The organism is Streptomyces sp. NPDC093252 (assembly GCF_040683675.1).
In the GTDB taxonomy this organism is placed as follows: Bacteria; Actinomycetota; Actinomycetes; order Streptomycetales; family Streptomycetaceae; genus Streptomyces.
Genome location: NZ_JBFBEM010000011.1, coordinates 1 through 57,671, shown reverse-complemented (window position 1 = coordinate 57,671; position 57,671 = coordinate 1). Strand labels below are relative to the sequence as shown.

44 protein-coding genes (1 of these 44 running past the window's edge) are annotated in these 57,671 nt (G+C 71.4%); 28 read left to right on the top strand and 16 right to left on the bottom strand.

Going from position 1 to position 57,671, the window contains the following annotated elements; all coding sequences use genetic code 11:
• Both AB0O01_RS23170 and AB0O01_RS23165 read left to right on the top strand, forming a co-directional pair.
• A protein-coding gene (locus AB0O01_RS23170; protein WP_365316063.1) for a GNAT family N-acetyltransferase crosses the window boundary here: on the top strand, nucleotides 1-478 show its 3' portion. Its footprint begins 50 nt before the window's first position; the window shows 478 of its 528 coding nt (coding positions 51-528); its start codon lies off the left edge, out of view; it ends in the stop codon at nucleotides 476-478.
• Nucleotides 479-551: 73 nt separating this feature from the next.
• The gene (locus tag AB0O01_RS23165) at nucleotides 552-2,252 is read left to right on the top strand and encodes a proline--tRNA ligase (protein ID WP_365316062.1); all 1,701 of its coding nucleotides are present in this window, start codon (nucleotides 552-554) and stop codon (nucleotides 2,250-2,252) included.
• 44 nt (nucleotides 2,253-2,296) lie between these two features.
• On the opposite strand, the gene AB0O01_RS23160 is transcribed toward AB0O01_RS23165, so the two are convergent.
• The 3 genes from AB0O01_RS23160 to AB0O01_RS23150 are packed head-to-tail and all read right to left on the bottom strand — an operon-like array spanning nucleotide 2,297 to nucleotide 4,194.
• Nucleotides 2,297-3,196 carry an aminoglycoside phosphotransferase family protein gene (locus AB0O01_RS23160; RefSeq protein WP_365316061.1) on the bottom strand — a complete coding sequence of 300 codons (900 nt, stop codon included), beginning with the start codon at nucleotides 3,194-3,196 and terminating at the stop codon, nucleotides 2,297-2,299.
• A 24-nt stretch (nucleotides 3,197-3,220) separates the two neighbouring features.
• On the bottom strand, nucleotides 3,221-3,691 hold the full coding sequence (locus AB0O01_RS23155) for a ferritin-like domain-containing protein (protein ID WP_365316059.1): 471 nt from the start codon (nucleotides 3,689-3,691) through the stop codon (nucleotides 3,221-3,223).
• Complete coding sequence (locus AB0O01_RS23150) at nucleotides 3,688-4,194, bottom strand: hypothetical protein (RefSeq protein WP_365316057.1); 507 nt, start codon at nucleotides 4,192-4,194, stop codon at nucleotides 3,688-3,690. Before AB0O01_RS23150 ends, AB0O01_RS23155 begins: the two co-directional genes overlap by 4 nt.
• A 292-nt stretch (nucleotides 4,195-4,486) precedes the next feature.
• Here AB0O01_RS23150 and rimP point away from each other — a divergent pair, with 292 nt between their 5' ends.
• The 9 genes from rimP to AB0O01_RS23105 all read left to right on the top strand — a co-directional run bounded on the left by rimP (nucleotide 4,487) and on the right by AB0O01_RS23105 (nucleotide 16,927).
• A complete protein-coding gene (gene rimP / locus AB0O01_RS23145; RefSeq protein ID WP_365316055.1) occupies nucleotides 4,487-5,029 on the top strand; it encodes a ribosome maturation factor RimP in 543 nt (180 codons plus the stop codon).
• A 2-nt stretch (nucleotides 5,030-5,031) separates the two neighbouring features.
• Nucleotides 5,032-6,042 carry a transcription termination factor NusA gene (gene nusA / locus AB0O01_RS23140; protein WP_365316054.1) on the top strand — a complete coding sequence of 337 codons (1,011 nt, stop codon included), beginning with the start codon at nucleotides 5,032-5,034 and terminating at the stop codon, nucleotides 6,040-6,042.
• A 90-nt stretch (nucleotides 6,043-6,132) separates the two neighbouring features.
• The gene (locus tag AB0O01_RS23135; protein ID WP_365316053.1) at nucleotides 6,133-6,423 is read left to right on the top strand and encodes a YlxR family protein; all 291 of its coding nucleotides are present in this window, start codon (nucleotides 6,133-6,135) and stop codon (nucleotides 6,421-6,423) included.
• A 167-nt stretch (nucleotides 6,424-6,590) separates the two neighbouring features.
• On the top strand, nucleotides 6,591-9,731 hold the full coding sequence (infB, locus tag AB0O01_RS23130; RefSeq protein WP_365316051.1) for a translation initiation factor IF-2: 3,141 nt from the start codon (nucleotides 6,591-6,593) through the stop codon (nucleotides 9,729-9,731).
• 237 nt (nucleotides 9,732-9,968) lie between these two features.
• Nucleotides 9,969-10,262 (top strand): DUF503 domain-containing protein, encoded by a 294-nt coding sequence (locus tag AB0O01_RS23125; RefSeq protein WP_365316050.1) that lies wholly within the window; start codon nucleotides 9,969-9,971, stop codon nucleotides 10,260-10,262.
• Between the two features lie 106 nt (nucleotides 10,263-10,368).
• Nucleotides 10,369-10,815 (top strand): 30S ribosome-binding factor RbfA, encoded by a 447-nt coding sequence (rbfA, locus tag AB0O01_RS23120; protein ID WP_355749692.1) that lies wholly within the window; start codon nucleotides 10,369-10,371, stop codon nucleotides 10,813-10,815.
• Nucleotides 10,812-11,717, top strand: coding sequence for a tRNA pseudouridine(55) synthase TruB (gene truB, locus AB0O01_RS23115; protein WP_365316048.1), 906 nt, complete (start codon nucleotides 10,812-10,814; stop codon nucleotides 11,715-11,717). The genes rbfA and truB overlap by 4 nt, the downstream gene beginning before the upstream one ends.
• Nucleotides 11,718-12,088: 371 nt before the next feature.
• Nucleotides 12,089-15,805 carry a trypsin-like peptidase domain-containing protein gene (locus AB0O01_RS23110; protein ID WP_365316046.1) on the top strand — a complete coding sequence of 1,239 codons (3,717 nt, stop codon included), beginning with the start codon at nucleotides 12,089-12,091 and terminating at the stop codon, nucleotides 15,803-15,805.
• Between the two features lie 159 nt (nucleotides 15,806-15,964).
• On the top strand, nucleotides 15,965-16,927 hold the full coding sequence (locus tag AB0O01_RS23105; protein ID WP_365316044.1) for a bifunctional riboflavin kinase/FAD synthetase: 963 nt from the start codon (nucleotides 15,965-15,967) through the stop codon (nucleotides 16,925-16,927).
• 63 nt (nucleotides 16,928-16,990) lie between these two features.
• Here AB0O01_RS23105 and AB0O01_RS23100 read toward each other — a convergent pair whose 3' ends face one another.
• From AB0O01_RS23100 to eccE, 3 genes are all read right to left on the bottom strand, one after another.
• On the bottom strand, nucleotides 16,991-20,068 hold the full coding sequence (locus tag AB0O01_RS23100) for an SCO5717 family growth-regulating ATPase (RefSeq protein ID WP_365316042.1): 3,078 nt from the start codon (nucleotides 20,066-20,068) through the stop codon (nucleotides 16,991-16,993).
• A gap of 292 nt (nucleotides 20,069-20,360) precedes the next feature.
• Nucleotides 20,361-21,185 (bottom strand): hypothetical protein, encoded by an 825-nt coding sequence (locus AB0O01_RS23095; protein WP_365316040.1) that lies wholly within the window; start codon nucleotides 21,183-21,185, stop codon nucleotides 20,361-20,363.
• Nucleotides 21,185-22,564 carry a type VII secretion protein EccE gene (gene eccE, locus AB0O01_RS23090; protein WP_365316038.1) on the bottom strand — a complete coding sequence of 460 codons (1,380 nt, stop codon included), beginning with the start codon at nucleotides 22,562-22,564 and terminating at the stop codon, nucleotides 21,185-21,187. Before eccE ends, AB0O01_RS23095 begins: the two co-directional genes overlap by 1 nt.
• Nucleotides 22,565-22,832: 268 nt before the next feature.
• Here eccE and eccB point away from each other — a divergent pair, with 268 nt between their 5' ends.
• On the top strand, nucleotides 22,833-24,362 hold the full coding sequence (gene eccB / locus AB0O01_RS23085) for a type VII secretion protein EccB (protein WP_365316036.1): 1,530 nt from the start codon (nucleotides 22,833-22,835) through the stop codon (nucleotides 24,360-24,362).
• A gap of 26 nt (nucleotides 24,363-24,388) precedes the next feature.
• Nucleotides 24,389-25,747: a type VII secretion-associated serine protease mycosin gene (mycP, locus tag AB0O01_RS23080; protein WP_365316034.1), complete on the top strand. Its 1,359-nt coding sequence runs from the start codon at nucleotides 24,389-24,391 to the stop codon at nucleotides 25,745-25,747.
• A 64-nt stretch (nucleotides 25,748-25,811) separates the two neighbouring features.
• Here mycP and AB0O01_RS23075 read toward each other — a convergent pair whose 3' ends face one another.
• From AB0O01_RS23075 to AB0O01_RS23050, 6 genes are all read right to left on the bottom strand, one after another.
• Nucleotides 25,812-26,363 carry a hypothetical protein gene (locus AB0O01_RS23075; RefSeq protein WP_365316032.1) on the bottom strand — a complete coding sequence of 184 codons (552 nt, stop codon included), beginning with the start codon at nucleotides 26,361-26,363 and terminating at the stop codon, nucleotides 25,812-25,814.
• Nucleotides 26,364-26,401: 38 nt separating this feature from the next.
• Nucleotides 26,402-28,711: a hypothetical protein gene (locus tag AB0O01_RS23070; protein ID WP_365316030.1), complete on the bottom strand. Its 2,310-nt coding sequence runs from the start codon at nucleotides 28,709-28,711 to the stop codon at nucleotides 26,402-26,404.
• 108 nt (nucleotides 28,712-28,819) lie between these two features.
• Nucleotides 28,820-29,353, bottom strand: coding sequence for a hypothetical protein (locus tag AB0O01_RS23065; protein WP_365316028.1), 534 nt, complete (start codon nucleotides 29,351-29,353; stop codon nucleotides 28,820-28,822).
• 342 nt (nucleotides 29,354-29,695) lie between these two features.
• The gene (locus tag AB0O01_RS23060) at nucleotides 29,696-30,265 is read right to left on the bottom strand and encodes a hypothetical protein (protein WP_365316026.1); all 570 of its coding nucleotides are present in this window, start codon (nucleotides 30,263-30,265) and stop codon (nucleotides 29,696-29,698) included.
• Nucleotides 30,266-31,307: 1,042 nt separating this feature from the next.
• Nucleotides 31,308-32,651, bottom strand: a complete 1,344-nt coding sequence (locus AB0O01_RS23055) for a hypothetical protein (protein ID WP_365316024.1) — start codon at nucleotides 32,649-32,651, stop codon at nucleotides 31,308-31,310.
• Between the two features lie 14 nt (nucleotides 32,652-32,665).
• Nucleotides 32,666-33,082: a hypothetical protein gene (locus AB0O01_RS23050; RefSeq protein ID WP_365316022.1), complete on the bottom strand. Its 417-nt coding sequence runs from the start codon at nucleotides 33,080-33,082 to the stop codon at nucleotides 32,666-32,668.
• A gap of 338 nt (nucleotides 33,083-33,420) precedes the next feature.
• Here AB0O01_RS23050 and AB0O01_RS23045 point away from each other — a divergent pair, with 338 nt between their 5' ends.
• The 5 genes from AB0O01_RS23045 (at nucleotide 33,421) to AB0O01_RS23025 (ending at nucleotide 37,793) form a co-directional block, all read left to right on the top strand.
• Nucleotides 33,421-33,855 (top strand): hypothetical protein, encoded by a 435-nt coding sequence (locus AB0O01_RS23045; RefSeq protein WP_365316020.1) that lies wholly within the window; start codon nucleotides 33,421-33,423, stop codon nucleotides 33,853-33,855.
• Entirely contained in the window at nucleotides 33,852-35,705 is a 1,854-nt protein-coding gene (locus tag AB0O01_RS23040) for a hypothetical protein (RefSeq protein WP_365316018.1), read from the top strand. Before AB0O01_RS23045 ends, AB0O01_RS23040 begins: the two co-directional genes overlap by 4 nt.
• Nucleotides 35,706-35,864: 159 nt before the next feature.
• Nucleotides 35,865-36,998 carry a S8 family serine peptidase gene (locus AB0O01_RS23035; protein WP_365316424.1) on the top strand — a complete coding sequence of 378 codons (1,134 nt, stop codon included), beginning with the start codon at nucleotides 35,865-35,867 and terminating at the stop codon, nucleotides 36,996-36,998.
• A gap of 64 nt (nucleotides 36,999-37,062) precedes the next feature.
• Complete coding sequence (locus AB0O01_RS23030) at nucleotides 37,063-37,410, top strand: WXG100 family type VII secretion target (protein ID WP_365316016.1); 348 nt, start codon at nucleotides 37,063-37,065, stop codon at nucleotides 37,408-37,410.
• Between the two features lie 86 nt (nucleotides 37,411-37,496).
• Nucleotides 37,497-37,793 carry a WXG100 family type VII secretion target gene (locus AB0O01_RS23025; protein WP_355749741.1) on the top strand — a complete coding sequence of 99 codons (297 nt, stop codon included), beginning with the start codon at nucleotides 37,497-37,499 and terminating at the stop codon, nucleotides 37,791-37,793.
• 385 nt (nucleotides 37,794-38,178) lie between these two features.
• On the opposite strand, the gene eccCa is transcribed toward AB0O01_RS23025, so the two are convergent.
• Complete coding sequence (gene eccCa, locus AB0O01_RS23020) at nucleotides 38,179-42,150, bottom strand: type VII secretion protein EccCa (RefSeq protein WP_365316014.1); 3,972 nt, start codon at nucleotides 42,148-42,150, stop codon at nucleotides 38,179-38,181.
• Between the two features lie 449 nt (nucleotides 42,151-42,599).
• On the opposite strand from eccCa, the gene eccD reads away from it, so the two are divergent.
• Together eccD and AB0O01_RS23010 are read left to right on the top strand one after the other, a co-directional pair.
• Complete coding sequence (gene eccD / locus AB0O01_RS23015; protein ID WP_365316422.1) at nucleotides 42,600-44,108, top strand: type VII secretion integral membrane protein EccD; 1,509 nt, start codon at nucleotides 42,600-42,602, stop codon at nucleotides 44,106-44,108.
• A 190-nt stretch (nucleotides 44,109-44,298) separates the two neighbouring features.
• Nucleotides 44,299-45,810: a PQQ-binding-like beta-propeller repeat protein gene (locus AB0O01_RS23010; RefSeq protein WP_365316012.1), complete on the top strand. Its 1,512-nt coding sequence runs from the start codon at nucleotides 44,299-44,301 to the stop codon at nucleotides 45,808-45,810.
• An 83-nt stretch (nucleotides 45,811-45,893) separates the two neighbouring features.
• On the opposite strand, the gene AB0O01_RS23005 is transcribed toward AB0O01_RS23010, so the two are convergent.
• The gene (locus AB0O01_RS23005) at nucleotides 45,894-46,196 is read right to left on the bottom strand and encodes a DUF397 domain-containing protein (protein WP_365316010.1); all 303 of its coding nucleotides are present in this window, start codon (nucleotides 46,194-46,196) and stop codon (nucleotides 45,894-45,896) included.
• Between the two features lie 316 nt (nucleotides 46,197-46,512).
• Here AB0O01_RS23005 and rpsO point away from each other — a divergent pair, with 316 nt between their 5' ends.
• The 5 genes from rpsO to AB0O01_RS22980 all read left to right on the top strand — a co-directional run bounded on the left by rpsO (nucleotide 46,513) and on the right by AB0O01_RS22980 (nucleotide 52,150).
• Nucleotides 46,513-46,803, top strand: a complete 291-nt coding sequence (gene rpsO, locus AB0O01_RS23000) for a 30S ribosomal protein S15 (protein WP_355749753.1) — start codon at nucleotides 46,513-46,515, stop codon at nucleotides 46,801-46,803.
• A 452-nt stretch (nucleotides 46,804-47,255) separates the two neighbouring features.
• Nucleotides 47,256-49,478, top strand: coding sequence for a polyribonucleotide nucleotidyltransferase (locus AB0O01_RS22995; protein WP_365316007.1), 2,223 nt, complete (start codon nucleotides 47,256-47,258; stop codon nucleotides 49,476-49,478).
• Nucleotides 49,475-50,854: a pitrilysin family protein gene (locus AB0O01_RS22990; protein WP_365316005.1), complete on the top strand. Its 1,380-nt coding sequence runs from the start codon at nucleotides 49,475-49,477 to the stop codon at nucleotides 50,852-50,854. The genes AB0O01_RS22995 and AB0O01_RS22990 overlap by 4 nt, the downstream gene beginning before the upstream one ends.
• A gap of 68 nt (nucleotides 50,855-50,922) precedes the next feature.
• Nucleotides 50,923-51,675, top strand: a complete 753-nt coding sequence (gene dapB, locus AB0O01_RS22985; RefSeq protein WP_365316003.1) for a 4-hydroxy-tetrahydrodipicolinate reductase — start codon at nucleotides 50,923-50,925, stop codon at nucleotides 51,673-51,675.
• Nucleotides 51,676-51,697: 22 nt separating this feature from the next.
• Nucleotides 51,698-52,150, top strand: coding sequence for a hypothetical protein (locus tag AB0O01_RS22980; protein ID WP_365316001.1), 453 nt, complete (start codon nucleotides 51,698-51,700; stop codon nucleotides 52,148-52,150).
• A 160-nt stretch (nucleotides 52,151-52,310) separates the two neighbouring features.
• Here AB0O01_RS22980 and AB0O01_RS22975 read toward each other — a convergent pair whose 3' ends face one another.
• Nucleotides 52,311-52,868, bottom strand: coding sequence for a hypothetical protein (locus AB0O01_RS22975; protein ID WP_365315999.1), 558 nt, complete (start codon nucleotides 52,866-52,868; stop codon nucleotides 52,311-52,313).
• 145 nt (nucleotides 52,869-53,013) lie between these two features.
• Nucleotides 53,014-53,253 (bottom strand): hypothetical protein, encoded by a 240-nt coding sequence (locus AB0O01_RS22970; RefSeq protein WP_365315997.1) that lies wholly within the window; start codon nucleotides 53,251-53,253, stop codon nucleotides 53,014-53,016.
• A 317-nt stretch (nucleotides 53,254-53,570) separates the two neighbouring features.
• On the opposite strand from AB0O01_RS22970, the gene thyX reads away from it, so the two are divergent.
• The 3 genes from thyX to AB0O01_RS22955 all read left to right on the top strand — a co-directional run bounded on the left by thyX (nucleotide 53,571) and on the right by AB0O01_RS22955 (nucleotide 57,339).
• Nucleotides 53,571-54,356 (top strand): FAD-dependent thymidylate synthase, encoded by a 786-nt coding sequence (gene thyX, locus AB0O01_RS22965; RefSeq protein ID WP_365315995.1) that lies wholly within the window; start codon nucleotides 53,571-53,573, stop codon nucleotides 54,354-54,356.
• Nucleotides 54,357-54,569: 213 nt separating this feature from the next.
• The gene (dapA, locus tag AB0O01_RS22960; RefSeq protein WP_365315993.1) at nucleotides 54,570-55,469 is read left to right on the top strand and encodes a 4-hydroxy-tetrahydrodipicolinate synthase; all 900 of its coding nucleotides are present in this window, start codon (nucleotides 54,570-54,572) and stop codon (nucleotides 55,467-55,469) included.
• Nucleotides 55,470-55,653: 184 nt separating this feature from the next.
• Nucleotides 55,654-57,339: a ribonuclease J gene (locus AB0O01_RS22955; RefSeq protein ID WP_365315991.1), complete on the top strand. Its 1,686-nt coding sequence runs from the start codon at nucleotides 55,654-55,656 to the stop codon at nucleotides 57,337-57,339.
• Nucleotides 57,340-57,671 lie beyond the last annotated feature (332 nt).

The following is a 57,671-nucleotide window of genomic DNA, read 5'->3' as shown; positions in this document are numbered from 1 at the left end:
CCTCGCCGTCCAGGCCCTGGCCTTCGGGCTGAGCCCCGAGGAGGTCGCGGTCCGCCGCCAGATCGTGCTGCGCCACATGACCTACCCCGGCGCCCGCGCCTACGGCGCCACCGTCGCCGGACACCTGGCCGGCTTCGTCTACGGGATGCCCAACGACCGCGCCCACTGGTGGTCCACCGTCGTCGAGCCCTATCTCCGCGCCCAGGGCACCACCCACTGGCTGGACGACTCCTTCGTGATCACCGAACTCCATGTCCACCCGGCCCACCAGCACCACGGCATCGGCCGCGCCCTGATCACCACCATCACCGACACCGCCACCGAGCCCCGCTCGATCCTCTCCGCCATCGACACCGACAGCCCGGCCCGCGGTCTGTACCGCTCCCTCGGCTACACCGACCTGGCCCGCCGGGTCCACTTCCCCAGCGCCCCCAAGCCCTACGCGGTCATGGGAGCCCCGCTCCCGCTGGCGCGGTGACGGATTTCCACGTCCCCCCGCCCCCCGGCTAACCTCCTAGCCATCACCCATTCCTGGCAGGAGTACGAGAACGATGGCGAACGCACCGGTCCAGCGCATGTCCCAGTTGTTGGCGAAGACCCTGCGCGACGACCCGGCGGACGCCGAGGTCCTCAGCCACAAACTCCTCGTGCGCGCCGGGTACGTCCGCCGCACCGCCGCCGGTATCTGGTCCTGGCTGCCGCTGGGCAAGAAGGTCCTCGCCAATGTCGAGCGGATCGTCCGCGAGGAGATGGACGCGATCGGCGCCCAGGAGGTGCTGCTCCCCGCCCTCCTCCCGCGCGAGCCCTACGAGGCCACCGGCCGCTGGGACGAGTACGGCGCCGAACTCTTCCGCCTCCACGACCGCAAGGGCGGCGACTACCTCCTCGGCCCCACCCACGAGGAGATCTTCACCCTGCTGGTCAAGGACCAGGCGTCCTCGTACAAGGACCTGCCGGTGATCCTGTACCAGATCCAGACCAAGTTCCGCGACGAGGCCCGCCCCCGGGCCGGGATCCTGCGCGGCCGGGAGTTCCTGATGAAGGACTCCTACTCCTTCGACCTCACCGACGAGGGCCTGACCGAGTCCTACGGGCTGCACCGGGCCGCCTACCAGAAGGTGTTCGAGCGGCTGGGCCTCGACTACCGGATCTGCGCGGCCACCGCCGGAGCCATGGGCGGCTCCAAGTCGGAGGAGTTCCTCGCCCCCTCCGAGGCCGGCGAGGACCTCTTCGCGGACTGCCCGAACTGCTCGTTCGCCGCCAACACCGAGGCCATCACCTACGAGCTGCGCACGGTCGACGGCTCGGCCGTACCGCCCGCCGAGAACATCGACACCCCCGACACCCCCACCATCGAGACCCTGGCCGCCAAGCTCGGCGTCCCCGCCTCCGCCACCCTGAAGAACCTCCTGGTCAAGGTGGACGGCGAGATCGTCGCGGTGGGCGTCCCCGGCGACCGCGAGGTGGACCTCGGCAAGGTCGAGGCGCACTTCGCCCCGGCCGCGGTCGAACTGGTCACCGCCGAGGACTTCACCGGCCGCCCCGACCTGGTCCGCGGCTATGTCGGACCCCAGGGCCTGGCCAAGGTCACGTACCTCGCCGACCCCCGCGTGGCCCCCGGCACCGCCTGGATCACCGGCGCCAACCAGGAGCACGTCCACGCGAAGAACGTCGTCGCGGGCCGCGACTTCGAGGTCGACGCGTACGTCGATGTCGTGGTCGTCCAGGACGGCGACCCCTGCCCCAACTGCGGCACCGGCCTCACGCTGGACCGCGCCATCGAGATCGGCCACATCTTCCAGCTCGGCCGCAAGTACGCCGACGCCCTCAAGCTCGACGTCCTCGGCCAGACCGGCAAGCCGGTCCGGGTCACCATGGGCTCCTACGGCATCGGCGTCTCCCGCGCGGTCGCCGCGCTCGCCGAGCAGACCGCCGACGACAAGGGCCTGTGCTGGCCCGCCGAGGTCGCCCCCGCCGATGTCCATGTGGTCGCCGCGGGCAAGGCCCTCCAGACCGAACTGGCCCTGGACATCGCGCAGAAGCTGGCCGCCGCCGGGGTCCGGGTCCTGGTGGACGACCGGGCCGGGGTCTCCCCGGGCGTCAAGTTCACCGACTCCGAGCTGATCGGCGTACCCAAGATCCTGGTCGCGGGCCGCCGGGCGGGGGAGGGCGTGGTCGAGCTGAAGGACCGCCGCACCGGGGAGCGCGAGGAACTGCCGGTGGCGGACGCCATCGCCCTGCTCACGGCCTGACGTACGGGACCTCCTGCCGGGCGCCCGGCAGGAGGTCCGTCATGTCACAGCCACCCGGCGAACTCCAGCAGCAGCTCCGCGTCCCCCGGACGCCCCACCCGCAGCGCCCGCACCCCCGACTCCACGGCCCGGAACAGCGTCCAGCCGCGCAGCCGCTCCTGATCGACCTCCAGGGACTCCGCGAGCCGCTTGATCCGGCGCCGGGTGATCGCCGCGCCCGACGGGCTGCCGATCAGATCCTCCACCCGGTCCCGCACCAGCCGCGCCAGATCGAACGCGCACTCCCCGACCACCGGGTCCGGCCCCACCGCCAGCCACGGCATCCGCTCCGCCGACAGCACCTTGCTCTGCCGGAACGTCCCGTGCAGCAGCCGCGCCTCCGGAGGCGCGGCCAGCAGCTCCGTACGGGCGTCCAGCGCCGCGTCCACCAGCGGTGCCAGGGCGGGGTCCGCGTCCGCGCTCGCCCGCATCGCCGCCGCCTGGCGCCCGGTGCGCTCACCGACCGTCTCGAAGGCCACCCCGGGCGGCGGCTCCACCCACAGTCTGCGCAGCACCCCCGCCGCCTCCAGCAGCGCCTTGGCCTCCGCCAGCGAGCGCAGCGACACATCCTGGTGCAGCCGCTCCAGCAGCAGCGCCCCGTCCCGGACCTCGTCCGGCAGCGCCAGCACGGCACCCCGGCCGCCCCAGTGCGCGAGCGCCGCCCGCTCGCCCTCGGGCCGGGCCCGGGGCGGGGCCAGCTTCAGTACGGCGGGGAACCCGTCGGCATGGCGGACCAGCACCACCAGGCTGCTGCGGCCACCGGGCACCTGGACGCGTTCCATGCCCAACTCGCGCCGCGCGAGGGCCTCCTGAAGGGTCTCGGACAGCCGCGCCAGCCAGTCGTCACCCTCCGGTGCCGTCTCGCCCAGCGCCCTGATCAGTCGCCCCGGCGGTGCGAAAGCCATACGCGCGTCTCTTCCTTCCCTGCGTCACGCCGAGGGCGCCGGTGACGCCGAGGCGGCCTCGGACCGCTCGGCGAGACCAGGGAAGGCTACGCTGCCGCCCCGCCAGCCCACCGCCCGGACCGCCGCCTCGCGCAGCCCCTCGGCCGCCGTGGCCCGCAGCTCGCCCCCGGCGGCCCGCACCAGATCGGAGTAGACCCCGGCCACCCGGTCCTCCAGTTCCGCCGCCAGCCGCACCGCGGCCGGGGGGTCCGGCACGGAGAACGGCAGCGCGTACCCGGCCGCCGCCGCCACCGGCTCGCCGCCCCGGTCCCGCACCTGGCGGGCCAGCGCGTCACGCCGGGCGCGATGGGCGTCGTGCGCCGCCCTGGCCCGGTCCCGCCCGGCCTCGTCGATCCGGCCGCCGACGACCCCGTACCCGTACACGGCCGCGTGTTCGGCGGCCAGCGCGGCCTGGAGCGCCGTCAGCTCGGCCTCCCGGCCCGTGTCCTCGCTCATGTGTGCTCGCCCTCGGTCAGCAGAAACGCGTGCGCCGCCCCGGCCGCCGCCACCGAGGCCAGCAGCCTGGCCGTCTCGCCCGGCAGATCCAGCAGCTCGCGGGTGCGCCGGTCGGCGAGCGTCCGCTCCGCCGCCGCCAGCGCGGCCAGCGCGCCCGGCCCGTCCCCGGGGACCGGGGAGGCGGACGGCGCCGGTGATCCGCTCGGCTCCGGTGCCCCGCCGAACGCCCGCGCGTGCCGCGCGACCGCCGCCCGCAGCGGACGCAGTCGCTCCGCGAGCGCCGGGTGGGCGGCGATCACGGCGTCGTACCGCCCGGCGAGGACCTGGCTCTCGCGGGCCGCCCGCGCGCGGGCCCGGTCGTCGGCCGCCGGGTTCTCCCCGGCGGAGCCGCCCCCGTCGTCACCGTCGGTGCAGCCGGTCAGCAGCAGCGCGCCCGCGGCCGAGACGAGCAGGGTTCTTCTGCGCGGCCCGGAGCGGACACGCGACGGCGGGGTCAGCGGCACGGCAGACGTCCTCGGCGACTCGTACGAACAGATCTAAGCGGTATGAACAGTCCGGAACGGACATAAACCGGAAATGGTGGAAACCGATGGAAAGTGAACGGATGGTCGGGCCGGGCGGATCATGTGTGATCACCGTACCCGCGCCCGCCCTCCCGGCCCGTCAGCGGCACCGCTCCCGCACGCCCCCGTCCACCGCCACCCGGGTGGACGGCAACACGCCCCGCGACCGGATACCCTTTGATCAGACACGCGCCCTTCCCACAACAGCACACGCGGCCGAGGAGTCACCCGGATGAGCACCACCCAGAGCGAGAGGCTGCGAGAGCTGCTGGAACCGCTCGTCGCCTCCCAGGGACTGGATCTCGAAGAGATCGCCGTGGACTCGGTAGGTCGCAAGCGGGTGCTGCGCGTGGTCGTCGACTCCGACACCGGGGCGGATCTGGACCAGGTCGCCGATGTGAGCCGCGCGCTCTCGGCGAAGCTGGACGAGACCGACGCGATGGGTGACGGCGAGTACACCCTGGAGGTCGGCACCCCCGGCGCCGAGCGCCCCCTCACCGAGCCGCGCCACTATGTGCGCGCCACCGGCCGGCTGGTCCGCTTCCAGCTCACCGAGGGCGGCGAGGTCGTGGCGCGGATCCTGGCCGTGGACGAGGACGGCCTCGACACCGAGGTGCCCGGCGTCAAGGGCCGCAGGCCCACCGCGCGCAGACTCCCCTTCACCGGGATCGACAAGGCACGGGTCCAGGTCGAGTTCGGCCGCAAGGACCAGAACAGCGACCAGCACAGCGACCAGACGGACATGGCGGACATGACGGAAGAAGAGGAGGCGTAGCCGTGGACATCGACATGAGCGCCCTGCGGGGCTTGGTACGGGAGAAGGAGATCTCCTTCGACCTGCTGGTCGAGGCGATCGAGGCGGCCCTCCTCATCGCCTACCACCGCACCGACGGCAGCCGCCGCCACGCGCGCGTGGAGCTGAACCGGGAGACCGGCCACGTCACGGTGTGGGCGAAGGAGGACCCGGAGGACCTGGAGGAGGGGCAGGAGCCCCGCACCTTCGACGACACCCCCTCCGACTTCGGCCGGATCGCCGCGACCACCGCCAAGCAGGTCATCCTCCAGCGCCTGCGCGACGCCGAGGACGACGCCACGCTCGGCGAGTACGCGGGCCGTGAGGGCGACATCGTCACCGGGGTGGTCCAGCAGGGCCGCGACCCCAAGAACGTGCTGGTGGACATCGGCAAGCTGGAGGCCATCCTGCCGGTGCAGGAGCAGGTCCCCGGCGAGACCTACCCGCACGGCCTGCGGCTGCGGTCGTACGTCGTCCGGGTGGCCAAGGGCGTGCGCGGGCCGTCCGTCACCCTCTCGCGCACCCACCCCAATCTGGTGAAGAAGCTCTTCGCGCTGGAGGTGCCGGAGATCGCCGACGGATCCGTCGAGATCGCCGCCATCGCCCGCGAGGCCGGCCACCGCACCAAGATCGCCGTCCGCTCCACCCGTCCGGGCCTGAACGCCAAGGGGGCCTGCATCGGCCCCATGGGCGGCCGGGTGCGCAATGTGATGGGCGAGCTGAACGGCGAGAAGATCGACATCGTCGACTGGTCCGACGACCCGGCGGAGATGGTGGCCAACGCGCTGTCGCCCGCCCGGGTCTCCAAGGTCGACGTGGTGGACCTCGCCGCCCGCTCCGCGCGGGTGACGGTCCCCGACTACCAGCTCTCCCTCGCCATCGGCAAGGAGGGCCAGAACGCCCGCCTCGCCGCCCGGCTCACGGGCTGGCGGATCGACATCCGCCCGGACACCGAACAGCCCGCCGAGCAGGGCGCACCCGGCGGCGGGGAATAGATCCACGCCGAGTGTGGGTTGGATCACGACAACACGCGTTCGATTGCTGCCCCGAAGGGGTGAGGTCGGTGCGGGGAGGTAGACTGAGGAGTGTCTGGCCGGACGCACGCCACCGCACGCCCTGAGCGCACCTGTGTGGGATGCAGGCAGCGAGCGGCCAAGATCCAACTGCTGCGGATCGTGGCGGTCGGGGGCGATTGCACCCCCGATCCTCGCGGTACGCTGCCCGGCCGGGGTGCGTATGTACACCCCGCCCAGGTCTGTCTGGACCAGGCGGTACGCCGCCGGGCGTTCCCGAGGGCGTTGCGTGTCCCGGGGCCGCTCGACGTAAAGGCGTTGCGCGGGTATGTGCAGCAGGCACAGAGTGACCCGGTTGCCTGACGGGCAACACGGTAGAAAGACATGCCGTGCGGACTCCCCGCGCGGTCAGGTACCTCGCGAGTCGGAAGTAGGTCGAGATTGCGATGAGCAGCACTCGATGAGTACGCGATGAGTACGCCCATGAACTAGCGACGGTCCGGCCGCAACCCGGACCTCAGAGGAGCGAAGTGGCTAAGGTCCGGGTCTACGAACTCGCCAAGGAGTTCGGCGTGGAGAGCAAGGTCGTCATGGCCAAGCTCCAGGAACTCGGTGAATTCGTCCGTTCGGCGTCTTCGACGATCGAAGCGCCCGTAGTACGCAAGCTGACCGACGCCTTCCAGCAGGGCAGCGGCAATGGCAGGTCCGCCGCCAAGCCCGCCCCCCGGAAGGCGGCCCCCAAGCCCGGCGCGCCGTCCCCGGCGCAGGCCGGCCGTCCCGCTGCCCCGAAGCCCGGCGCCCCGCGCCCGGCCCCCGTGCAGCAGCCCGCGGCCCCGGCGGCCTCCGCCGCCCCGGCCGCTCCGGCAACCCCCGCGGCGCCCGCCGCCCCGGCCGCGACGCCGGGCCAGGGCCCGCGTCCCACGCCGGGTCCCCGCCCCGCGCCCAAGCCGGCTCCGGCCGCCCCGGAGTTCACCGCTCCGCCGGCGCCCACCACCCCGGCTCCCGCCGCGTCCTCGCCCCGGCCCAACGCGGGTCCGCGCCCCGGCGCGCCCCGTCCGGGGGGTCGCCCCTCCGGTCCCGGCCAGGGTCAGGGGCAGGGTCAGGGCCAGTCGCGTCCCGGCCAGGGCGCCCCGCGCCCCGGTGGCCAGGGCCAGGGCCAGCGTCCCGGCGGTGCCCGTCCCTCGGGTCCCCGTCCGGGCAACAACCCCTTCACCTCCGGCGGCAACGCCGGTATGGCCCGTCCGCAGTCGCCGCGTCCCCAGGGCGCGCGTCCCGGCCCCGGCGGTCCCGGTGGCGGCGGTCCCCGTCCCCAGGCGCCCGGCGCCCAGGGCGGCGGCGGTCCGCGTCCCCAGGCCCCCGGCGGCAACCGGCCGAGCCCCGGCTCGATGCCGCGTCCGCAGGGCGGCGGTCCGCGTCCCGGCGGCGGTCCCGCGGGTCCCCGTCCGAACCCCGGCATGATGCCGCAGCGTCCGGCTGCCGGTCCGCGTCCCGGTGGCGGTGGCCCCGGTGGCCGCGGTCCCGGTGGCGGCGGTCGCGGTCCCGGCGGTGGCGGCGGTCGTCCCGGCGGTGGCGGTGGCGGCTTCGCCCGTCCCGGTGGCGGCGGTGGCGGTTTCGCCGGCCGTCCCGGCGGTCCCGGTGGCGGTGGCGGCGGTTTCGCCGGTCGTCCCGGTGGTCCCGGTGGCGGTGGCGGCGGTGGCCGTCCCGGCTTCGGCGGCCGTCCCGGCGGTCCCGGTGGCCGCGGTGGCACGCAGGGCGCCTTCGGCCGTCCCGGCGGTCCGGCCCGGCGTGGCCGCAAGTCGAAGCGGCAGCGGCGCCAGGAGTACGAGGCCATGCAGGCCCCGAGCGTCGGCGGCGTGATGCTGCCGCAGGGCAACGGCGAGTCGATCCGGCTCTCCCGCGGCGCGTCGCTCACCGACTTCGCGGAGAAGATCAGCGCCAACCCGGCGTCCCTCGTCGCGGTCATGATGAACCTCGGCGAGATGGTCACGGCCACCCAGTCCGTCTCCGACGAGACGCTGGAACTCCTCGCGAGCGAGATGAACTACACGGTTCAGATCGTCAGCCCCGAGGAGGAGGACCGCGAGCTGCTGGAGTCCTTCGACATCGAGTTCGGCGAGGACGAGGGCGGCGAGGAGGACCTGGTGGTCCGTCCGCCGGTCGTCACCGTCATGGGTCACGTCGACCACGGAAAGACCCGGCTGCTCGACGCCATCCGCAAGACCAACGTCATCGCGGGCGAGGCCGGCGGCATCACCCAGCACATCGGTGCCTACCAGGTCGCGACCGAGGTCAACGACGAAGAGCGCAAGATCACCTTCATCGACACCCCGGGTCACGAGGCGTTCACCGCCATGCGTGCCCGCGGTGCCCGGTCGACCGACATCGCGATCCTGGTCGTCGCGGCCAACGACGGCGTCATGCCGCAGACGGTCGAGGCGCTCAACCACGCGAAGGCGGCCGACGTCCCGATCGTGGTCGCGGTCAACAAGATCGACGTCGAGGGCGCCGACCCGACCAAGGTGCGCGGCCAGCTCACCGAGTTCGGGCTGGTGGCCGAGGAGTACGGCGGCGAGACCATGTTCGTCGACATCTCCGCCAAGCAGGGGCTGCACATCGACTCCCTGCTGGAGGCCGTGGTCCTCACCGCGGACGCCTCGCTCGACCTGCGGGCCAACCCGCACCAGGACGCGCAGGGCATCTCGATCGAGTCCCGGCTCGACCGCGGGCGCGGTGCCGTCTCCACGGTCCTCGTCCAGCGAGGCACCCTGCGGGTCGGCGACACCATGGTCGTGGGCGACGCCTACGGCCGGGTCCGCGCCATGCTCGACGACAACGGCAACAATGTCGCCGAGGCCGGTCCCTCGACGCCGGTCCAGGTCCTCGGCCTGACCAACGTCCCGGGTGCCGGTGACAACTTCCTGGTGGTCGAGGAGGACCGTACGGCCCGCCAGATCGCCGAGAAGCGTGCCGCCCGCGAGCGCAACGCGGCCTTCGCCAAGCGCACGCGCCGTGTCTCGCTGGAGGATCTGGACAAGGTCCTGAAGGCCGGCGAGGTCCAGCAGCTCAACCTGATCATCAAGGGCGACGCGTCCGGATCGGTCGAGGCGCTGGAATCCTCCCTGCTCCAGTTGGACGTCGGCGAAGAGGTCGACATCCGGGTTCTGCACCGCGGTGTCGGTGCGGTCACGGAGTCGGACATCGACCTCGCGATGGGCTCCGACGCCATCGTCATCGGCTTCAACGTCCGCGCGGCCGGCCGTGCCGCGCAGATGGCCGAGCGCGAGGGTGTGGACGTCCGCTACTACTCGGTCATCTACCAGGCGATCGAGGAGATCGAGGCGGCCCTCAAGGGCATGCTCAAGCCGGAGTTCGAAGAGGTCGAGCTGGGTACGGCGGAGATCCGCGAGGTCTTCCGCTCCTCCAAGCTCGGCAACATCGCGGGTGTCCTCATCCGCTCCGGCGAGGTCAAGCGCAACACCAAGGCCCGGCTCATCCGCGACGGCAAGGTCATCGCGGAGAACCTCAACATCGACGGCCTGCGCCGCTTCAAGGACGACGTCACCGAGATCCGCGAGGGCTTCGAGGGCGGTATCAACCTCGGAAACTTCAACGACATCAAGATCGACGACGTCATCGCGACGTACGAGATGCGCGAGAAGCCGAGGGTGTAAACCCGAAGCGGGCTGGCCGACGGGACGCACGTCCCGTCGGCCAGCCCCGCTTTAGGGGCGCGGGGAACTGCGCGACCAGCCACACTCCACCTGCACTCACCCACTCACCTCAGGCCCTATGGCGAGGCGGGTACGGGGGCGCAGCCCCCGTCAAAACCCCATAGAGCCGGCGGCAGCCACCCGGTACCGTTCGAAGCCGATACCGATCCCGACCCGGCGGGTGAACCGGCTACACACATGTACGTGGGGACTCTGTCCTTCGACCTGCTCCTCGGCGACGTCCACTCGCTGAAGGAGAAACGCTCCCTGGTCCGCCCCATCGTCGCCGAGCTGCACCGCAAGTACGCGGTCAGCGCGGCCGAGACCGGCCATCAGGACCTGCACCGCAGGGCCGAGATCGGGCTCGCGGTGGTCTCCGGCGACCCGGCGCACCTCACCGACGTACTGGACCGCTGTGAGCGGCTGGTCGCGGCGCGGCCCGAGGTGGAACTGCTCTCGGTTCGACGCAGGCTCCACAGCGACGAAGACTGAGAAGCGCCCCCCGCGGCGCACCCAGCACACCGAACACCGAACCACCGAATGACCGAACCACCGAACCACCGAATCACCGAGAAGAAAGCACTAAGGAGACGGACCAGTGGCCGACAACGCGCGTGCCAAGAGGCTGGCGGACCTCATCCGAGAGGTGGTGGCGCAGAAGCTCCAGCGCGGAATCAAGGACCCGCGGCTCGGCTCGCACGTCACCATCACGGACACCCGGGTCACGGGTGACCTCAGGGAGGCGACCGTCTTCTACACCGTGTACGGCGACGACGAGGAGCGGGCCGAGGCCGCCGCCGGTCTGGAGAGCGCCAAGGGCATCCTGCGCTCCGAGGTCGGCAAGGCCGCGGGCGTGAAGTTCACCCCGACCCTCGCCTTCGTCGCCGACGCCCTGCCGGACAACGCGAAGACCATCGAGGACCTGCTCGACAAGGCCCGCCAGTCCGACGAGAAGGTGCGTCAGGCGTCCTCCGGCGCCACCTACGCCGGAGAGGCCGACCCGTACAAGAAGCCCGGTGACGACGAGGACGACGCCGCCGAATGACGCACAAGCCCACCCCGCCCGACGGCCTGGTCATCGTCGACAAGCCGTCGGGCTTCACCTCGCACGACGTGGTCGCCAAGATGCGCGGCATCGCCCGCACCCGCCGCGTCGGCCACGCCGGCACCCTCGACCCGATGGCGACGGGCGTCCTCGTCCTCGGCATCGAGCGCGCCACCAAGCTCCTCGGGCACCTCGCGCTGACCGAGAAGGAGTACCTGGGCACGATCCGCCTGGGCCAGACCACCGTCACCGACGACGCCGAGGGCGAGATCACGGGGTCGGTCGACGCCTCGAAGGTCACCCGCGACGCTGTCGACGCCGGGGTCGCCGCGCTGACCGGCGCGATCATGCAGGTGCCGTCCAAGGTCAGCGCCATCAAGATCGACGGGGTGCGGTCCTACAAGCGGGCCCGCGAGGGCGAGGAGTTCGAGATCCCCGCCCGGCCCGTCACGGTCTCCTCGTTCGATGTGTACGACGTCCGGGACGCTGTCGCCGAGGACGGCACCCCCGTCGTCGACCTGGTCGTCTCCGTCGTCTGCTCCTCCGGCACCTATATCCGGGCCCTCGCCCGCGACCTGGGCGCCGGGCTGGGCGTCGGCGGCCATCTCACCGCGCTGCGCCGCACCCGGGTCGGGCCCTACAAGCTCGATGCCGCCCGCACCCTGGACCAGCTCCAGCAGGAGCTGGCGGTGATGCCGGTCGCCGAGGCCGCCGCCGCCGCGTTCCCCCGCTGGGACGTGGACCAGCGCCGGGCCCGGCTGCTCACCAACGGGGTCCGGCTGGAACTGCCCGAGGAGTACGCGGGCGCCGGTGCCGTCGCCGTGTTCGGGCCGGACGGGGGGCTGCTCGCCCTGGTGGAGGACCAGAAGGGCAAGGCCAAGAGCCTCGCGGTCTTCGCCTGAGCTGTGGGTCCTTCCCGAGAGGTGCCTTGACCTGTCGGTCTGTCCAGGGATGTGCCCTGAGCTACTGGCCCTCCCGGGAAGTGCCCTGAGCTGTCGGCCCTCCCGGGAGGTGCCCTGACCTGTGGGTCCGTCCCGGGAGGTGTCCGTGGAGCGGCGGTCACGGGGTCGTGTCTGTCCGCCGCTCCACGGTCCCCCCTCGGTTCCCCCACCCCTAGGGATATCCAGCCGACGCGCCCTGTTCACCCGTTCAGTCGGGCGCTTGGAGTGAATCGAGGGAGTGCAAGGGGGCGCGTTCAGGACACCCCGTGTCGCCCTGATCACGGCCCGCCTACCGTCGTACACAGGTACGTCGCGGGTGGGGAGGTTCGACTGTGGCGGAACAGGCCGGTCGTTCCCGGCCCGGCGGGGCCATCGGCGCGGGGGACGGGCCCGCGCTCGTCCATCTCCACGATCTCGCCGGACGCCCCCGGGGCCTCGGCTTCCTCGCCGACCACCACGGCACCCTGATCACCAGCCACGAGGCCGTCGACGGCCTCGGCCGCCTGGTGCTGCGCGCCGCCGGGGACCGCGCCTGCACGGTCACCGCCGCCGACATCACCCCCCTGCCCGGCCGCGATCTGGCCCTCGTCCGCACCGACGGCCTCGGCGTCGACCCCCTGCCGATCGGCGTACGGGACCGGATCGCGTCCGGCACCTATGTGCGGCTGGCCGCCGGATGCTGGCGCGAGGCCCGCGTCCTCGGCACCACCGAGGTCACCTACACCGCCACCGACCGCTTCCATCTCCTGGACGACGCCCTGGAACTGGCCATCGGCACCGCCGGGCGGGACGCGCTGCGGCTCGGCGGCGGAGCGGCCGGCGGCCCCGTCCTCGACACCGCCACCGGCACCGTCATCGGCGTCGTCGGCACCGCCCTGCGCTCCGGGCTGCGGGACAGCGGCTTCGCCGTGCCGCTGCGCCCGGCCGCCGACGGCCCCCTCGTCGGCCTCCTCGCCCGCAACGCCGCCACGGTCCCCGCCTACGGCGCCGATCTCAATCTCGCCGGGGTCCTGGAGCTGACCGCCACCTCCGTCGGCTGCGACGCCCCCGCCGACGCCCTCGCCTCCCGCCCCACCGTCGTCCCCGTCGAACGGGCCGCCGTCGCCGCCGAGTTCGCCGCGTTCACCGAGGGCGGCGCCGATGTCCTCGCCCTCGTCGGCCCGCCCGGCAGCGGCCGGACCACCGAACTCGCCGCGCACGCCGCCCGCCGGGGCAGCGGACGTGCCCCCGCCCCGACCCTCTGGCTGCGTGGCGCCGACCTCCAGAACTGGGACGCCTCGGTCGCCGACGCCGCCGCCCGCGCCCTCGCCCGCGCCGCCCGGATCGTGGCCGCCTCCCGCCCCGAACTCCCCGAGCAACTCGGCGATCTCACCCCGGCCCGGCTCGCCCGCCTCGCCCGCGCCGCCGGACGCTCGCTGCTGATCCTGCTCGACGGACCCGAGGAGATGCCGCCGGTCCTCGCCCACCGGCTCGGCGAGTGGACCGAGGGCACCGCCCGCTGGCTGCGCGAGAGCGGCGCCCGGATGGTGGTCGGCTGCCGCGCGGAGTACTGGGAGAACGCGGGCGAGGGCTTCGCCGTGGGGACTGCGGCGGGCACCGGCCACGAAAGCGGCTTCGCCTCCGGTACCGCGGCGGGCATCGGCCACGGAACCGGCTTCGCCTCCGGTACGGCGGCGGACACCGGCTACGGACCCGGGGCCGTCCACGAGCCCGGGGCGCTCCACGAACCAGGCCCCACCCCCGACCCCCGGGGCCCCGCCCAGGACCCCCGAGGCCCCGCCCCCCGCAGCCCCGCCCCAGAACTCCCCGCCGTCGTCCCGCTCGGCGATCTCACCGCACCCGAGGCCCGCGAGGCCCGCCTGCGCTACGGCATCCCCGAGGGCGCCCTCACCGCCGCCGACGCCCGCCACCCCCTCACTCTCAGGCTCCTCTCCGAGATCCGGGCCGCCCTCCCCGACGCCCCCGAGCCCCGCTCCCTCGACCGCTACGACGTCCTCGCCGCCCACCTCGACCTGATGTGCCTGCGCATCGCCGTACGGATCGCCGCCGAGAACGGCGTCGCGGGCCGGGCCGTGCGACGGCTCGCCACCAGGGTCGCCGGGCAGGTCCACGAGGCCGCCCGGGGCAGCCTCGGCCCCGGCCAGGGCGAGCTGGACCGGGCCGCCTTCGAAGCGGTGTTCCCCTGGGGTCCCGCGCCCCGCCGCCTCGGCGCCGCCACCGGCTGGGCCTCCGCCGTTCTCGCCGAAGGGCTCCTCGTCCCGGCCGGGGCCGGCTACCGCTTCGCGCACGAGGAACTCGCCGACTGGATCCAGGGCATGCACCTCGACCTGGACGAGGCCCTGCGCGCCTTGGTCCACCGCCGCCGCGACCGGGCCGCCGAACCCGCCCCCTTCCCCGTCCCGCACCACCGCATCGGCCCCGTCGTCCAGTCCCTCCTGCTCCTCGCCCGCCAGCAGGGCACCTACCAACTCGCCCTGAAACTGGAGGAGCTGGTCGGCGCGCTGGACGCCGAACCCGACTCCTGGTGGGCGGTCCGGCTGCTCGGCGAGGTCCTCCGCCAGGTCCCCGACGCCACCCCGTACGTCCCCGTCCTGCGGCTGCTCGCCGACCGGATCGTGCTCTGGCGGGGGTTCGGGCGGCCGGTCCCGGCCGAGTTCGGCCCCGGCCTGTGGACCGGGCTCGCGGTGCCCGGCCCCGAGCGGCTCGATCTGCTGCGGCGGCTGGTGCTGGCCGACCCGACCCCGCAGGAGAGCGACGGGCCCCGCTTCCTGGACGCCGTCGCCGCCCTCCTCGCCGCCGACCCCACCGCCGTACAGCCGCTGCTGACGCGGTGGTTCGACGACGAGCGGGCGCTGCCCGCGACCCCGCACGCCACCGTGGCGACCGCCGCGCAGGCCCTGCTGCACACCCATCGGCGCCGGGCCCTGGACGCCCTCACCGAGGCCCTCGCCGACCGGGCGCACCCGCGCGCCGACGAACTGCTCGCCACCCTCGCCGAGGAGGAGCCGTCCGCGATCTGCCGGGCCGTGGACCGCTGGGCCCACGACCCCCGCCCCGAGCGCCATGAGACGGCCATGATCCACGGCCTGCGCACCGGCCCCCACGCCCGCACCGACGCCGATCGCGATCTGCTGCGCCACGCGGCGCTGAGCGTCCTCGCCGGGCCCGCCGACGCCCCGCTGCACGGCGCCGCCCTCGGCATCCTGGTCCGCGACCCGCGCAGCCGCGCCCGGCATCTGCCGAAGGCCCTCGCCCGGTTCGGCGCCGGTGATCCCCGGCTGCCCGCGGGCGCCCTGCTGGCCGCCCTGAACACCCACCCCGAACCCGTCCTGGACGCCTTCCGCACCCGGCTGGCCTCCGGCGGCGGCCCGCTCGCCCCGGACGGCAGTGCCGGGGAGACCCTGCGCGCCCTGCTCGACGCCACGCCCGCCGCGCTGGCCCGCCGGGTCGCCGTCCTGGTCGCCGAGGCGGTGGAACGGCGACCGGAGTGCGCCGGGGCCGTCGCCCAGTGGACCGACACCCGCCTGGAAACCCCCGAGCAGGGCCGTACGGTGGTGTTTCCGCTGGTCACCGAGTTGCTGGAGGGGGGCTGCGAGCGGGCGCGGGGGGCGCTGGCCGGGGTCCTGGGCAGCGGCGGGGCCGCCTTTGGCCGACCCCTGCGCGGCGAGCTGCGGGAACTGCTGCTGGCGCGGGAGCGGGAGCCGGGGGTGCTGGACGCGCTGCTGCGGGGGGTGGTGGCGGGGTGGGAGGGCCTGCCGCCGGGGGTGCCGCCGGGTGTGCCGCCGGTCCCCGGGGAGCCCCCGGCCGACCGCCCCGGCGACCGCGAGCTGGCGCGGACGGTGCGGCGCATCGGCACCCTGCTGGTACGGACACCGGAGGGCGCGGCCTGCTTCGACCGGGGCCTGGTCGACCTCGGCCGGCACGTCCCCGGCTTCGCCGCCCAGGTCGCGGGATGGCTGACGGAGACCCCGGGGGAGTGGACGGCGATGGTCGGCCCCAGTACCCGCCGGATGATCGGCAGCCTGGCCGGGGTACGGGTACCGGCCTGACCCACGGGGACGCGTGGGTGGGTGCCCAGCGCGGCGGGGTCGGCGTGCGCCCGGTCACAGCATGGACGCCGATGCGGGGCAGGGCCATCCGGCATGGCACCCTTAGACCGGCATAAGAAGCGTCCATTAACGCAGACACGGGTTCGAGGAGCGGTCACAGTGCAACGCTGGCGTGGCTTGGAGGACATCCCCCAGGACTGGGGGCGCAGCGTCGTCACCATCGGCTCCTACGACGGAGTACACCGCGGCCACCAGCTCATCATCCGGCACGCCGTGGAGCGCGCCCGCAAGCTGGGCGTCCCGTCCGTCGTCGTCACCTTCGACCCGCACCCCAGCGAGGTCGTCCGCCCCGGCAGCCACCCCCCGCTGCTCTCCCCCCACCACCGCCGGGCCGAACTGATGGCCGGGCTGGGGGTCGACGCGCTGCTGATCCTGCCCTTCACCGCCGAGTTCTCGAAGCTGTCGCCCGCCGACTTCATCGTGAAGGTCCTGGTCGACAAGTTGCACGCGCGCGCGGTGGTCGAGGGCCCCAACTTCCGCTTCGGCCATAGGGCCAAGGGCAATGTGGAGTTCCTCGCCGAGCAGGGCGCGGTGTACGACTTCGAGGTCGAGGTCGTGGAGCTGTCCCTGTCGGGCGAGGTGGGCGGCGGACAGCCGTTCTCGTCCACCCTGACCCGGGGCCTGATCGCCACCGGCGATGTCTCCGGCGCCGCCGAGATCCTCGGGCGCCCGCACCGCGTCGAGGGCGTGGTCGTCCGCGGCGCCCAGCGCGGTCGCGAACTGGGCTACCCGACGGCCAATCTCGAAACCCTCCCGCACACCGCGATCCCCGCCGACGGGGTCTACGCGGGCTGGCTGCACGCCCAGGGCGAGGCGATGCCGGCCGCGATCTCGGTCGGCACCAACCCCCAGTTCGACGGCACCGAGCGCACGGTGGAGGCGTACGCCATCGACCGGGTGGGGCTGGATCTGTACGGGCTGCATGTCGCCGTCGACTTCCTGGCGTTCGTCCGCGGCCAGGCGAGGTTCGAGTCGCTGGACGGGCTGCTGGAGCAGATGGCGGTGGATGTGAAGAAGTGCCGGGAGCTGGTGGCGGAGGCGGAGGGCTCGGCCGAGTCGTGAGGATGTGAGAAGGGCGGCCGGTGCGTGGTGTGCACCGGCCGCCCTTCTGCTTCTCCCGACCGCCTACTGCTGAGGCGGCTGCTGTGACTGCTGCGGCTGCTCGGGGGGCTGCGGGGGCTGCGCCTCGGGCGGGATGGGCCGGTCACCGGCTTGCGGGTGCGGCTGGGGGTACTGCTGCGGGGGCTGCCCGGGGTAGCCGTAGGCGCCGGGCTGGCCCGGGGGTACGGCGGGCGGCTGACCGGGCTGCCCCGGCGGCGGCTGCACGAAGGCACCCGGGACGCCCTGCGGCTGACCAGGGTACGGGTACGGGTACGGCGGCTGCCCCTGCGCCGGGATCTGGGAAGGGTGCTGGGGCTGGGGCTGCACCTGGGACTGGGGTGGGGGCTGACCGGCGTACGGCTGACCCGGATACGCCGGGCCCGGCACGGGCTGCCCCGGCATCGGCTGACCGGGGATCGGGTGGCCGGGCATCGCTTGGCCCGGCGTCGGCTGGCCGGGCATCGGCTGTCCCGGCATCGGCTGGGCAGGCATGGACTGGCCCGGCATCGGCGGTGCTGCCACCGGTGGCGGATTGCCGTCGTTCGTCCACAACCCGTGCATCTGCTGATGCCGGACGAAGTCCTCCGCGACCATCGCCGCCAGATTGAAGTACGCCTCCCGCACCCGGGGCCGCATCATGTCGAGGTCGACCTCGGCACCGGCGGAGAGATGCTCGTCGAAGGGCACCACCACCACCCCGCGGCAGCGCGTCTCGAAGTGCGCCACGATGTCCTCGACCTTGATCATCTTCCCGGTCTCCCGGACACCGGAGATGACGGTGATCGAACGGGACACCAGATCCTGGTACCCGTGCGCCGACAGCCAGTCCAGGGTCGTACTCGCGCTGGACGCCCCGTCCACGGACGGTGTGGAGATGATGATGAGCTGGTCGGCCAGGTCCAGCACCCCGCGCATCGCGCTGTAGAGCAGACCGGTCCCGGAGTCGGTGAGGATGATTGGGTACTGGTTGCCCAGGATGTCGATCGCGCGCCGGTAGTCCTCGTCGTTGAAGGCCGTCGAGACGGCCGGGTCGACATCATTGGCGATGATCTCCAGCCCCGAGGGGGCCTGCGAGGTGAACCGCCGGATGTCCATGTACGAGTTGAGGTACGGGATCGCCTGGACCAGGTCCCGGATGGTCGCCCCGGTCTCGCGCCGCACCCGGCGGCCGAGGGTGCCCGCGTCCGGGTTGGCGTCGATGGCCAGGATCTTGTCCTGCCGCTCGGTGGCGAGCGTGGAGCCCAGCGCGGTGGTGGTCGTGGTCTTGCCGACCCCGCCCTTCAGACTGATCACGGCGATGCGGTAGCAGGACAGCACGGGGGTACGGATGAGCTGGAGCTTGTGCTGCCGCTCCGCCTCCTCCTTCTTGCCGCCCAGCTTGAAACGCGAACCGCCGCCGACCGGGCGGCTGCTCTTCGCCTTCTGCCGCTTGTTGTTGAGCAGCCGGTCGGAGGACAGCTCCACGGCGGCCGTGTAACCGAGCGGCGCCGCACCGGGGTTGGTCGGCTGCCGGTGGTCGTGCTGGAGCGGCTGCGGCCAGGCGGCGCCGGTACGGGGGTCGGTGGGGGGGTTGGGCTGGCCTTGGGGTTGGGGGTGGGGGTGGGGTTGGGGCTGCGGTTGTGCGTGGGGCTGGCCCTGCGCCGAGGGCTGGGGCTGGCCCGGGAACTGCGGCTGGCCCGGTGCCGATGGCTGCGCCTGGCCGCGTGGGTCCTGGGGGCCGGGCTGGTGCGGCGGCTGATGCGGTGGCTGGGGCTGGGGCTGGGGCTGTTGCTGGGGCTGTTGCGGGAAGCCGTATCCGCTTTGGGGGTCCGGGGCAGCGGGCGGTTGCGGGAAGCCGTAGCCGCTCTGGGGGTCCGGGCTGACGGGCGGCTGTGGGAAGCCGTAGCCGCCCGCGGGGTGGGGCCCGGTCGGCGCGGGAGCCTCCGGCTGGGGCTGAGGGTGCGGTGGCGCCGAGTGCGCCGGGGGCTGTGGGAACCCGTACCCGCCCGGAGAGGTCGGCGGAGTCGGCGGCTGCGGGAACCCGTACCCGGCCGCGGGCTGCGGCTGCGCCGGTTCGGGCGGCTGAGCCGGCTGGTACGGCTGCACGGGCCACTGGGCGGCTGCCGGGGGCGCCGAGGGCTGGTACGAGGGCGGCAGCGGGGGCACGCCGGTCGGTGAGGCCGGTGGGGGAGTCCAGGCCGGGGTCTCCGGCCGGGGCGGAACCGGAGGTGCCGGGGGAGTGGGCGAGGGGTCGGCGCTCTCGGCGTCGGCGGGGGGCTGCTCTGGTGAGGTGAGGGGGGTGGGGGCGTCGGGGGCCTCGGCTTCGCCGCGCTCCGTGTCGTCGGCCGCGTCGGGATCCCCGGGTACCTCGGCCGCCTCGGATGCCCCGGGCGTCTCGGTCTCGCCGTCACCCGGCCCGGCGGCCTCCTCGGGGACCTCGCCGGAGGCATCCCCGGAGGCACTCCCGGAGACATCCCCGGAAGACTCGCCCTCACTGCCGTCGGACGAGGGCGCCTCGGTATCGGTCTCCCCGGTGTCCCTGGCGCCTCCGGCGTCCCCCGTGTCTCCCTCGTCCCCGGTCCCCGGCTGTCCCGTCAGTTCCGCGATCTCGCGCTTCAGCGCCACCGCGGAGAACTTCATCGTCGCGTTGCTCTCCAGATCCCCGTTGTCCGGCTCGGCGACGGACGTCGACATCCAGGCGGGCGGAAGCCCACTCGGCTGCGGGGCCTGCGGCTCGAACCCGCTGCCCACAGGCAGCCGCGGCACATCGACCGGGGCCGGGGACGCCACCGTGAACGGCGTGCCCGCACCGGGCGTGTGCGAGGGCGGGGTCACCGGGTTCACGGGCGTGGGAGTCGGCGGCTCAGGCCGTGTAACGGGCGCCGAGCCGTTGGTGTCGTCGGCGTCAGCCCCTTCGGCCCCCGCACCCGCACCACTACCCGCACCCGCACCACTACCCGTGCCCGACCCGGCCCCCGCCCCGGACGCGTTCTGCGTGTACCAGGCGGGCGGGGCGTAGTCGATGGTGAACTCGCCCGTCATCTCCACGGAGGCATCCGTATCGGGCTGGTCATCGTCGGGCGACGCCCAGCCCCCGCGGATCCCGTCCCGATCGCTGCTCACAGTTCCTCCTGATGTGGTCGAGCACCCTCATACCCTGCGGGGCGACCCTTGCTCTCGTCCGCCGTCGTCGTCCGCATCACCGCGCAGTCCCCCCGGGTCACTCCCGGAACTCGCGTCACCCGATGAGGGGTGCTCGCGATGTGCCCACCCCAGCCTAATCATGAAAAGGACGGCCACGGCAGGCCCGCCCACCCCCGGGCACACGTCCGTGACGAACGGGCCCCTTCAGCGCGGGCCCGTTGCGCGCGGGTCACCCCGCCCCCGGCCTCCGGACGACCCCCCCCGGCCCGGCTCAGTCCATCCGCCGGGCCACACCCAGCAACCCGACCTCCGCGTCGGTGGGTTGGGTCATCACATACTGCCGGTCCCGGTCGGTGCACCACAGGGTCACGCCGTCGGCGAGGGTCGGCAGCGACTCGTACTCGGGGCGGGGCAGGCCGACCACCCGGCCGATCTCGCCCGCCTCGTCCGGCGACACTCGCTGCACCCCGACCAGCCGCGCCTGCCGCATCAACCGGGGTGCCACCGGGCTGAGATACGGCAGCAGCGTCAGCACCGACTGCCAGGGCGCCGACACCACCCGGCCGCGCGGCGGACGCATCCCGCAGTCCCGGATCACCAGCACCGGCCCGCCCGCCGAGGCGCCGAGCGGAGGAACCCGGCCCACCTCGTGCACGGTCATCCCGGACTGGCCGCCGCCGACCGCCTGCACCACCTGCGCCCAGTGCGCCGGACGCCCGGTCTCCACGGCGACCCGCGCGCCGGTGGCCGCCGCCCGCAGCGCCAGCACCTGGGCCGTCCACAGGCCCCCGATGAGCAGGATGTCGTAGGGAGTGGGGCGGTTCACCCCGAGGACGGCCGGGTGGCCCTCGGCGTTGACCCCGACGACCACGCCGTCGTCGCCGATGGGCAGGGACAGCGCGTCGAGCTGGTCGGCCGGGAGCGCGTGGCGCGGGTGGCGGGGCCCGAGGAGCCCGAAGCCGGTGCGCAGCCGCTCGGCGAGGCCGGGTCCCCGCGGACGCCCGCCGTCGGAGGCGCCGCCCGGCACGGACGGCGGCCCGGCCGCTCCCGGTGCCGTACGGGAGGGGGAGGGGAAGGAGGAACCCGTCATGGCCATCAGCGGGCACCTCCGAGCGGCAGGGTGGCGAGGACGCCGGGGAGCTGTTCGCGGTCCAGCCGGGCCAGGCCCGTGCGCGCCTGGCGGGCGGCGCGCTCCAGGTCGCGGCGGGAGGTGGCCAGTTCGCTGCTGCTGCGACCGGTGATCCGGACATGCCCGGTGACCGTGACATCCCCCTGGCCGCCGCTCGCCAGGGTCAGGCTGAAGGTCGTCGCCAGCGCGGGAACGGCCGTCAACTGGGCCACGAGCTGGGGCAGTCCGATGCCGTCGCCGCCGCCGAGCGGGGGCCAGCGGCGCACCCAGTAGGTGGTGTGCCGCCGGTTGTCGCAGCGCCAGCTCCGGCTGGACTCCTCCGTGCGCCGCCGGGGCGCGTCGGCCTGTCCGGCCTGGGCGGTGACCATGGGGTTGGCGCAGGCCGAGGTGGCGACGGCGGAGCTGATCTCCTCCTCGGTCAGCACATTGACCCGGAATCCGGCCCCGGTCAGCCGGCTCGACAGATGCTCCGCCGACCGCACCAGGCACTTCTGCGCCCCGGCCAGCCCGCCCCCGCGCGCGGCCACCGCCTCCGGGCACAGCTCGGGATCCAGCTTCAGCGCGATCCACATGATGCGCACGGCCGGGGCGGCGGTCTGGGCCTGGAGCTGGGTGTAGTTGGTGACCACGACCGACTGCTGCGGCAGATGCGGGGCGGGCGCGGGCTGGGTGTGCAGCACGATCTGCGCCGACTCCAGTCGGATGCCGTCGACCTCCAGTACATCCCGCACCAGGGCGACGGGCAGCGGTCTGCGCCCGCGCTCGGCGCGCAACGCACCCGCGTCCGCCTCCACTTGGAGCACGGCCGTCAGAAAGCCGCCGTCGCCCACCATGCCCACCGGACGCCGGTCGTCGCCCCGGCCGAAGCTGTAGGTGCGCAGGGTCGGGTCGCACTCCACGGCGGGGGCCAGCCCCGCGTCCGTGCCCGGCGGGAGCGTGCTGCCGACGGCGCGGCGGCGCCGGGCGCGCAGGGCCTGCACCCCGCCCAGCCACTCGGGCAGGGAGCGCCCCCGGCGCCGTACCAGCGCGAGGACGACCAGGACCGCGGCGACGACCGCGGCCGGGACCAGCGCGTACACATCGATGAGCCAGCCGCAGACCAGGAGCGCGGCGGCCAGCTCCAGCAGGACCAGCCGCTGCACCGCGAACGAGCCACCGCGGCCGGAACGCGACCGCAGATGAGGGTGCGCGGCACCACAGCCCCCCGATCCCGCCCCCGCCCCCGTACCCGGCCCGGTAACTGCTCCCGTGCCGGGCCCCGCCGTCGTCCCCGTCATTGCCCCCGTCACTGTCCCGGATGCCCCCGATTGCGACTGCGACCGGGCCCGCCGTGCGGAAGCCATCACTCCGCCATCACTCCAAAACCCCCGAAGTCTGCCGAAATCTCTCGCGCATGCTCCGCGAACACCTCGCGAATCCCTCGCGAATCCCACGCGCGCAGGTCCTCTCCAGCCCGCGTCCGGCCCCGCGCACCCTACCCGTGCCACACGCACGGCCACTCAACAGGCATAGTAGGGGCCGGGTCTGACAACCGGGTCACCAGAACGCAACCGAGGGCGGGGGAACGGCTCTTCACGGGTCCCCCACGGCTCCGCACGGGGAGAGAGCGGACAGATGGCATCAAGGCGCGATGAACTCAACGCCTACACCTTCGCGAAGCGCCGCACACTCGCGTCGTTCCTGCGGCCCTCTCCGTCCGGTTCGGAGGAGGGGGCGCCCAGACCGCTCAGCGCGGTGTGGCCGGGGGTGGTCGTGGGGATCGTGATCCTCGCGGTGTTCGGGGCCATCGGCCTCTTCAGCCCCACCGCGCCCAAGGGCTGGGACACCCCCGGCGCCCACGTCATCGTCGCCAGCAAGTCCACGACCCGCTACGTGGTCCTGAAGACCGGCAACAAGGCCCAGCTCCACCCCGTGCTGAACATGGCCTCCGCCCGGCTGCTGCTCGACCCGGACAAGGACAGCGTCATCACGGTCAGCGAGAAGGTCCTCGACAGCGGCACCCCGTCGCACGGCGCCACCATCGGCATCCCCTACGCCCCCGACCGTCTCCCCTCCCCCGAAGAGGCCGAGAACGCCAAGCGCTGGGCGGTCTGCGAGCGCCCCGGCGAGGGCGGCCGGGCCATCCAGAAGGCGGCCTTCGTCCTGGCCCAGAAGGACTGGTCCAGCACCGAGGGCGGCAACCGCCTCACGGCCGGCGAGCTGATGTACGTCGCCGCCCCGACCGGCGCCAAGGAGTACGTGGTCGACGCGACCGGCACCGCGTACGAACTGGGCGACCCGGACGACAACGAACTCCTCAAGGCGCTCGACACCCAGGGCCGCGACCCGCAGCGCGTCTCCCAGGAGTGGCTGGACACCCTGCACCGTGGCGACCCGCTCGCCGTCCCCGCGATCGAGGGCACCCCGGGCGCCCCCGCCGACGCCTTCGACGCCGCCGCCCTCGACGGTGTCGACAAGGTCGGCATGGTCATCCGCGCCCTGGAGGGCCAGCGGATGCAGTACTACGTCGTCCAGCCCGGCGAGGTCGCCCGGATCTCGGAGTTCACCGCCACGCTGCTGCTGAACAGCAGCGACCTGGTCGCCGTCGGCCAGGCGGGCGAGGCGGAGCAGGTCAGCCCCGGCGCGGTGGCCGAGAGCACCCCGTTCCCCAACGAACGGAACTGGCCCCGGTACCGCCCCGCCATGATCAACGACACCGCCTCCGCCACCGGCCGCAACGCCGTCTGCACCATCCTGCGCTCGGTGAACGCGGACGACGGCACGACGACCCTCTCCACCTGGGCCGGCACCGACTTCCCCGAGACCCTGCCCACCGGCTCCTCCAGCGCGTACGTCACCCCCGGCTCCGGCCAGCTCTACCGCCAGTTCCAGGGCACCGAGACCGGCGCGGGCAGCGTCTTCCTGGTCACGGACACCGGCCTGCGCTACCCGATGCAGTCCAACAGCGACAGCACCACCGACGACGAGGGCGTCGGCAGTTCGGCGGAGCAGCGCGAGTGGGCCCTCAACGAGGCCAGGATCGCCCAGACCCGCCTCGGCTACGACAAGGTCGCCCCGGCGCCGATCCCGGCCCAGTGGTCGACCTTCCTGCCGACGGGCCCCCGCCTGTCGGAGTCGGCGGCCCGCCAGCCGCAGGGTTCGTGAACGTGAGCGAGCGGGAGAACGAACGCATGCGCGACACGAACAGGACGAGCCCCCTCCGTGGCGGAGGCCGGGACAGGGGCTGGGACCGGGACCGGGGCTGGAGTTCGGGCCGGAGTTGTTGGGGTGCGGGCTGGCGCACATCCGCCGCCGCCCTCCTCACCGCCACCGCCTGCACCACGACCACCCTCCTGGCCCTCCCCGCCGCCGTACCGACCGCGCGCGCGGCCGACGGCGGCCAGTGCACCTTCCCCTCAGAGCCGTACGAGGGCCGCCCCTGGTCCCTGCAACGCGTCAACCTGGACGAGCTGTGGGCGCAGTCGAAGGGCGAGGGGGTCGAGGTCGCGGTGATCGACACCGGCGTCGACACCCAACACCCCCAGCTCAAACCCGCGGTCGACGCCTCCAAGGGCCGAAGCATCCTCCCGCCCCGCGACACCAAGGCCGAGGAGGGGACCGCGGAGGGAGACGAGGAACTGGACTGGGGCAAGCCCGACGGCACCACCGACACGGTGGGCCACGGCACGCGCGTGGCCGGCATCATCGCCGCCCGCCCGGCGGACGGCACGGGCTTCGTCGGCCTCGCGCCGGAGGCCACGATCATCCCGATCAAGCAGAACGACGCCGAGGGCAACGGCACGGCGGCGACCCTGGCGACCTCGATCCGCTACGCGGTCGACGAGGGCGCCGATGTCATCAACATCTCCCAGGACACCGCGAACGCGGTCCGCCCCGACGAGGCCCTCCAGGAGGCGGTGGACTACGCCCTCGGCAAGAACGTCGTGGTGGTCGCCTCCGCCGGCAACGACGGCCTGGGCGGCAACGTCAAGATCACCTACCCCGCGTCGTACGAGGGCGTCCTCGCCGTCGCCTCCTCCGACCGCAACAACGAACGCGCCCCCTTCTCCCAGTCCGGCGAATTCGTCGGCGTGGCCGCGCCGGGCGTCGACATGATCTCCACGGTTCCCGGCAACGGCCACTGCTCCGACAACGGCACCAGCTTCTCGGCCCCCTATGTAGCGGCGGTAGCGGCCCTGCTGAAGTCCAAATACAAGGACTGGACGGCCGCCCAGGTGGTGGCCCAGATCGAACAGACCGCGGAACGCACCATCCCCGGCCATGACCGCCTGGTCGGCTGGGGAGTGGTGGACCCGGTCAAGGCCCTGACCGACGTGGACCCCGAGAACCCCGCAGAAACCCCCCACCCCGACACACCCCTCCCAGCGGGCCCGGCCCCCTCGGTGTCCCCGGTCCACTTCGGAGAATCCCCCGACGAACGCAATATGAGGATGGGGACGTATGTGGTGGTCGGGGGGTTGGTGCTGGTGGCGGGGTTGACGGGGGCGGGGGTGGCGGTGCGGGATTCTCGGAGGAGGGGGCGGGGGTGAGCAGTGCTCTTGGAGGGGTCGTGCGCTGCAATTTCGCCCACCCTTGCCCCCTGCGGACGGAGCCCTACGAAAATCCTTCCGTGCACTCGGCGGATTGCTCGACTTCGCCTGTGTAGGCAACGATCGCCTGCTTCATTCCCTCGGCATCTTTGTGCTCCGGATCCCATACCTGGATGCCGACGTACAATTCTCGCTCGTATCTTTCATCGACGCAGTTGCGAGTTTTACCGAATGCTTCGGTCGCCGTGTAGAGGAATCGGCCATTATCGTGTGAATGATCAAGATCCTCCAATGTCAGAGCAGCGGCAAAGTATGCCGTTGATTTCTCTCCCTCAACCCATTCTTGTGTCGTCGTGATAATAACCTTGTTGTCGACGGTGACGCTGCAAGACTTAATGCTGGATCCATCCTTCTCGGATGTGGAGATTTCTTTACCCGGAGAGAAGAACGGATCGAGTGCGTCGCCGCCGATCGGTGTGCCGCACAAACTACTGGGAACTGTGTACTCGCGTTGCCCGTCACTGCTGCCACACCCGGACAGAGCGGAGCAGAGAGTCAGGGCCGCGATGGAGGCGAGCGCTCGGTAATAGAGGGGAGACATGCGGCGCTGTGTCACGGCATTAGCTCCATCTTGGCTGGTGTGTTCGCTGAATTTCAATCACTGGAAACGATGCCAGGCAATAGTCCCTCTAGGAGCAAGCTTGCATTGAGGTATCCTTGCCGTGCCGCCTGGTTGGCCGCATTGCCAATATCTCCGGCGTTCAGATTGTACATTTCCGCCGCCGCGCGGGCGGCAGAGTCAGTGATCTGCAGGTTTTGCTCATAACCGGCCCGCCAGACTTGTCCACCGTTCAAGCTGGCTTTTGATGCAGCTTGCCCTTCGGCGTCACTGAAAATCGATTCCAGTACCATGGCGGAGACGGTGTTGGCCGCCCCGCCTGCCAGCGCTCCGACCCATGGAGTAGCAACGAATGACGTCCCCACTCCAACAATGGTTCCCACCGTCCCCGAGATGAGGTTCTTCCTCTGGGTAACCGCTTGGGCGTACTCCTTGTCCTTTTCCCCTGCCTCATCGCCGATGTATTCCTTCGCGCCTTCTCTGAGGATGCCTGCGATTTCTCCTGAGCTGGTGGCAATCGGTTCGACGATTCTTTCGTAGTCGCTGGAATAGCGCAGGCCGGGGGGCAGGTCTGGATTGAGGTGGTATTCCATAAGTCGTCCCATATAGGCCTTCTGCCCCACTTCGACAGTGGCGAATCCTTCAGCATTTTGCCCAAGGGCAAAGAGCAGTTGACTTACTTCGGTAATGTCGAGCTCGGCCTCAGACCCGTCCAGAGGATAGAGCCTTGTGACATCTTGCCAGCGCTCGGACTCCGGATCCCTTTCAACGCCGCTCGTGGACCGATTGATATCTGGCAAATACTCAGACGTGATCTGACCAATACTGTCGGACATAAACCCGTTCCCCGTGAGCCGCTCCGGATTGTCCGCGATCGATGAGACCAGGCTCTCCATCAACCGAGCCTGATCCGGCGTATGCGCCGGCGTATCCACCGTAGGCATCTCCCCCGCCGGATGCCCCGTAGTAGCCGCCTCCAGCGCCAACGCCAGATTGTTCTTCCCCGTATTGAGATCCTCGCCCGAGAGGCTGGTCTCCTGGGGCCAGTTCCGCTCCTCGAAGAGGTACTGGAAGTTGGAGAGCGTGACCTTGCCCTTGTTGCCGTCGCCGTCCGTGTCGCGTTCGAAGGGGTTGTTCGGGTCGTTGCGGGCGATGTACTCCTGGTTGAAGAAGTCCGTCGCCGCGGCAGGACTGTTGGACAGCCCCTTCAGGAACCCGGTGAGCGGATCGGACCCACTGTCCTCACCGATCCGGTTCAACCACGGATCCATCCCCATGTGCTGCCACACCGTATTGTCATGCTCGCCATTGTTCGTCAGCTCACGCTCGGTGGCCATCAGCTTCGTGCCGTAGTCCCGCAGGAACTGGTCGTCGTAGTTCCCCGTCCGCATCAGGTTGCTCATCACCTGGAAACCCATCGGGCTGCCCAGATTGCTCCCGACCGGCTTGTCCCCGATGTCGACCATCGTGCGCTTCCACTCCATCATCGCGGTGGAATCGCTCTGCGTCGCATTCGCCAGCGTCGTACCCAACGAGCGTTGCAGATCGTCGAAGCGGTCCATCCGCTCCCGGCCCAACTCATAGTTCCCGCGCTGCGGATCACTCACCCCGGCCCAGAATTCGAGCGTCTGCTCCGGCCCCAGCGCCGTCGCGAACCGCTCCGCGAACAGCGGATCGTCCCCGTACTCCGCCAGCCCCCGCACCAGCCGGTCGAACTCCTCGACACTCAGATCCTGCGGCTCCTGCACCGCCAGCCGCGCCAGACTCTCCGCCTGCCGCAACGCCTCCTGCGCCGCGTCCCGATCCCCGTACTCGGCGTCAGAGAAGCCCAGTTGGCTCTGGTCCGCGATGGCCCGCAGCACCCGCCGCGCCGAATCGTCGCTCTCCGTCGCCCCGTCCAGGATTCCCTGGATACGGTCCCGGAGGTTGTTGATCTGCGTCTGATTGTTCCGTTCCGGCTGCTCCCCACTCCCCGGCGGAGCGGTATGGGTGACCAGGAAGCCACCCTCCCGCGCGACCACCGTCAGCCCCTGCCCCCGGCCGTCCTCGATCGCCTCGGTCAGTTGACGGTGATAGCCCTTCAGCTCACCCCGGGTGTCCTGAAGGATGAGGTGAATCGACTTGGCCTGCGTATGCGCGTCGGCGAACTCACCGGCCGTCTTGCCGATGAACTCCTTCGTCACCTCCGCGTTCACCCCGGCCCAGTTCGCCTGATTGGCCTTCTGCCGCAGCTTGCTCTCGGCGTCCCGCTTCAGCGTGTCCAGGTGATCGACCAGCGTCGACCAGTCCGTCACCGCCTCGTCGAGCAGCGTGAAACTGGCATCGCGCAGAGTGTCGAGGTCCATCGGAGTTCCTTAGTCAGCCGTGGGAGGAAGAGAATGAAGAGCGAGGGGCCGGAAAGAGCAGGAGAGAGAGCACAGCACCGTGGAGAGCACGGCGAACGGCCGCTGCCTTCAGTCCCCGCCCTCTTTCTTCGACCCCCCACCCGCATCCCCGTACACCGGATTCGCCGCCCCCGGCTGCCCCACCCGCTCATCGAAACCCGCGTCCAACGCGGCGATGCTGCTCATCTGACGCTGGATGAAATTCTCGTCCCCGGTGTGAATGGTCCGGGTCACCTGGAGGTGGTTGGTGATCCGGGCGCACGCGTCCATCAGTGAGCGGAGCTGTTCGTCCCAGCGGTTCGCCACATGCTGAAGGCCGTCGCCGAGGGCGAACCCCTGGCTCGTCAGATTGCCCGCCGCCGCGTCACTGCTGGGGACCGCCACCCGGGCCTTGTCCCACAGGTCGTTGTAGAGGGTGTGTGCCGAGCGGCTGATCCCGGTCAGGGATTCGTTCGCGACCGTGAGATCCCCGTGCCTGCCGAGCGACCCGCCTCCGGGCGTACCCGGGGAACCGTCACCGGGATCCAGTTGGTTCAGCCGCATCCCCGTCGACTGCCGCTCCGACGCCGCAGCCTTCAACTGCTCCCACTCGTCCCACCCCACCAGCGACTCCCCGCCCCCCTAGAACCGGGCCGGCCGCGATGCCCTGCCACGCGACCCCCGCCTGCGCGGCGTACGCAGCGTGTGCGGCCGTAAGCCCTCTGCCATAGACGCGGGCCAAAGTAGCAGGACCACCTGAGGACTTTTCGCGCAGAAAGGATCTGCCGGTCGCTTCCGGCGTGAAGGTTTCGGAAAACCGTCACAGGTTGTCCGGGAGGGGGAGGGGGAGGGGAGTGGGGACGGCGAGGCGGCTGCGGACCGGCGACAGCCGCAGCCGGCACCCGTCCCCCGCCGCCCGGTAGCCGTCCCGCGCCACGCAGCCCCCGCCACCGCCAAGCGCCCCCCTCACCCCACCCGCGCCACACACTCCCCCTTCTCCTCCAGTTCCCCCGCATACCCCGCCACCAGTTCCCGCAGCGCCCCCTCGTCCTGGCGCCCCGGCTCCTGCACCTCCACGAGCGTGCTGATGTCCTCCGGGGTGCCGTTGGAATCCTGGCAGTGGAGGAGGGAGAGCGCGCCGACGCGGGAGTTGGCGATCCGGCCGTTCTCCGCGGTCTTCGGGTCCGTCACCCGCAGCCGGGACCGGAGGATGTCGCGGGCGGAGTCACCGGCGTCGATGCGTTCGCTGCTGAGGGTGAGGACCATCTCGTGGCCGTCGACATTGACCTTGCACAGGGCCGAACCGTCGGAGAGTCTGCCCTCGTCGTCCACCGTCAGTTCCTCGCCGGAGGCCGGGAGGAGACGGGAGAGCGCGTCCCGCGGGACCGCGACCCCGCACAGCGCCTCCGGCACCGCGAACCCCCGTGCCGCCCCCTCCGACCCAGCCGATCCCCTCTCGGCCCCCGACCCCGCCCTCGGCGACGAGTACCCGGTCGCCAGCAGCCCCGCCGCAACCCCGAGCGCCAGGACCCGCATCGCACGCGAAAGCCCATCCCACCGCCCCGGACGGACATCCCATCGCCCCGGACGCTCACACCCCGGCTCCGGACGGACGTCAGACCGTCCCGCACCCCCACACCCTCGCCCGCACCCGCGTCTCAATTCCCGTCACTCTCCGAGTTCCACTGCGCCCCGTCCGAATGGCTGACGCCCGCCGCGGTCCGGGCGGCGCGGCGGAGGTCCTCCCGGGTGTCCCAGTCGATGTCGCCGTTGCTGAGGGCGGCGCGGTCCACCGCGTCCTGTGCCGACTGGAGCGCCGCCGAGCGCCCGTTGCTGTACTCGCGGGCCGCCTCCGCCTCCGCCTGGGTCTCGGTCGTGGTGTCCTGCCGGATGCCGGCCATCACGGAACTCTGGATGTCCTCGGAGATCCACCAGACCACCTCCCCGGCGATCGGCACCCGCGCGGGAGTCGCTCATGATTCCCGCGATTCCCGCGATTCCCGCGATGGCCGCGATGGCCGCGATGGCCGCGCCCGGCGCGACCGCGTCCCCCACCCGCTGTCCCGGGTCGACGGAGGAGGTGGAGCCGCCGTTGACGACGCGGTCCACCACGTTCGTGGTGTATGCCTGCTCGGCCGCCGTGATGGCGGCGTACGTGTCCAGGTCCTGGCCCACCTCGCCTAGGAACTGATGCACATGGCCCGGATCCAGATCGGTCGGTGAGCCGAAGGTGGGGAGGAGATCACTGGTCGGCCCCTCCTCGTACATGGCCCGCTGGAAGTCGCCCATGTACTCGGCGGTGATGTCGCCGAGGCTGCCGCGCAGGGCGTAGAGGGGTCCGGTGTTGCCGTCCACGTCGCCGTTCTCGTTGCGGCGGATCACCTCGGGGTGCTCGCCGAAGCGGTCCGCGATGTCCCGCACCAGCCCGGCCCGCTCGGGGGTGTGCGGGATGGCGTCACCGCCGCCGTCGTTGTCGTACCGCCGTCCGGTCGTCGCCGCTTCCAGGGCGTGTCCGAGAGCCTCGGGGCCGAAGGCGAGGGCCGGTTCGGTCTTGTCCTCGTCGGCCAGGACGTTGGTGTCATTGGTGTCGATCGACCACGCGAACTCCTCGTCGGTGAAGAGGTCGAGGTAGGAGGTGAAGCCCGGGTCGCCGCCGTCCCGTTCGGCGGTGCCGTCCTCGCCGTAGACGGCCGGCGGCTGGGTGAAGAACCGTTCCGACGCCACGGGGCTGTGGCCGAGCGCCTCCAGCACGCTGGTGAGCGGATCGTTGCCGGTGCCGAGCCGTCCGGAGGGGTTGAACCCGTAGATGTCCGGGCTGCCCGACGGCTTGTTCATCATGAACCGGTACGGATCGGCCCGGTGGAGCTGGGTGACGTGCTCGGCGATCGGGGTGAGGAAGCGGGCGTCCGTCGTAGGTGCCGTGGCGGAGCAGGCCGCCGAGGACCTGGTAGCCGTACGGCTTGTTGGTCTGGCCCGGCAGCCAGCCGATCTCCTGGGTGCCGAGCCGCCGGAAGTCGTTGCCCCAACCGGCGTGCAGACGATGCCGGTTGTCGGGGTCGGGGTCGGGGTCGGTGGCGTTGGCGTTGGCGTTGACGAGGGCGTGCCCCATCACCCGCCGGAGATCCTGTACGGCGTTGAGGTGGGTCTCGGTGGCCTCGGCGTCGGTGCCGTCGATCGCCATCTCGGCGTAGAACCGGTGCGCCTGCTCGGGCCCGCCGAGCCCCTCGTAGAACTCGGTGGCGAACTTGCCGTCCGCCTCCGACGCGTTGAACTGGAGCAGCCGGTTCAGCTCGCGCAGCTCCGCGTCGGACATCCCGTCGCCCGGGCGCGCAATCTCCAGGGCGCGCTCGACCTGGGCGTCGTTCAGGGACTCGTACGCGCTGTGCCCGGCGTTGTGGGGGTCGCTGCCGTGGCTCCTGGCGAGGGCGCGGGCGACCGTCGCGTCGATCTCGGTGGCGTGGGTGAGGATCCGCGCGATCCGGCCCTCCAGCTCCCGCTTGGCGTCGAGCCGGCTCTGCGTCCGCTCGTCGGTGTCGCCGCGGAGGTGCGGGAAGACGCAGCGGACGGTGCCGTCGCCGATGTCCTCGACGCGTACGCCCAGCGCGGCGGCGTCCACGTCCACCGCCTGCCTGACCTGCTGCTGGAGCGCGAGCAGCTCGGTGTGACCGTCGTCCAGGACCCGATGGACGCTGTTGGCCTCGATGTGGAGGTCGGAGATCTCCTTGGCGGTCCTGTCGATGAACCCGCGGGTCACCGCCGCGTTCACCCCGGCCCACGCCGCCGCGTCCGACCGGGCCTTCATTCCGGTACGGGCGCTGTCCGCGGCCTCCTTGAGTTCGCCGACGATGTTCTTCCAGTCCGTCACGGAGGTGGCGAGTACGTCCAGATCCACGTCGACCAGGTCCGTCAGGGTGAGAGCCATCGTGGGGCCGCCCGTTACCTGAAGTACTCGTTGAGCTGGGACACCGGTATCGCCGAGCCGTCACGTCCGCGAACGACCGCCGCGATCCGCGCGTCGTCGTCGGCGTGGCGCCGCCGGCTGTAGTCCAGGTGGTCGGAGATGTGCGCGCACGCCTGGAGCACCGACTTCACCTGCGACGTCCAGACGCCGACCGTGGTCTCCAGGGCGGCGCCGGTGGCGAAGTTGCGCGCCTTCAGCGCGGCTGCGGCCCGCATCGTCGAACCGGCCCCGGCCCGGTCGGCCCCGGCGCCCGCGATGTCGCCGCCGCGGTGGAGGCGGTCGTACAGCGCGTACGCGTCGTGCCCGACGGCCCCGAGGTCGTCCTGACGGACGACGAGATCACCGCCGCCGCCTCCGCCGCCGCCTTCCGAGGGCACCTGGTTGAGCTGCATCCGCATCCCGCCCCGGCCGGGATCCATTCCGGGCGGATGAGTGGAGGTCCGGTGAAGATCACGACCGCCCCGGCGTGTCCCCCTGGCGCCAACCGGCCCCCTTCCACCCTCGCCGTCAGCAAACCGGCGAACCGGGCATTTGGCGAGGGCTGGTACCGGCTTGTAACTGAGTTGGGGCACACCGTGGTTGGAGTCGATGGGGTGGTTGTCTACAGTGGTAAAGACGTTGTCGGGTGCGGGCCGGTTTGCGATTGTGTGGTCGGTGGAGGGCCGACCGCCGCGAGCGGCCACGAAGGGTGCAACGCACAACGGGGTAACGGGGAACGGGGTGGAACGTCGTGCTTCCGGCGGACATGGGTGGAAGCGGGGCCGCGGACCTGGAGGTCAGCGGTGAATTGCTCAGGAACTTCGTCTCACGGGTCGACGCCGTGCTCAGCGACCTCGAAGGGTCGGCTGGCGACCCGGCCAGGGTACGGGCGCAGACCATCAGACAGTCGTCCCTGAGCCAGGGACCGGGCGGCGTCTTCATCGAGGCCGAGTCCCTCTACAGCCAGTACAACATCGTCCACGAACAGCTCACCAACCTCTCCCGGACGCTGCACCTCCAGATCGAGGCCATCGGCATCGCCGTCAAGGGCGCGTCGAACGGGTTCGACTCGCTGGAGGAGGAGCAGCGGCGGAGGTATTGGGAGATTCGGGTGCAGATCGGGCGACTGCGGGGCATGACGGGGAACGAGCGCACGGATTCCGATGCGCCTGGAATGGGGGGATGAGCGTGTCCGGTGATCAGCACGAGGCGGACCTGGAGCGCGTCTCCAACCAGAACTCCTTCGCGGACGTGGCGCGCGTAGTCGAGAACCCGCAGGGCAACGGCCTGTTCATCAGGATGTTCACCGACCCGCTCCGTACGGTCGTCGGCGCCACCGCTCAGGGACAGGCCGTCTTCGGAAGCACCGACTTCGACGAGAAGAACCTCGACCTCAACCAGATGGTGGACCTGGTCGAGCGGACCAATCCTGAGGACCTGGAAGCCTCCGGCAGGGCTCTGTGGGAGGCGCGTGACGCCATCCGAGCGGCGGCCGACGAACTCAACGGCCGCATCACCCATCTGGCCTGGAAGGGCGAGGCGGGCAGCAATTTCCGTGAGTACGGGGCCCTGCTCGTCGACGCCACCGTGGAACTGAGCAACTTCGCGGGCGGCGCCGGCGACCAGATCACCGCCGCCGCGGTGGGCCTCGCGTCCGTACGCAGTGCCATGCCCCCGCGCGATCCGAATAACCGCAAACGCCCGGAGAGCTTCACGCCTGCCGAGCGCACGGCGGACGACAAGGAGTACGAGGCGGCCGTCAAGGTCGAGAAGGACCGCCAAGAGGCGATCAACCAGTTGAACCGTCTGGCGTCCTACTACGCGGTCTCCAGCCAGCAGCTCCAGTTGCTCCAGGAGACACCACCCACGTTCCCGGACGTGCCCAATGTCGGCGTGCCCGAGCCAGAACGCCTGCGGGGTGGACCGGACGAACCCGCCCCGCCCGTGAGGACCCAGCAGGACGACCCGACCCGGCCCCCGCCGGACCGCGCCGACCCGCCCGGTCGGGTCGACCCGGTACGACCCCGGCCCGACGGCGACACGGTGGTCACGAACCCCCGCGACCCGTCCCGCCCGGACGTCCCTCCGGCACGCCCCGACGTCAACACCGAACTCGACACCGTGGGGCCGCTGCCCACCACGACCACACCGCCGACCGCGACACCACCGGCCATCGGCACTCCGCCCGTGAACGGCCAGCCCAATCCCTTCCCGACCGGCGGCCCACCCGTACCCAACGCGATCTACGGGAAGAACCAGGGTGGTACGAGCGGCCAGCGTGCCCCGATCTCGGCGCAGGGCCGTGCCCGGCCGATCGACCCGGCGACCGGACGGACCACCGGGCCCGGCTCCGGCAATGTCATGGGCCGCCCGGCACCGGGCGGGGCCACGGGTGCGACGGGACGTCCCAATCCGGCGGGTGGCACCAACGCCATGGGCCGTCCGACGCCGACCGGCCAGCCCGGTGCGCGGGGGACCGGCCCCGGCGGGCGGCCGTATCCCATGGGCGGTCAGGGAGTGACCGGCGGAACGCCGCGCCCTGGTGGGACCCAGGGACAGCGCACCCCTGGGGCTCCGGCCACCGGTGCGGGCCGGAGCAACGGGGTGGTCGGAGGCCGCCCCGCCACTCCCGGCGGCACTCCGGCGCGCGGCGGTTCGAAGATCCCCCGGGGCACAGTCGTCGGTGCGGGCGGCACGCCCACGTCCCGGCCTCCGGCACGGCAGCAGCCCAGCCAACGCGGAGTCATCGGCGCGCCCCAGCCCTCACCCCGGAGCGGAACGCCCCGCCCCGGCGGGCGCGGCAACTCCCCGTCCGTCACCGGCAACCCGACAGGCCGCAACAGCCCCGCAGGTGCCGAGCGCAACGGCATGACTCGTGGCGGGGCCGGACTTGTCAGAGGACTGTTCCGCCGCAACCGGAGGCGGGACGACGACCGGGACCAGGACGAGACCCGGCGCCCGGATGACCCGACCGGCAACGAAGAGACCCAGCAGCCCAACGGGCCGCGGCGCGATCTGCCCCCGGCCGCCAACTGAGCATGAGCGAGGACTGACCACACCATGACGTCAGGGACGACCGGCCGACCGGCCGAGCGGGCGAACCTCCTCCGGACCCGCCGGAGCAGGCGCGTACGTGCCGTGGGCGCGCTCGTCGGCGCCCTGGCCGTCGTGAGCACGGCCAACGCGCCGACCGCCATGGCCGACGCCCAGGCCGACCAGTGGTACCTGGCCGAGATGCAGGCCGAGAAGATGTGGCAGGTCAGCACGGGAGAGGGGGTGAAGGTCGCGGTCATCGACAGCGGTGTGAACGCCGACACTCCCTCCCTCAAGGGCCAGGTACTCGTCGGCGATGTCCCCGAATCCGTCGCGTACAACGCCACCAAGGACTACTCCGGCCACGGTACGAGCATGGCGGAGCTGATCGCTGGTACGGGTGCGGGAGGCGGACTGAAGGGCCTTGCGCCGGGGGCGAAGATCGTGCCCTACCGGGTGTCACTGGAAGGGCTCAAGCAGGGCCCCGAACACGACAAGACGCCTGAGCCCGTCGAGGCGCTGCGCGCCGCCGCGGACACCGACGCGAAGATCATCAACATCTCGTTCGGTGGGATGGCGACGGACGAGGACCGCGAGGCGGTGGAGTACGCGGCCTCCAAGGGCAAGCTGATCTTTGCCGCTGTCGGCAACGAGAGCTTCACCGACCTACCGGCAGCCTTCCCCTACGTTGTTGGCATCGGCTCCGTTGACAAGGAGTTCGAGGTGTCGGACTTCTCGCCGTCCGGGTACGCCGATCTCGTCGGGCCCGGTGAGGACATCCCGGCATGGTGCGACCAGAACTTCACGTCGTACTGCACGGGAAGCGGCACCAGCCAGTCCACCGCCCTGGCCTCCGCCGCGGCAGCTCTCATCTGGTCCGAGCACCCGGACTGGACGGTCAATCAGGTCACCCGTGCTCTCATCGACACGGCCAGCCGTGGCTGGCCCAAGGACGAGCCGAGCGGGTCGGCGGGATACGGCTTCATCCGACCCCGTGTCGTGCTGGCCGACCCGGCGTACGACCCCGGCGCCCCCGATGTCGATCCGCTCATCGATGTGAACGAGGGTGACCTGCTCGCCAAGTCCGCCGCCCAACAGCCCCCTTCCTCCCCCACCCCCTCAACCACCCCCCAAACCCCCACCCCCAACGCCCCCGAAGCACCCGGATCCAGCACCGAAGCCGCCGCATCCGACGCCGGCGGCAACACCCTCTGGATCACCCTCGGCGCCGCAGCCGGCGTGATCGTGGTCGGCGGGGCGGCCTTCGCCGTCCTGCGCGCACGCCGGGCGGGCTGACGGGCAACGGCGTCGCGGACCTCGCGCACACCAAGCACCACAGACAAAGAAAGGGCAGGTCACCATGGCTACCGACCAGAAACTCGAAGATGCCGCAGTAGTCCAACTACAGAAGCAGATGTACGAGAAGTACGAGGGCATCCGCACCCGGGTGAGCCGTCTTCAGGGTGTCATCGACGCGCTGGAAGGTCAGTGGCAGGGCATCGGCCGTGCCGAGTTCGACCGCAAGCAGTACGAGATCAACGAGTCCCTCAAGGGCATCGGCGGGATCCTCGCCGAGGTCATGGAGGCCATGACCTCGGCCCGCAACATCAAGGACAGCAAGGAAGACGAGGTGCGCGCCTCGGTCAACCGGATCAACGTCAACGAGGGCGCGCCCACGGTCCAGTCGTCCGCGTTCAACTCCATGTGAGCCTCACCCTCAACCCGCGCGGCACCCACCGCACCACCTGCACCACGCGCTCCACCCGCACCGCCACTCACACCAGGGGAGACACCATGCGCAACAACGAGGGGCTGTCCGTCACATATGACGGTCTCGACATCGCCGCCACCAACATCGGCAACGAGGCCAAGCAACTCGAACAGGACCTCCAGGAGCTTCGTTCGCTGGTCGAGCGCAGCCGCGAGTACTGGGCCGGCCAGGCCCAGGACCAGTTCGGCGAGAAGCTGCGCCGCTGGGACAAGGAGGCCAACGACATCCACACGGCCCTGATGGGCATCGGCCAGGTCGTCGCCCAGTCCGGCGGTACGTACATGGAGGGCGACCGCCGGGCGGCCAGCTACTTCATGTGACGCGCCCTCTCGCGCAGCGCGGCGAACTGCGGCCATCGAGCCACGCCTGCGCGAATCCGGCAGCGCCAAGCAGATCAAGACAAGCAGACGCAGAACGGCACACCAGGGTGGGCGCGCGCGGGAGGCGCCCACCCTGCTGCTGTCCCAGCCGGGCGGAGCCGGACGACCGGGGCCGACGCGACGCGACCCTCACCCCCGACCGACCCCGCCCTCAGGCCAGCAGCCCGCCCTCAACCCCAGGCCAGCAGCCCGCCCCCTCCCCCGGGCGCCAGCCTCACCCCACCGCACCCCACCCCCGGCACCAGCCGACGCCACCCCCCCCAGCGACCCCAGCACCCCCCCGCACCCAGCACCCCCCCCCGCACCCAGCACCCCCCCGCACCCCTCAGCCCCCCTCCTCCCCCAACCCCACCTGAACCAACGGCTTCCCCCGCTTCCGCGAGACAAAGACCCCCCGCCCCGGCGGCATCGCGCGCGGGCGGATACCGCCCAGCAGATCCCCCTCGCCCGGGTCGCCCGCGAGCACCACTCCCTGGGCCCCCAGTTCCTTCATCCGCTGGATGAACGGCTCGTAGCCCGCGCGGCCCGCGCCCGCCGTGGAGCGGGCGATGATGAAGCGGACGCCGACATCACGGGCGAAGGGAAGCAGCTCGGTCAGGCCCGCCAGCGGGTTGCCGCTGCTCGTGGCGACCAGGTCGTAGTCGTCGATGACGATGTAGACATTCGGGCCCTGCCACCAACTGCGGTCCCGGAGCTGCTCCGGGGTGACGTCCGCGGTCGGGGTGCGGCGCTGCATCAGGTCGGCGAGGGCGTCCATGTGGTGCTGCATCTGGTTCGACATGGGGATGTACTCGGCCAGGTGCGTGGGCGGCGTGACCCCCAGCAGGGAGCGCCGGTTGTCGACCACGAACAGCTTGCAGTTGTCCCCGGGATACCGCTCGGTGAGCCGCTTGACCAGCAGCTTCAGCAGATTGGACTTGCCGGACTCGCTCTCGCCGTAGACCAGGAAGAACGGGTCGGTGTCGAAGTCGACGAAGACCGGCTCCAGATTGTCCTCGTCCAGCGCGAAGGCGACGCCCCGCTGCGGGAAGCGGTCGCCCGGCGGGAGCTGCGCGGCCGGGAACGCGCGCGGCAGCAGCCGTACCTCGGGCGCGCCGGGCTGCTGCCAGTGCCGGGTGACCTCGGCGGCCAGCGCCTGGGTGGCCTCCGCGAGGTCCGTGTCCGAGGAGAGGCCGTCGATGCGCGGGACGGCCGCCATGAAGTGCTGCTTCTGCGGGGTCTGGCCGCGTCCGGGGACCCCGGTGGGCACGTTCGCCGCGACCTTGCGGTCGAACTCGGAGTCCATGGGGTCGCCGAGCCGCAGCTCCAGCCGGTTCATGAGGTGGTCCTTCATGTTCGAACGGACCTCCATGGAGCGCGAGGCGGTGAGGATGACGTGGATGCCGTAGCCCAGCCCCCGCGCGGCGATGTCCAGGACGAACGGCTCCAGCGCCTCGTAGTCCGACCGGAAGTTCCCCCAGCCGTCGACCACCAGGAACACATCGCCCCACGGCTGGTCCGTCACCGCGATGTCGCCCCGCGCGCGGCGGGTGCGGAACTCGGCGATGGAGGAGATCCCGGCGGTGCGGAAGTACTCCTCGCGGCGGGTCAGGATGCCGTACACCTCCGCCGCCGTGCGGCGGACCTTCTCCGGGTCCAGCCGGGACGCCACCCCACCCACGTGCGGGAGCCCGGCGACCGCCGAGAGACCGCCGCCGCCGAAGTCCAGCGCGTAGAACTGCACCTCGTGCGGGGTGTGGGTGAGGGCGAAGGAGGCGATGAGCGAGCGCAGCAGCGTGGACTTGCCGGACTGCGGGCCGCCCAGGATCTGCATATGGCCGGCCGCCCCGCCGAAGTCTGTCCACAGCGGGTCCCGGCGCTGCTCGTACGGCTTGTCGACCAGGCCGAGCGGGATGACCAGCCGCCCCGCGCCCTCGTACCCGGGCTGGGTCAGACCGCGGCCCTGGACCGCCGCCAGGCCGGGCAGAAGGGAGTCCAGGGAGGGCGGGCTGTCCAGCGGCGGCAGCCACACCTGGTGGGCCGCAGGGCCCTGCGCCTCCAGCCGCCGCACGATCACATCCAGCACGGTGTCCGCGAGGGCGTCGTCCTGGCGCTCCGGCTCCTCCTCGCCGCGCTGCGGCGGCACCGCCACGTACCGCACGGGCACCTGCGCCGCCGTGAACAGCACCGGCCTGCGGTCCACCGGCAGCGGCCCGCCGTACGACGCGGCCTGCTGCGCGCTGGTGCGGTACACCCCGGATACGTACGCCGCCTTGAAGCGCAGCATCTCGTCCGTGCCGAACTTCAGGAACCCGGAACCGGGCACATTGGGCAGCTCATAGGCGTCCGGGACGCCGATCGCCGCCCGCGACTCGGCCGCCGAGAACGTCCGCAGACCGATCCGGTACGACAGGTACGTCTCCAGGCCGCGCAGGCGGCCCTCCTCCAGGCGCTGCGAGGCCAGCAGCAGATGCACCCCCAGAGAGCGGCCGATCCGGCCGATCTGGACGAACATCTCGATGAAGTCCGGCTTGGCGGTCAGCAGCTCGCTGAACTCGTCGATCACCAGGACGAGGGACGGCAGCGGCTGGAGCGGGGCGCCCGCCGCGCGGGCCTTCTCGTAGTCGTGGATGTTGGCGTAGTTGCCCGCGTCGCGGAGCATCTCCTGGCGGCGGTTCAGCTCACCGCGGATGGAGTCGCCCATCCGGTCGACCAGGGTCAGATCGTCCGCCAGGTTGGTGATGACCGCCGCCACATGCGGCATCTGCGCCATGCCCGCGAAGGTCGCGCCGCCCTTGAAGTCGGCGAGAACGAAGTTCAGGGTCTCCGAGGAGTGCGTCACGGCGAGGCCGAGGACCAGCGTGCGCAGCAGCTCCGACTTGCCGGAGCCGGTGGCGCCCACGCACAGCCCGTGCGGCCCCATGCCCTCCTGCGCGGCCTCCTTGAGGTCCAGCATCACGGGCCGGCCGTCCTCGCCGAGCCCGATCGGCACCCGCAGCCGCTCCGACTGCGAACGGGGCCGCCAGGTGCGCCGCGGGTCCACGGAGGCCGCGTCGCCCAGATTCAGCAGATCCGTGAACTCCAGATTGGCCAGCAGCGGTTCGTCGTCGTCCCCGCCCGAGGCCATCCGCAGCGGCGCGAGCTGCCGCGCCAGCGCCTCGGCCCCCTCGTACGCCAGTACGTCCGGCAGGCCCTCGTAGACCATGCCGTGGGCCGACTCCAGGCGCAGCTCGCGCGGGTGGACGACGATCGAGAGGTCACCGCGCCCGCTGGTCAGCTCGCCCGGCACCACCTCCAGGACCGTGACCCCCTGGAGGCCCTCGGGGCTCGCCAGGAGCGAGGTCGGCGGCAGGGACACCCCGTCGAGGACGACGATCACCTGCGGCTGCTCCGGCACCGGCGGGCCGTCCGGATGGAACCGGGGGCGGCCTTCGAGCCGGGCCCCGAGCAACTCCTCCAGCTCCATCGGGTTGGTGGTGATCAGCCGCAGGCTGCCCGCGCCGTCGGCCGTCCCGCGCGCCTGCGCGTGGGGCAGCCATTTGGCCCACTCCCACTCGGCCGCCGCCTCCCGCCCCGTGGCCACCGCGATGACCAGGTCCTCGGGGGACTGGAGCGAGGCCAGCGAGGCGGTCACCGCGCGCGCGGCGCCCCGTACGGTGACCGGGTCCCCGCTGATCGTCACGTGGTAGAAGGCCCGCAGCGAGACCGCCATGGGCAGGCCCTCCACGGTGGCGTGGGTGGCCAGAAAGCGCTGCATCGCGCCCGTGGTGAGCGGTTCGAGCTGGTCCACCGGCCCGCTCTGCGGCGCCACCAGGGGAGTGGCCAGCGACTGCGGGCCCAGACCGACCCGTACCTGGCCGAAGTCCTCGTCACCGGTACGGCGTTCCCACACCCGGCTGCCCTCGGCGACCAGCGCCCACAGTTGCTCCGGCGAAGGGTGGAGGTAGTACTGCGCGTCCCGCTGGGCCAGCGCCGTGCGCTGCGCGGTGCGGCGGGTCTGGGACAGATAGCGCAGGTAGTCGCGGCGGATGTCGGCCAGTTGGCCCTGGTTGCCGCGGCGGTAGCGGATCAGCATCGCGATGCCCATGGCGATCGTCGAGGCGATCATCACCATGCCCATGATCCTCATGAAGGGCTGGGCCTGCGGATTGAAGAAGAACACCACCGAGCCGCCCATGCCGAGCATGGGCAGCAACTGCATCAGCGCGCCCTCCTGCTGCCCCCGCGGCAGCTCGGGCGGCGGCTGGACCACCACCTCGCTCGTGGGCACGTCCTTCGGCAGTGCCCGCGGTGGGCGCTTGACGACGATGTGACTCACTTCGCACCAATTCCCTTGCCGACCCGACCCGTTCCGCCCACCGCCCCGTGTCCGGCGAGCGTCGATCGCGCAGCGCGATCCTACTGACCGCCACTGACAGTGGCGGGCGGTAGGGTGCCCGTGAGACCTGTGAACAGTTGCGAATCGGACCGGGTAAACCGGGCAATCCGCACCCTTCACCTCGAGCGCTCCCGACTGCTCCGGCCCCGGTGGCGCACCGCACCGGCGAAGGCGCGCACGACGTGCACAGGATCGCCACAGGCGGTCGCGCGCCCGGCCGCCCCCGGCGACGACGGGAGGAGCGCCCCGCGCGACCCGACCGAACACAGCGGCCCGCACACCGAGAACGGCGCAAGAACAAGAACCGCACAAGAACCGCACAAGAACCAGACAAGAACCGCGCCAACAACGACAGACGGCGACAACACAAGGGGGAACAGCAGGTGAGCATGACGGCCTCCGCACCGGCCGGCCGGACCGGCGGAACGGGCAGCGCGACCCCTGCCGGGTCGGGCACGGGCTACGGCTTCTGCCGGGTCACCATCGTGGCCCCGGACAGCCGCATCGACGTGGCCCTGCCCGACGACGTACCGGTCGCCGATCTCTACCCGGAGATCCTCCGCCTCTCCCAGCAGCGTCCCACCGAGGGCGCCCCGGTCGGCTACCACCTGGTCCGGCGGGACGGCACGGTCCTGGACGGCTCCCGCTCCTTCGCCGCCCAGCGCATCCTGGACGGCGAACTGCTGACCCTGCGTCCGTTCGCCGAGTCCCTCCCGCCCGCCGTCCACGACGACGTCTCCGAGGCGGTCGCCTCCGCCGTCACCCAGGACCGCACCCTGTGGAGCGCGGACCTCACCCGCGCGGCTGGCCTGATCGCCGGCGGCGTACTGCCCGCCTTGCTCGCCTTCGTCGCCTGGAACTCCCAGGTCCGCCACGACATGCACAGCCTCCAGGGCGTCCTCGCCGCCGTCACCGGAGTCCTGCTGGTCACCATCGCGTGCGTCCGCGCGCGGGTCTACGACGACCGCGGCTCGGCCATCGCCCTGGGCCTCGGCGCGCTCCCCAACACCGCCGTCGCGGGCTCCGGACTGCTGCCGCTCGCCGACGGACAGGGCATCGGACGGCTCCAGTTCCTGCTGGCCTGTGCGGCGGTCCTGGTCGCCGCCGTGGTGCTCACCCTGATCTCGCCGGGCGGCGACGGCCCCTTCGTGGCCTTCGTCCTCGCCTCGGTGATCGGCCTGATCACCACCTTCATCGCGATGCTCACCGACCTGCGGCCCATCGAGACGGCCGCCGTCTGCGCCCCGCTCGCGGTGTGCGCGCTGGCCTTCCTGCCGGGCATGTCCATGCGTTTCGCCCGGCTGCCCATCGGCTTCGCCCAGCCCAACCCCGCGCGCGGGTACAGCACCGACGAGCCCACCACCCCGGAGCCCGTCGACGCCGAGCGCATCGCCGCCCAGGCCCGCCGCGGCCATGAACTCCTCGTCGGACTGGTCGGCGGCTGCGCCCTGGTCACCGTCGGCGCCGCGATCGTGCTCAGCTTCTCCAGCAACCTCTGGGCCCAACTGCTCGCCCTGGCCACCGGCATCGCGATGCTGATGCGGGCCCACCTGTTCCGCTACACCGGCCAGGTGGCCGCCACGCTCACCGCCGGGCTCGCCTGCCTGGTCTTCCTGGGCCTCGGCCTCGCCCTGAACCGCCCCGAGGACTACGTCAAGGACGCCCTCTTCGGCAACACCACCGCGCTCGACATCCGTACGGTGTGGCTGGTTGCGGCGATCGGCGCGGCGACGGCGCTGGTCACGGCCATCGGGCTGATCGCCCCCCGCCAGGGCGTCACCCCGTTCTGGGGCCGCTTCATGGAGATCGCCGAGGCATTCGTCCTGCTGACCCTGGTACCGCTGGCCCTGGCCGTCTTCGACGTCTACGCCTCGGCACGCTCCATGACAGGCGACTGACGGCCCCCGTCCCTCCCCCCGTACCGCCGTCCCCCCCCGTAGCCGTCCCCCCCCCCGTACCGGAGGCCGGCCGGCCTCCCGACAACTGGCGCCACCCGACACCCCCACCCCACCCCATACCGACCGCCCGCCCGCCCGGAGGCCCCCCACCCCCACTCACCGAACCCACCCCCAAGGAAAGGCGCCCAGCGTGAGCTTCGGCCCGCCCCCCTCGATCTACACCGAGTCCCACCGGGCCGCCGAAGGCCGCCGCAGCCGGCGTCGCCTGCGGCTGTTCGGCGCGGCCGGAGCGCTCGCGCTGCTCGCCGGGACCGGCATCGGCACCTGGCTCCTGGCGTCCCCCGGCTCCTCCGGCGACACTCCGGCCGACAACCGCCCCGCCGCCGTCGCCCAGCACCCCGACGAGATCCGCGAGACCGTCGAGCAGCCCCCCGCCTCACCCGAGGGGCAGCTCCTGCTCCAGCAGCAGGAAACCGGGCTGGAGAAGCTCAAGGACGGCGACAAGCGCTACGCCCCCGGCACCTGGGCCACCGGCGAGATCTTCGCCAAGGGCACCGCCGACAAGATCCTCGGCCACTCCATCGCCCCGGACTCCGAGGGCCCCGTCTGGACCCTGGACCTCGACGGCCACCTCTGCGCCACCAGCGACCACGTCACCGCCGACGGCCGCACCGCCGTCGTCGTACAGCCCGAGAAGCCCGAGGGCGCCGACACCGAGGGCGTCTGCGACCAGGTGGTCTTCTTCGACATAGATACGGGCAAGAAGCTATGGCAGGCCACCATGCCCTCGGCCGGTTCCGCCTTCGTCACCAACACCAACCTCACCCTCACCCGGGGCGTCGTCGCCATCGCCTGGGGCCAGGGCTCCGTCGCCTACGACATGAAGAACGGCCGAAAGCTCTGGGACGGCACCTCCGTCTCGAGCTGCGAGGACCGGGGCTTCGCGGGCGGACGCGCCCTCCTGGCCCTCCTCACCTGCGGCACCGGCGCCAACACCACCTACCGTGTCCAGCGCCTCGACCCGCGCACCGGCGAGCCCGAGTGGACCTACGAGGTCGCCCGAGGCGTCCAGGACGTCTACCTGCCGTCGTCCGAGCCCCCCGTGCTCGCCGTCGCCGCCGGGGACCTCTCCGTCACGGAGCTGATCACCCTGGACGACGACGGCACCTACCGCGCCACCGTCCCGATGTCCGGCCGCCACGACCCCAAGTGCGGCGACCGCTACTTCGCCTCGCCCTACTTCGGCCTGGTCGAGCACTGCGACGCCCTGGTCGTGGACGACGACCGGCTCTACGTCGCCACCAAGGAGGAGCCCTCCCTGGACCAGCCCGCCAACTGGATCGTCGCCTTCGACACCGCCACCGGCAAGACCACGGGGAAGTTCGAGGGCCGCCCCAACCAGCCGGTCTACCCGCTGCGCGCCAGCGGCGACGAACTGCTGATCATCCGCGAGAGCCTCAGCGAGGTGGAACCGACCGCCGTCGTCACCTGGAACCCGGAGACCGACAAGGAGACCCCCTACCTCCTGTTCGGGCTTCCCGAGGAGGGGCTGGGCCGGTTGTCCGACCTGGAGTGGTCGGACATCGTCGTCGAGCAGGGCCGCCTCTTCCTCTCCGCACGCCAGATCGAACCGGACCCAGAGGACCCCGAGGCCCCGGTCCTGACCTCCATAGCGGTGGGCGGCTTCACACTGGAGCACTAGGCGTACAAAAGACTGGAGCACTAGGCGTACAAAAGAAGGGGGCGACACCCAAGGCGCCGCCCCCCACAAGACCCTTTCAGCCCCTACCCCTCCCCCAAACCCCCGCCCCCACCACCGGGCGCCGGAGTCACATCGAACTCCCCGTCCCGCGCCCCCAGCACGAACGCCCGCCACTCCGCCTCCGTGTACCGCAGCACGGTGCTGTGATCGAGCGAGGACCGCATCGCCACGGCGCCGTCCGGCAGGTAGGCGATCTCGACACGCTCCTCGTGCTGCTCGGTGCCCGGCGCGCTGTGCCATTCCACGCCGGAGATGTCGAGCCCGTACAGCTCGTCCCGCTCCCGCTCCTTGCGCGCCTTGACGTCCTCGTGCACTTCCTCCGCCATCGCGAAGCGACCCCTTCCCGGCATGCGGATCTTCCCGCGGACATTCCGATCGGCTCATTCCGATCGGCTCACCCTAGTGGGCGTACAGGACCCGGCGGCGATGTTCGGACACCGCGGTCAAGGGCGTCGCCGCCTGCTGGTACTCTGGGTGACGGCCGTTTGTGTACGCATCCCCGGATGCCCCGAGGATCCCGCTCAGGGATCGCGGTGCCCCGGCGGTCGCGCCCAGCGGATCCCGCCTTCCGAGTCGTGGAAGCTCCCCCGAGACAGAGACCGGGGGCACTCGGTGGCCACTCACCCATCACAAGGAGTACGCGTGTCGCTCGACGCCGCTACGAAGAAGCAGATCATGACCGAGTTCGGCACCAAGGAGGGCGACACCGGCTCCCCCGAGGTCCAGGTCGCCCTGCTGTCCCGGCGGATCTCGGACCTGACCGAGCACCTCAAGACCCACAAGCACGACCACCACTCGCGCCGGGGTCTGCTGATCCTGGTCGGTCAGCGCCGTCGCCTGCTCCAGTACCTGGCGAAGAAGGACATCCAGCGCTTCCGTGCGCTGGTCGACCGCCTCGGCATCCGCCGCGGTGCGGCGGGCGGCGCCAAGTAGGACGCCACGAAGGGGAGCGGTTCCCGTGACCAGGGAGCCGCTCCCTTTTGCCATCCGTACGCGGGCTTTACCGTCCGTACGGAAACGTGCGCGGTGTCACTGCCGCTTTGTAGTGTGGTGAGCAGAAGGTGTGTCGGCGCGCTGCGCGGACACGAGCGCGAGACACAAGATACGAACAGAGCGTGATGTTCCGTACCCGAAGGGGTAGGGCGACAGTACGCGACGCACGACCTGAGCGAACCAGAAGACCAGAAGACCCAGAAGAACCAGACGTACGAGGAGAAGCGCGCCCAGCCGCCGCCGGTCCTCGGTAGTGGCCCCCGGGGGGAAGCGAGCCCCGGGTGCTTCGATCGAAGACCGGCCCGCACCGGACGGTGTGCTTCTCCGAGGCCGTCCCCCGCGCCACACGGGCCCGGTGGGACGAAAGACGACAAGTATCGGAGAGAACGCTAGTGGAGAACGAGACCCACTACGCCGAGGCCGTCATCGACAACGGCGCCTTCGGCACCCGCACCATCCGCTTCGAGACGGGCCGCCTGGCCAAGCAGGCCGCCGGCTCCGCCGTGGCGTACCTGGACGACGACACCATGGTGCTGTCGGCCACCACCGCCTCCAAGAACCCCAAGGACCAGCTCGACTTCTTCCCCCTCACGGTGGACGTCGAGGAGCGGATGTACGCCGCCGGCAAGATCCCCGGCAGCTTCTTCCGCCGTGAGGGCCGTCCCTCCGAGGACGCCATCCTCACCTGCCGCCTGATCGACCGCCCGCTGCGCCCGTCCTTCCGCAAGGGCCTGCGCAACGAGATCCAGGTCGTCGCCACGATCATGGCCCTCAACCCCGACCACCTGTACGACGTCGTGGCGATCAACGCCGCCTCCGCGTCCACGCAGCTCGCCGGTCTGCCCTTCTCCGGCCCGATCGGCGGCGTCCGCGTCGCCCTGATCCGCGGCCAGTGGGTGGCCTTCCCCACCCACAGCGAGCTGGAGGACGCCGCCTTCGACATGGTCGTCGCGGGCCGTGCCCTGGAGGACGGCGACGTCGCGATCATGATGGTCGAGGCCGAGGCCACCGAGAAGACCATCAAGCTGGTCGAGGGCGGCGCCGAGGCCCCCACCGAGGAGGTCGTGGCCGCCGGTCTGGAGGCCGCGAAGCCCTTCATCAAGGTCCTGTGCAAGGCGCAGTCCGACCTCGCCGCCAAGGCCGCCAAGCCGACCGGCGAGTTCCCGATCTTCCTCGACTACCAGGACGACGTCCTGGAGGCTCTCACGGCCGCCGTCCGCCCCGAGCTGGCCCAGGCGCTCACCATCGCCGGCAAGCAGGAGCGCGAGGCCGAGCTGGACCGCGTCAAGACCCTCGCCGCCGAGAAGCTCCTGCCGGAGTTCGAGGGCCGCGAGAAGGAGATCTCCGCCGCGTACCGCTCGCTCACCAAGTCCCTGGTCCGCGAGCGCGTGATCAAGGAGAAGAAGCGCATCGACGGCCGCGGTGTCACCGACATCCGCACCCTGGCCGCCGAGGTCGAGGCCATCCCGCGGGTGCACGGCTCCGCGGTGTTCGAGCGCGGCGAGACCCAGATCCTGGGCGTCACCACGCTGAACATGCTCCGCATGGAGCAGCAGCTCGACACCCTCTCCCCGGTGACGCGCAAGCGCTACATGCACAACTACAACTTCCCGCCGTACTCCACCGGCGAGACCGGTCGCGTCGGCTCCCCCAAGCGCCGCGAGATCGGCCACGGCGCCCTCGCCGAGCGCGCCCTCGTCCCGGTCCTGCCGACCCGCGAGGAGTTCCCCTACGCGATCCGCCAGGTCTCCGAGGCGCTCAGCTCCAACGGCTCGACGTCCATGGGCTCGGTCTGCGCCTCCACCATGTCGCTGCTGAACGCCGGTGTGCCGCTGAAGGCCCCGGTCGCCGGTATCGCCATGGGCCTGATCTCCCAGGAGATCGACGGCGAGACGCACTACGTCACCCTCACCGACATCCTCGGTGCGGAGGACGCCTTCGGCGACATGGACTTCAAGGTCGCCGGCACCAAGGAGTTCGTCACCGCCCTCCAGCTCGACACCAAGCTCGACGGCATCCCGGCCTCCGTGCTCGCCGCCGCCCTCAAGCAGGCGCGCGACGCCCGGCTCCACATCCTCGACGTGATGATGGAGGCCATCGACCGGCCCGACGAGATGTCCCCCAACGCGCCGCGGATCATCACCGTGAAGATCCCGGTCGACAAGATCGGCGAGGTCATCGGCCCCAAGGGCAAGATGATCAACCAGATCCAGGAGGACACCGGCGCCGAGATCACCATCGAGGACGACGGCACGATCTACATCGGCGCCGCCGACGGCCCCTCCGCCGAGGCCGCCCGCGCCACGATCAACGGCATCGCCAACCCGACGATGCCCGAGGTCGGCGAGCGCTACCTGGGTACGGTCGTGAAGACCACCACCTTCGGCGCCTTCGTCTCCCTGCTCCCGGGCAAGGACGGCCTGCTGCACATCTCGCAGATCCGCAAGCTCGCCGGCGGCAAGCGCGTGGAGAACGTCGAGGACGTCCTCGGGGTGGGCCAGAAGGTCCAGGTCGAGATCGCCGAGATCGACTCCCGCGGCAAGCTCTCCCTGATCCCCGTGATCGAGGGCGACGCCGAGGGCTCCGACGACAAGAAGGACGCTGCCGACCAGTGACGTCCCGTGGCTCCCAGGCGACGGCCCGCCCCTCTTCGGAGGCGCGGGCCGTCGCCCGTACCCAAACCCTCATCAAGGGCACCGGCGGGATCGGCACGGTCCGCAAGACCACCCTCCCGGGCGGTCTGCGCATCGTCACCGAGACCCTCCCCTCCGTGCGCTCCGCCACCTTCGGCATCTGGGCGCACGTCGGCTCCCGCGACGAGACCCCGTCCCTCAACGGCGCCACCCACTACCTCGAACACCTGCTCTTCAAGGGCACCGGCCGCCGCTCCGCCCTGGACATCTCCTCCGCCCTGGACGCGGTGGGCGGCGAGATGAACGCGTTCACGGCGAAGGAGTACACGTGCTACTACGCACGCGTGCTCGACACCGATCTGCCGCTCGCCATCGATGTCGTCTGCGACATGCTGACCGGCTCGCTGATCCTCGAAGAGGACGTCAACGTCGAGCGGGGCGCGATCCTCGAAGAGATCGCCATGACCGAGGACGACCCCGGCGACTGCGTGCACGACCTGTTCGCGCACACCATGTTCGGCGACAACCCCCTCGGCCGCCCCGTCCTCGGCACGGTCGACACGGTCAACGCCCTCACCGCCGACCGCATCCGCCGCTTCTACAAGAAGCACTACGACCCCACCCACCTGGTCGTCGCGGCAGCGGGCAACATCGACCACCACAAGGTCGTACGACAGGTCCGCGCGGCCTTCGAGAAGGCGGGCGCCTTCAGGAACGCCGAAGCGGCCCCCATCGCCCCGCGCGACGGAAGCCGCCGCATCCGCACCGCGGGCCGGGTCGAACTGATCGGCCGCAAGACCGAGCAGGCCCATGTCGTCCTCGGCATGCCCGGCCTCGCCCGCACCGACGACCGCCGCTGGGCGCTCGGCGTCCTCAACACCGCCCTCGGCGGCGGCATGTCCTCCCGCCTCTTCCAGGAGGTCCGCGAGAAGCGCGGCCTGGCCTACAGCGTGTACTCGTACACCTCCGGCTTCGCCGACTGCGGCCTCTTCGGCGTCTACGCGGGCTGCCGCCCCTCCCAGGTGCACGATGTCCTGAAGATCTGCCGCGACGAACTCGACCAGATCGCCGAGCAGGGCCTCTCCGACGAGGAGATCCACCGCGCGATCGGCCAGCTCCGCGGCTCCACCGTCCTCGGCCTGGAGGACACCGGCGCGCTGATGAACCGTATCGGCAAGAGCGAGCTGTGCTGGGGCGAGCAGATGTCCGTGGACGACATGCTGCTGCGGATAGCCTCGGTCACCCCCGACGACATCCGTGCCGTCGCCCGGGACGTCCTGGGGCAGCGGCCGTCCCTGTCGGTCATCGGCCCCCTCAAGGACAAACAGGCATCCCGGCTGCACGACGCGGTGGCCTGACCCCGCGAGGCCGCCGGCCCCGAACTCCCGTATCCGGCAAGGAAACCCGGCAAGGAACAGAGACGAAGATGAGCAAGCTGCGCGTGGCGGTCCTCGGTGCCAAGGGCCGCATCGGCTCCGAGGCGGTACGAGCGGTCGAGGCCGCCGACGACATGGAACTGGTCGCCGCCCTCGGCCGCGGCGACGCACGGGAGACGCTCACCGACTCCGGCGCCCAGGTCGCCGTGGATCTGACCGTCCCCGACTCCGTGATGGCCAACCTCGACTACTGCGTCGGCCACGGCATCCACGCCGTCGTCGGGACGACCGGCTGGACCGACGAACGCCTCGCGCAGCTCACCGGATGGCTCGACCGCTCGCCCGCCACCGGCGTCCTGATCGCCCCGAACTTCTCCATCGGCGCCGTCCTGACCATGCGGTTCGCCCAGCTCGCGGCCCCGTACTTCGAGTCGGTCGAGGTCGTCGAACTGCACCACCCGAAGAAGGTCGACGCCCCCAGCGGCACCGCCACCCGCACCGCCCAGCTCATCGCGGCGGCCCGCGCCCAGGCCGGCTCGCCCCCGGCCCCGGACGCCACGACGACCGCCCTGGACGGCGCCCGCGGCGCGAGCGTCGACGGCGTCCCCGTCCACGCGATCCGGCTGCGCGGCCTCCTCGCCCACCAGGAGGTACTGCTCGGCGGCGAGGGCGAGACCCTCACCATCCGGCACGACTCCCTCCACCACAGCAGCTTCATGCCGGGCATCCTGCTCGGCGCCCGCCGCGTGGTCACCACCCCGGGCCTCACCTTCGGCCTGGAACACTTCCTGGACCTGAACTGACCCGTACGGACCCTGATCCCTCATGCGCGCGAAACTCTCCTACGCCCTCACCGCGGCCGTCCTGGTCTTCTACTTCGTCCTGGTCGGCAGCCGGGGTGTGCTGCTCATCAAGGCCGGGACACCGCTGACCGTCACCTTCGGTCTGGCGGTGCTGATCCTGCCGGTCATCGGCGTCTGGTTCCTGTGGAAGAACACCCAGTTCGTCCGCCGTGCCAACGCGCTGGCGGCCCAGCTCGACGCCGAGGGCGGTCTGCCGGCCGACGAACTGCGGCGCCTGCCCAGCGGCCGGGTCGACCGCGACTCGGCCGACGAGGTCTTCGCCCGCCGCAAGGCCGAGACGGAGGCCGCCCCGGACGACTGGCGCACCTGGTTCCGCCTCGCCATCGCCTACCGCGACGCCCGCGACACCCCGAGGGCCCGCAAGGCGATGCAACGCGCGATCACCCTGCACCGCGACCCCGGCACGGCCACCTGACCCCGGCCCGACCGGCCCCCCTCGACACCACAGACCCCACCAGCCACCAGACACCCACAGGAGCCCGGTCCCACCCTCAGGACCGGGCTCCTCCGCGTCTCAGCTCACCCGCAGGCGCCGCCGGACCACCAGACGTCCAGCGAGGACACCTCCCGGCGCCTCAGCCCCGCCGCCCGTACTCGTCCGCCCAGACCTCCACCGAATCCGCCGCCCGGTCGAACGCCTCCACCCGGGCCAGGAAATCCGCGTTGTGCGTGGTCAGCAGCGTGGGCATGTCCCCGCCGCTCCGGTCGCGCCGGACCAGCACCAGGGCCTGGCCCTGCACCGTACGGGGCAGCCCCAGCCAGCGCACCGGCTGCTGTACCGTCCGCACGGCCCCGACCTTGTCCCAGGGGACCGTCCGGGTGAGGTGGAAGCGCACCTGGCGCAGCCCCTGGGAGCTGACCCAGACGCCGGACCGCAGCAGCCGCAGGGCCACGGCGATCAGCGCCAGCGCGATCCCGAAGACCACCCCCGCGCCGGACACGGTGCCGGTGAGCGCGATGATGACCGCCGCGAACAGCACGAAGGAGGCCAGCAGAAGCCAGACGGCGGCGATACCGACCCGCCAGGGCCCGGGGCGGTAGGGCCGCCGCCAGCGGTCGCGGTCGTCGAACGGCAGCGCGGTGTCGTCCGTCGTGTCGAAGGCACGGTCGGCCGTCAGGAAGGGCAGGGGCACGGCTGGTCCTCACTCGTCCATGCATGGGCTGTGCCCGGTGAGGCTATCGATCCGTGTCGCGGCCCACCACCTTAGGGGGGCCATGGGGGTACCGCCCGTGCCATTCGGCGGTGGGGGAGGAGCCGCCCGCCCGCTCAGCGCCCGCTCATCGGCCCTCGGTGGCCTGTGACTGCTGGACCGGTGCGGTCGAGTGATCCAGCTCCAGCGCCGGCATACCGAGGATCAGCGACCCGACCAGGGCGGCGACGATCGTGAGTCCCAGCAGCGAGCGCCCGGCTATCTGCCCCGCCGTGGGGCGGGTACGGGGCGGGGGAGTGACATTGCTGCGGAATCTGTCGGCATCGGCGAGGAAGGTGAAGGGTACGGGCTCACGCTGGCGGAACATGGTGGTGCTTCTCCTCTCGGGCGCTCGACACGGGCGGGTTCGAACGCCCCGCGCTCACCAGTACAGACGCGCGAACGCCCCGGAAGGTGCCCGCATTCACCGAATTGACAGAAGTTCGCAGGAGTTCACAGCCCTTCATCAGTGTTCATCGGAGTTCGCCGGGGTTCAGTGGGGTTCAGTGGGTTGCAGTCGGTTTCATCACCGTTCGCATCGCTTGCCCCGGATGTCATGCCCCCGCACCGAAAGCCCGGCTGTCGGTGCCGGGCCGTAGAGTGGGCGCCGCCCGAGTGAAGTGGATGGAAGGGAACCCTCCGACCGTGACCGACACCCCCACCGACGCGACCCCGGACACCCCGGACGCCCCCCGCGTCCCGGACGTCCCGGACGTCAAGCCGAGCTTCCGCGGCGATGTCACCGTCGAGCTGGTCAAGCACACCGCCTCCGACGCCGACGTGCTGTTCGCCGCGCGGGTGTCCACCGCGGGCGAGAAGTCCCTGGACGAGCTGGGCAAGGACCCGGAGCGCTCCAAGGGCCTGATCAACTACCTGATGCGGGACCGGCACGGCAGCCCCTTCGAGCACAACTCGATGACCTTCCTGATCAGCGCGCCGATCTTCGTCTTCCGCGAGTTCATGCGGCACCGCGTGGGCTGGTCGTACAACGAGGAGAGCGGTCGCTACCGCGAGCTCCAGCCGGTCTTCTACGTCCCCGACGAGTCCCGCAAGCTGGTCCAGCAGGGCCGCCCCGGCAAGTATCAGTTCGTCGAGGGAACCGTCGCCCAGCAGGAACTGGTCGGCCGCGTCATGGAGGACTCCTACCGTCACTCCTACGAGGCGTACCAGGAGATGCTGGCGGCCGGCGTCGCCCGCGAGGTGGCCCGCGCGGTCCTCCCCGTCGGCCTCTTCTCCTCCATGTACGCCACCTGCAACGCGCGCTCCCTCATGCACTTCCTCGGCCTGCGCACCCAGCACGAACTGGCCAAGGTGCCGTCCTTCCCGCAGCGCGAGATCGAGATGGTCGGCGAGCTGATGGAGACCGAATGGTCCCGGCTGATGCCGCTCACCCACGCCGCCTTCAACGCCAACGGCCGGGTCGCCCCGTAACCGCACGGGCGTACCACCCGCCGGGCACAGATGTACGGATCAGCCTCACGAAGTGTCCGGATTGCGGCATTTAGAGAAGTTCATCTAGCCTGATCAAACGGACCCGGCACTGCTTGAACCCCCGAGCAGGCAGTGCCGGGCTCCATCTTTGTCATGACCTATCCGACACCCTGAGGGCAGACCGCGCCCTGAGCAGCGAGTAGCGTGTAACCCATGGCTCCGACCTCGACTCCGCAGACCCCCTTCGGGCGGGTCCTCACCGCCATGGTCACGCCTTTCACGGCGGACGGCGCACTCGATCTCGACGGCGCTCAGCAGCTCGCCACCCACCTGGTGGACGCAGGCAACGACGGCCTGATCATCAACGGCACCACCGGCGAGTCCCCCACCACCAGCGACGCGGAGAAAACGGACCTCGTACGAGCCGTCCTGGACGCGGTAGGGGACCGCGCCCACATCGTGGCCGGCGTCGGAACCAACGACACCCGCCACAGCATCGAGCTGGCCCGCACCGCCGAGCGCACCGGCGCCCACGGCCTGCTCATCGTCACCCCCTACTACAACAAGCCCCCCCAGGACGGCCTCCACCAGCACTTCAAGGCCATCGCGGACGCCGCCGACCTCCCGGTCATGCTCTACGACATCCCCGGCCGCAGCGGCGTCCCCATCAGCACCGAGACCCTCGTCCGGCTCTCCGAGCACCCGCGGATCGTCGCCAACAAGGACGCCAAGGGCGACCTCGGCCGTGCGAGCTGGGCCATCGCCCGTTCCGGCCTCGCCTGGTACTCCGGCGACGACATGCTCAACCTGCCGCTGCTCTCCGTGGGCGCGGTCGGCTTCGTCTCCGTCGTCGGCCATGTCGTCACCCCCGAGTTGCGCGAGCTGGTCGAGGCGTACACCAGCGGTGACGTCCAGAAGGCCACCGAGATCCACCAGAAGCTGCTGCCGGTCTACACCGGCATGTTCCGCACCCAGGGCGTCATGACCACCAAGGCCGCGCTCGCCCTCCAGCACCTGCCCGGCGGACCCCTGCGCGCGCCCATGGTCGCCTGCTCACCCGAAGAGATCGAGCAGCTCAAGATCGATCTTGCCGCGGGCGGGGTACAGCTCTGACATCGGACTTCGCGAGGCAGGGCCGCCTCGCACCAGGCTCCACAACTGAATACGACCGAACGAGCGGGCCACCGGTGCCCGCCGTATCACCACAGCACACCGACAACGACAATTGCGTCTTGCACGAACGTCACGCGCGCCACGTGCCACACCGGTACGTGGCGTGCGTGGTGAGGAGAGTCTTTTGAGTCATCCACACCCGGAACTCGGCCCGCCCCCGCCGCTCCCCCGAGGTGGCCTCCGCGTCACCCCCCTGGGCGGCCTCGGCGAGATCGGCCGCAACATGACGGTCTTCGAATACGGCGGCCGTCTGCTGATCGTCGACTGCGGAGTGCTCTTCCCCGAGGAGGAGCAGCCCGGAATCGATCTGATCCTGCCGGACTTCTCGTCCATCCGTGACCGTCTCGACGACATCGAGGGCATCGTCCTCACCCATGGTCACGAGGACCACATCGGAGGCGTCCCCTACCTCCTGCGCGAGAAGCCGGACATCCCGCTGATCGGCTCCAAGCTCACCCTCGCCCTGATCGAGGCCAAGCTCCAGGAGCACCGCATCCGCCCCTACACCCTTGAGGTGGCCGAGGGGCACCGCGAGCGCATCGGCCCCTTCGACTGCGAATTCATCGCCGTCAACCACTCCATCCCGGACGCCCTGGCGGTCGCCATCCGCACCCCGGCCGGCATGGCGGTGCACACCGGCGACTTCAAGATGGACCAGCTCCCGCTGGACGGCCGGCTCACCGATCTCCACGCGTTCGCCAAGCTGAGCGAGGAAGGCATCGACCTTCTCCTCTCGGACTCGACCAACGCCGAGGTCCCGGGCTTCGTCCCGCCCGAGCGGGACATCTCCAACGTCCTGCGCCAGGTCTTCGCGACCGCCCGCAAGCGGATCATCGTGGCCAGCTTCGCCAGCCACGTCCACCGCATCCAGCAGATCCTGGACGCCGCCCACGAATACGGCCGCCGGGTCGCCTTCGTCGGCCGCTCCATGGTCCGCAACATGGGCATCGCCCGCGACCTCGGTTACCTCAGGGTCCCCCCGGGCCTGGTCGTCGACGTCCGCACACTGGACGACCTCCCGGACAACGAGATCGTCCTGGTCTGCACGGGCTCCCAGGGCGAGCCGATGGCGGCCCTGTCCCGCATGGCCAACCGCGACCACCAGATCCGCATCGTCGACGGCGACACGGTGATCCTGGCGTCGTCCCTGATCCCCGGCAACGAGAACGCGGTCTACCGGGTGATCAACGGCCTCACCCGATGGGGCGCCAATGTCGTCCACAAGGGCAACGCCAAGGTCCATGTCTCCGGCCACGCCTCCGCGGGCGAGCTGCTGTACTTCTACAACATCTGCCGCCCGCGCAACCTGATGCCGGTCCACGGCGAGTGGCGCCACCTGCGGGCCAACGCCGAGCTGGGCGCCCTCACCGGAGTCCCGCACGACCGCATCGTCATCGCCGAGGACGGCGTCGCCGTCGACCTCATCGAGGGCAAGGCCAAAATCTCCGGCAAGGTCCAGGCGGGCTACGTCTATGTCGACGGCCTCTCCGTCGGCGATGTGGGCGAGCCGGCCCTCAAGGACCGCAAGATCCTCGGCGACGAGGGCATCATCTCGGTCTTCGTGGTCGTCGACTCCTCCACCGGGAAGATCACCGCGGGCCCGCATGTCCAGGCCCGGGGCTCCGGTATCGAGGACTCGGCCTTCAACGCGGTCCTCCCGAAGATCAACGAAGTCCTCGAACGTTCGGCCCAGGACGGCGTCGTCGAACCCCATCAGCTCCAGCAGCTCATCCGCCGCACGCTGGGCAAGTGGGTCTCCGACACCTACCGCCGCCGGCCGATGATCCTGCCGGTGGTCGTGGAGGTCTGACGGACCGCCAGGATCCGGACAGCGCATCCCAGGAGCGGGGCGCCTCGATTTGCATCGAGGCGCCCCGCTCCAGTACGTTTACGGCTCCGCCTCCACGGGAACCCGGTCGCCTCAGGCGCTCGGATCAAGTCCCCGGAGGGCGCGGAAATCCGACTCAGAATCTCTGATAAAGTCGGGCCTCGCCGGAAAGGGAATCGCGAAAGCGAGAACCTGGAAAGCATTCCGAGGAAATCAGACCGAGAAAAGGATCTGATAGAGTCGGAGACACCGAAGGGAAGCGCCCGGAGGAAAGCCCGAGAGGGTGAGTACGAAGGAAGCGTCCGTTCCTTGAG

Excerpts from the sequence above, each read along its gene's own strand:
- AB0O01_RS23165 (WP_365316062.1), top strand. The coding sequence starts at position 552 with ATGGCGAACGCACCGGTCCAGCGCATGTCCCAGTTGTTGGCGAAGACC.
- AB0O01_RS23160 (WP_365316061.1), bottom strand. The coding sequence starts at position 3,196 with ATGGCTTTCGCACCGCCGGGGCGACTGATCAGGGCGCTGGGCGAGACG.
- AB0O01_RS23155 (WP_365316059.1), bottom strand. The coding sequence starts at position 3,691 with ATGAGCGAGGACACGGGCCGGGAGGCCGAGCTGACGGCGCTCCAGGCC.
- rimP (WP_365316055.1), top strand. The coding sequence starts at position 4,487 with ATGAGCACCACCCAGAGCGAGAGGCTGCGAGAGCTGCTGGAACCGCTC.
- AB0O01_RS23125 (WP_365316050.1), top strand. The coding sequence starts at position 9,969 with ATGTACGTGGGGACTCTGTCCTTCGACCTGCTCCTCGGCGACGTCCAC.
- truB (WP_365316048.1), top strand. The coding sequence starts at position 10,812 with ATGACGCACAAGCCCACCCCGCCCGACGGCCTGGTCATCGTCGACAAG.
- AB0O01_RS23095 (WP_365316040.1), bottom strand. The coding sequence starts at position 21,185 with ATGGCCATGACGGGTTCCTCCTTCCCCTCCCCCTCCCGTACGGCACCG.
- eccB (WP_365316036.1), top strand. The coding sequence starts at position 22,833 with ATGGCATCAAGGCGCGATGAACTCAACGCCTACACCTTCGCGAAGCGC.
- mycP (WP_365316034.1), top strand. The coding sequence starts at position 24,389 with ATGCGCGACACGAACAGGACGAGCCCCCTCCGTGGCGGAGGCCGGGAC.
- AB0O01_RS23070 (WP_365316030.1), bottom strand. The coding sequence starts at position 28,711 with ATGGACCTCGACACTCTGCGCGATGCCAGTTTCACGCTGCTCGACGAG.
- AB0O01_RS23060 (WP_365316026.1), bottom strand. The coding sequence starts at position 30,265 with ATGCGGGTCCTGGCGCTCGGGGTTGCGGCGGGGCTGCTGGCGACCGGG.
- AB0O01_RS23055 (WP_365316024.1), bottom strand. The coding sequence starts at position 32,651 with ATGGCTCTCACCCTGACGGACCTGGTCGACGTGGATCTGGACGTACTC.
- AB0O01_RS23050 (WP_365316022.1), bottom strand. The coding sequence starts at position 33,082 with ATGCAGCTCAACCAGGTGCCCTCGGAAGGCGGCGGCGGAGGCGGCGGC.
- AB0O01_RS23040 (WP_365316018.1), top strand. The coding sequence starts at position 33,852 with ATGAGCGTGTCCGGTGATCAGCACGAGGCGGACCTGGAGCGCGTCTCC.
- AB0O01_RS23035 (WP_365316424.1), top strand. The coding sequence starts at position 35,865 with ATGGCCGACGCCCAGGCCGACCAGTGGTACCTGGCCGAGATGCAGGCC.
- AB0O01_RS23030 (WP_365316016.1), top strand. The coding sequence starts at position 37,063 with ATGGCTACCGACCAGAAACTCGAAGATGCCGCAGTAGTCCAACTACAG.
- AB0O01_RS23025 (WP_355749741.1), top strand. The coding sequence starts at position 37,497 with ATGCGCAACAACGAGGGGCTGTCCGTCACATATGACGGTCTCGACATC.
- eccD (WP_365316422.1), top strand. The coding sequence starts at position 42,600 with ATGACGGCCTCCGCACCGGCCGGCCGGACCGGCGGAACGGGCAGCGCG.
- AB0O01_RS23005 (WP_365316010.1), bottom strand. The coding sequence starts at position 46,196 with ATGGCGGAGGAAGTGCACGAGGACGTCAAGGCGCGCAAGGAGCGGGAG.
- dapB (WP_365316003.1), top strand. The coding sequence starts at position 50,923 with ATGAGCAAGCTGCGCGTGGCGGTCCTCGGTGCCAAGGGCCGCATCGGC.
- AB0O01_RS22980 (WP_365316001.1), top strand. The coding sequence starts at position 51,698 with ATGCGCGCGAAACTCTCCTACGCCCTCACCGCGGCCGTCCTGGTCTTC.
- AB0O01_RS22970 (WP_365315997.1), bottom strand. The coding sequence starts at position 53,253 with ATGTTCCGCCAGCGTGAGCCCGTACCCTTCACCTTCCTCGCCGATGCC.
- dapA (WP_365315993.1), top strand. The coding sequence starts at position 54,570 with ATGGCTCCGACCTCGACTCCGCAGACCCCCTTCGGGCGGGTCCTCACC.